Annotated in this window: 56 protein-coding genes and 2 tRNA genes (1 of these 58 cut by a window edge); 27 read left to right on the top strand and 31 right to left on the bottom strand. The window is 74.1% G+C overall.

The annotated features are described in order from the left end of the window. Together pta and ACFYZF_RS03705 are read left to right on the top strand one after the other, a co-directional pair. Positions 1 to 1004, top strand: partial view of a phosphate acetyltransferase gene (gene pta / locus ACFYZF_RS03710; RefSeq protein WP_387015558.1) — the end only. The gene continues 1066 nt to the left of window position 1, outside the view; only the last 1004 of its 2070 coding nucleotides appear in the window; its start codon lies beyond the left edge, outside the window; its stop codon occupies positions 1002 to 1004. After that, complete coding sequence (locus ACFYZF_RS03705) at positions 1001 to 2119, top strand: acetate/propionate family kinase (protein WP_387015555.1); 1119 nt, start codon at positions 1001 to 1003, stop codon at positions 2117 to 2119. Before pta ends, ACFYZF_RS03705 begins: the two co-directional genes overlap by 4 nt. 84 nt (positions 2120 to 2203) lie before the next feature. Here ACFYZF_RS03705 and ACFYZF_RS03700 read toward each other — a convergent pair whose 3' ends face one another. Next, complete coding sequence (locus ACFYZF_RS03700; RefSeq protein ID WP_387015552.1) at positions 2204 to 2380, bottom strand: hypothetical protein; 177 nt, start codon at positions 2378 to 2380, stop codon at positions 2204 to 2206. Positions 2381 to 2537: 157 nt separating this feature from the next. Here ACFYZF_RS03700 and ACFYZF_RS03695 point away from each other — a divergent pair, with 157 nt between their 5' ends. The 3 genes from ACFYZF_RS03695 (at position 2538) to ACFYZF_RS03685 (ending at position 5041) form a co-directional block, all read left to right on the top strand. Beyond that, positions 2538 to 3437, top strand: a complete 900-nt coding sequence (locus ACFYZF_RS03695) for an alpha/beta hydrolase family protein (protein ID WP_387015549.1) — start codon at positions 2538 to 2540, stop codon at positions 3435 to 3437. A gap of 14 nt (positions 3438 to 3451) precedes the next feature. Then, on the top strand, positions 3452 to 4009 hold the full coding sequence (locus tag ACFYZF_RS03690) for a nucleotidyltransferase domain-containing protein (RefSeq protein ID WP_387015546.1): 558 nt from the start codon (positions 3452 to 3454) through the stop codon (positions 4007 to 4009). A gap of 63 nt (positions 4010 to 4072) precedes the next feature. Beyond that, positions 4073 to 5041 carry an alpha/beta hydrolase family protein gene (locus ACFYZF_RS03685; protein ID WP_387015543.1) on the top strand — a complete coding sequence of 323 codons (969 nt, stop codon included), beginning with the start codon at positions 4073 to 4075 and terminating at the stop codon, positions 5039 to 5041. 23 nt (positions 5042 to 5064) lie between these two features. On the opposite strand, the gene ACFYZF_RS03680 is transcribed toward ACFYZF_RS03685, so the two are convergent. From ACFYZF_RS03680 to ACFYZF_RS03670, 3 genes are all read right to left on the bottom strand, one after another. After that, positions 5065 to 6027, bottom strand: a complete 963-nt coding sequence (locus tag ACFYZF_RS03680) for a zinc-binding dehydrogenase (protein ID WP_387016052.1) — start codon at positions 6025 to 6027, stop codon at positions 5065 to 5067. Between the two features lie 75 nt (positions 6028 to 6102). After that, on the bottom strand, positions 6103 to 7281 hold the full coding sequence (locus ACFYZF_RS03675; RefSeq protein ID WP_387015540.1) for an NADP-dependent malic enzyme: 1179 nt from the start codon (positions 7279 to 7281) through the stop codon (positions 6103 to 6105). Positions 7282 to 7439: 158 nt separating this feature from the next. Further along, the gene (locus ACFYZF_RS03670) at positions 7440 to 7844 is read right to left on the bottom strand and encodes a S24/S26 family peptidase (RefSeq protein ID WP_387015537.1); all 405 of its coding nucleotides are present in this window, start codon (positions 7842 to 7844) and stop codon (positions 7440 to 7442) included. A 25-nt stretch (positions 7845 to 7869) separates the two neighbouring features. Between ACFYZF_RS03670 and sodN the strand changes: the two genes are divergently transcribed. Continuing rightward, positions 7870 to 8274: a superoxide dismutase, Ni gene (gene sodN / locus ACFYZF_RS03665; protein ID WP_387015535.1), complete on the top strand. Its 405-nt coding sequence runs from the start codon at positions 7870 to 7872 to the stop codon at positions 8272 to 8274. A 304-nt stretch (positions 8275 to 8578) separates the two neighbouring features. Beyond that, complete coding sequence (locus ACFYZF_RS03660) at positions 8579 to 8986, top strand: ATP-binding protein (protein ID WP_387015532.1); 408 nt, start codon at positions 8579 to 8581, stop codon at positions 8984 to 8986. A gap of 24 nt (positions 8987 to 9010) precedes the next feature. Here ACFYZF_RS03660 and ACFYZF_RS03655 read toward each other — a convergent pair whose 3' ends face one another. Continuing rightward, positions 9011 to 9397, bottom strand: coding sequence for a hypothetical protein (locus tag ACFYZF_RS03655; RefSeq protein WP_387015529.1), 387 nt, complete (start codon positions 9395 to 9397; stop codon positions 9011 to 9013). Positions 9398 to 9440: 43 nt separating this feature from the next. On the opposite strand from ACFYZF_RS03655, the gene ACFYZF_RS03650 reads away from it, so the two are divergent. Both ACFYZF_RS03650 and ACFYZF_RS03645 read left to right on the top strand, forming a co-directional pair. Next, the gene (locus ACFYZF_RS03650) at positions 9441 to 10391 is read left to right on the top strand and encodes a diacylglycerol/lipid kinase family protein (RefSeq protein ID WP_387015527.1); all 951 of its coding nucleotides are present in this window, start codon (positions 9441 to 9443) and stop codon (positions 10389 to 10391) included. A 446-nt stretch (positions 10392 to 10837) separates the two neighbouring features. After that, positions 10838 to 11095 (top strand): WhiB family transcriptional regulator, encoded by a 258-nt coding sequence (locus ACFYZF_RS03645; protein ID WP_161685375.1) that lies wholly within the window; start codon positions 10838 to 10840, stop codon positions 11093 to 11095. A 132-nt stretch (positions 11096 to 11227) separates the two neighbouring features. Here the strand turns inward: ACFYZF_RS03645 and ACFYZF_RS03640 are convergent, their stop codons facing one another. The 4 genes from ACFYZF_RS03640 to ACFYZF_RS03625 are packed head-to-tail and all read right to left on the bottom strand — an operon-like array spanning position 11228 to position 14671. Continuing rightward, positions 11228 to 12004 carry a sirohydrochlorin chelatase gene (locus tag ACFYZF_RS03640; RefSeq protein ID WP_387016051.1) on the bottom strand — a complete coding sequence of 259 codons (777 nt, stop codon included), beginning with the start codon at positions 12002 to 12004 and terminating at the stop codon, positions 11228 to 11230. A gap of 41 nt (positions 12005 to 12045) precedes the next feature. Further along, entirely contained in the window at positions 12046 to 12807 is a 762-nt protein-coding gene (locus ACFYZF_RS03635) for a phosphoadenylyl-sulfate reductase (protein ID WP_387015524.1), read from the bottom strand. After that, on the bottom strand, positions 12804 to 12962 hold the full coding sequence (locus tag ACFYZF_RS03630; protein ID WP_387015522.1) for a hypothetical protein: 159 nt from the start codon (positions 12960 to 12962) through the stop codon (positions 12804 to 12806). Before ACFYZF_RS03630 ends, ACFYZF_RS03635 begins: the two co-directional genes overlap by 4 nt. Beyond that, complete coding sequence (locus ACFYZF_RS03625) at positions 12959 to 14671, bottom strand: nitrite/sulfite reductase (RefSeq protein ID WP_387015520.1); 1713 nt, start codon at positions 14669 to 14671, stop codon at positions 12959 to 12961. The genes ACFYZF_RS03630 and ACFYZF_RS03625 overlap by 4 nt, the downstream gene beginning before the upstream one ends. A 478-nt stretch (positions 14672 to 15149) precedes the next feature. On the opposite strand from ACFYZF_RS03625, the gene ACFYZF_RS03620 reads away from it, so the two are divergent. Further along, positions 15150 to 16694, top strand: a complete 1545-nt coding sequence (locus ACFYZF_RS03620; RefSeq protein WP_387015517.1) for a glycosyltransferase family 39 protein — start codon at positions 15150 to 15152, stop codon at positions 16692 to 16694. A gap of 78 nt (positions 16695 to 16772) precedes the next feature. Here the strand turns inward: ACFYZF_RS03620 and ACFYZF_RS03615 are convergent, their stop codons facing one another. Then, a complete protein-coding gene (locus tag ACFYZF_RS03615) occupies positions 16773 to 18380 on the bottom strand; it encodes a histidine kinase N-terminal domain-containing protein (protein WP_387015514.1) in 1608 nt (535 codons plus the stop codon). Positions 18381 to 18405: 25 nt separating this feature from the next. Beyond that, positions 18406 to 19437, bottom strand: coding sequence for an SIS domain-containing protein (locus ACFYZF_RS03610; RefSeq protein WP_387016049.1), 1032 nt, complete (start codon positions 19435 to 19437; stop codon positions 18406 to 18408). Positions 19438 to 19695: 258 nt separating this feature from the next. Between ACFYZF_RS03610 and ACFYZF_RS03605 the strand changes: the two genes are divergently transcribed. After that, a complete protein-coding gene (locus tag ACFYZF_RS03605) occupies positions 19696 to 21525 on the top strand; it encodes a tetratricopeptide repeat protein (RefSeq protein ID WP_387015511.1) in 1830 nt (609 codons plus the stop codon). 96 nt (positions 21526 to 21621) lie between these two features. Here the strand turns inward: ACFYZF_RS03605 and ACFYZF_RS03600 are convergent, their stop codons facing one another. Beyond that, complete coding sequence (locus tag ACFYZF_RS03600) at positions 21622 to 23217, bottom strand: MDR family MFS transporter (protein ID WP_387015508.1); 1596 nt, start codon at positions 23215 to 23217, stop codon at positions 21622 to 21624. A 107-nt stretch (positions 23218 to 23324) separates the two neighbouring features. On the opposite strand from ACFYZF_RS03600, the gene ACFYZF_RS03595 reads away from it, so the two are divergent. Then, positions 23325 to 23891, top strand: coding sequence for a TetR/AcrR family transcriptional regulator (locus tag ACFYZF_RS03595; protein ID WP_387015506.1), 567 nt, complete (start codon positions 23325 to 23327; stop codon positions 23889 to 23891). 70 nt (positions 23892 to 23961) lie between these two features. On the opposite strand, the gene ACFYZF_RS03590 is transcribed toward ACFYZF_RS03595, so the two are convergent. Together ACFYZF_RS03590 and ACFYZF_RS03585 are read right to left on the bottom strand one after the other, a co-directional pair. Then, positions 23962 to 24483 (bottom strand): GNAT family N-acetyltransferase, encoded by a 522-nt coding sequence (locus ACFYZF_RS03590; protein WP_387015503.1) that lies wholly within the window; start codon positions 24481 to 24483, stop codon positions 23962 to 23964. Beyond that, positions 24480 to 24695 carry a biotin/lipoyl-binding carrier protein gene (locus tag ACFYZF_RS03585; protein WP_161685399.1) on the bottom strand — a complete coding sequence of 72 codons (216 nt, stop codon included), beginning with the start codon at positions 24693 to 24695 and terminating at the stop codon, positions 24480 to 24482. The genes ACFYZF_RS03590 and ACFYZF_RS03585 overlap by 4 nt, the downstream gene beginning before the upstream one ends. A gap of 281 nt (positions 24696 to 24976) precedes the next feature. Between ACFYZF_RS03585 and ACFYZF_RS03580 the strand changes: the two genes are divergently transcribed. Next, positions 24977 to 25051, top strand: a complete 75-nt coding sequence (locus ACFYZF_RS03580) for a 50S ribosomal protein bL37 (protein WP_387016047.1) — start codon at positions 24977 to 24979, stop codon at positions 25049 to 25051. Between the two features lie 133 nt (positions 25052 to 25184). Here the strand turns inward: ACFYZF_RS03580 and rsrA are convergent, their stop codons facing one another. The 5 genes from rsrA to ACFYZF_RS03555 form a co-directional block, all read right to left on the bottom strand. Beyond that, positions 25185 to 25472, bottom strand: coding sequence for a mycothiol system anti-sigma-R factor (rsrA, locus tag ACFYZF_RS03575; protein WP_387015500.1), 288 nt, complete (start codon positions 25470 to 25472; stop codon positions 25185 to 25187). Position 25473: 1 nt separating this feature from the next. Beyond that, positions 25474 to 26298: a sigma-70 family RNA polymerase sigma factor gene (locus tag ACFYZF_RS03570; protein WP_387015497.1), complete on the bottom strand. Its 825-nt coding sequence runs from the start codon at positions 26296 to 26298 to the stop codon at positions 25474 to 25476. A 249-nt stretch (positions 26299 to 26547) separates the two neighbouring features. Beyond that, the gene (locus ACFYZF_RS03565; protein ID WP_387015495.1) at positions 26548 to 27165 is read right to left on the bottom strand and encodes an alpha/beta family hydrolase; all 618 of its coding nucleotides are present in this window, start codon (positions 27163 to 27165) and stop codon (positions 26548 to 26550) included. Positions 27166 to 27268: 103 nt separating this feature from the next. Continuing rightward, on the bottom strand, positions 27269 to 27661 hold the full coding sequence (locus tag ACFYZF_RS03560; RefSeq protein ID WP_350886993.1) for a WhiB family transcriptional regulator: 393 nt from the start codon (positions 27659 to 27661) through the stop codon (positions 27269 to 27271). A 199-nt stretch (positions 27662 to 27860) separates the two neighbouring features. Next, complete coding sequence (locus tag ACFYZF_RS03555) at positions 27861 to 28568, bottom strand: SOS response-associated peptidase (protein ID WP_387015491.1); 708 nt, start codon at positions 28566 to 28568, stop codon at positions 27861 to 27863. A 103-nt stretch (positions 28569 to 28671) separates the two neighbouring features. On the opposite strand from ACFYZF_RS03555, the gene aroA reads away from it, so the two are divergent. From aroA to ACFYZF_RS03535, 4 genes are all read left to right on the top strand, one after another. After that, entirely contained in the window at positions 28672 to 29973 is a 1302-nt protein-coding gene (gene aroA / locus ACFYZF_RS03550; protein WP_387015490.1) for a 3-phosphoshikimate 1-carboxyvinyltransferase, read from the top strand. Continuing rightward, positions 29943 to 31094: a ribosome small subunit-dependent GTPase A gene (gene rsgA, locus ACFYZF_RS03545; protein WP_387015487.1), complete on the top strand. Its 1152-nt coding sequence runs from the start codon at positions 29943 to 29945 to the stop codon at positions 31092 to 31094. The genes aroA and rsgA overlap by 31 nt, the downstream gene beginning before the upstream one ends. 62 nt (positions 31095 to 31156) lie before the next feature. After that, positions 31157 to 31975, top strand: coding sequence for a histidinol-phosphatase (gene hisN, locus ACFYZF_RS03540; protein WP_387015484.1), 819 nt, complete (start codon positions 31157 to 31159; stop codon positions 31973 to 31975). Between the two features lie 59 nt (positions 31976 to 32034). Further along, the gene (locus ACFYZF_RS03535) at positions 32035 to 32898 is read left to right on the top strand and encodes a hypothetical protein (RefSeq protein WP_387016045.1); all 864 of its coding nucleotides are present in this window, start codon (positions 32035 to 32037) and stop codon (positions 32896 to 32898) included. 115 nt (positions 32899 to 33013) lie between these two features. Here the strand turns inward: ACFYZF_RS03535 and ACFYZF_RS03530 are convergent, their stop codons facing one another. Continuing rightward, positions 33014 to 34216, bottom strand: coding sequence for a glycosyltransferase (locus tag ACFYZF_RS03530; RefSeq protein ID WP_387015482.1), 1203 nt, complete (start codon positions 34214 to 34216; stop codon positions 33014 to 33016). 213 nt (positions 34217 to 34429) lie between these two features. On the opposite strand from ACFYZF_RS03530, the gene ACFYZF_RS03525 reads away from it, so the two are divergent. From ACFYZF_RS03525 to ACFYZF_RS03515, 3 genes are all read left to right on the top strand, one after another. Next, a complete protein-coding gene (locus ACFYZF_RS03525) occupies positions 34430 to 35428 on the top strand; it encodes an SDR family oxidoreductase (protein WP_387015480.1) in 999 nt (332 codons plus the stop codon). Next, positions 35428 to 36210, top strand: coding sequence for an ATP-binding protein (locus tag ACFYZF_RS03520; RefSeq protein ID WP_387015477.1), 783 nt, complete (start codon positions 35428 to 35430; stop codon positions 36208 to 36210). Before ACFYZF_RS03525 ends, ACFYZF_RS03520 begins: the two co-directional genes overlap by 1 nt. Positions 36211 to 36316: 106 nt before the next feature. Continuing rightward, complete coding sequence (locus ACFYZF_RS03515; RefSeq protein WP_387015475.1) at positions 36317 to 36886, top strand: DUF5709 domain-containing protein; 570 nt, start codon at positions 36317 to 36319, stop codon at positions 36884 to 36886. A 52-nt stretch (positions 36887 to 36938) separates the two neighbouring features. On the opposite strand, the gene ACFYZF_RS03510 is transcribed toward ACFYZF_RS03515, so the two are convergent. Together ACFYZF_RS03510 and macS are read right to left on the bottom strand one after the other, a co-directional pair. Next, positions 36939 to 37592 (bottom strand): response regulator, encoded by a 654-nt coding sequence (locus tag ACFYZF_RS03510; protein WP_387015472.1) that lies wholly within the window; start codon positions 37590 to 37592, stop codon positions 36939 to 36941. Beyond that, entirely contained in the window at positions 37589 to 38716 is a 1128-nt protein-coding gene (macS, locus tag ACFYZF_RS03505) for a MacS family sensor histidine kinase (RefSeq protein ID WP_387015471.1), read from the bottom strand. The genes ACFYZF_RS03510 and macS overlap by 4 nt, the downstream gene beginning before the upstream one ends. Before the next feature lie 120 nt (positions 38717 to 38836). Between macS and ACFYZF_RS03500 the strand changes: the two genes are divergently transcribed. Then, positions 38837 to 39292 carry an ATP-binding protein gene (locus tag ACFYZF_RS03500; RefSeq protein ID WP_387015469.1) on the top strand — a complete coding sequence of 152 codons (456 nt, stop codon included), beginning with the start codon at positions 38837 to 38839 and terminating at the stop codon, positions 39290 to 39292. A gap of 72 nt (positions 39293 to 39364) precedes the next feature. On the opposite strand, the gene ACFYZF_RS03495 is transcribed toward ACFYZF_RS03500, so the two are convergent. Continuing rightward, positions 39365 to 40303, bottom strand: a complete 939-nt coding sequence (locus tag ACFYZF_RS03495) for a ribose-phosphate diphosphokinase (RefSeq protein WP_387015466.1) — start codon at positions 40301 to 40303, stop codon at positions 39365 to 39367. A 63-nt stretch (positions 40304 to 40366) separates the two neighbouring features. Here ACFYZF_RS03495 and glpK point away from each other — a divergent pair, with 63 nt between their 5' ends. Then, positions 40367 to 41851, top strand: a complete 1485-nt coding sequence (glpK, locus tag ACFYZF_RS03490) for a glycerol kinase GlpK (RefSeq protein ID WP_387015464.1) — start codon at positions 40367 to 40369, stop codon at positions 41849 to 41851. A gap of 37 nt (positions 41852 to 41888) precedes the next feature. Here glpK and ACFYZF_RS03485 read toward each other — a convergent pair whose 3' ends face one another. After that, on the bottom strand, positions 41889 to 42722 hold the full coding sequence (locus ACFYZF_RS03485) for a phosphoribosylaminoimidazolesuccinocarboxamide synthase (protein ID WP_387015461.1): 834 nt from the start codon (positions 42720 to 42722) through the stop codon (positions 41889 to 41891). Positions 42723 to 42848: 126 nt separating this feature from the next. Between ACFYZF_RS03485 and ACFYZF_RS03480 the strand changes: the two genes are divergently transcribed. Continuing rightward, positions 42849 to 44177 carry an ABC transporter substrate-binding protein gene (locus ACFYZF_RS03480; protein WP_387015459.1) on the top strand — a complete coding sequence of 443 codons (1329 nt, stop codon included), beginning with the start codon at positions 42849 to 42851 and terminating at the stop codon, positions 44175 to 44177. 71 nt (positions 44178 to 44248) lie between these two features. Here the strand turns inward: ACFYZF_RS03480 and ACFYZF_RS03475 are convergent, their stop codons facing one another. From ACFYZF_RS03475 to ACFYZF_RS03455, 5 genes are all read right to left on the bottom strand, one after another. Then, positions 44249 to 44494, bottom strand: coding sequence for a hypothetical protein (locus ACFYZF_RS03475; RefSeq protein WP_387015456.1), 246 nt, complete (start codon positions 44492 to 44494; stop codon positions 44249 to 44251). A 222-nt stretch (positions 44495 to 44716) separates the two neighbouring features. Next, positions 44717 to 44790, bottom strand: a tRNA-Met gene (locus tag ACFYZF_RS03470). A gap of 254 nt (positions 44791 to 45044) precedes the next feature. Next, positions 45045 to 45118, bottom strand: a tRNA-Met gene (locus tag ACFYZF_RS03465). A gap of 71 nt (positions 45119 to 45189) precedes the next feature. Further along, on the bottom strand, positions 45190 to 48183 hold the full coding sequence (locus ACFYZF_RS03460) for a UPF0182 family protein (protein ID WP_387015454.1): 2994 nt from the start codon (positions 48181 to 48183) through the stop codon (positions 45190 to 45192). Positions 48184 to 48288: 105 nt separating this feature from the next. Then, on the bottom strand, positions 48289 to 49302 hold the full coding sequence (locus ACFYZF_RS03455) for a PDZ domain-containing protein (protein WP_387015451.1): 1014 nt from the start codon (positions 49300 to 49302) through the stop codon (positions 48289 to 48291). A gap of 182 nt (positions 49303 to 49484) precedes the next feature. On the opposite strand from ACFYZF_RS03455, the gene ACFYZF_RS03450 reads away from it, so the two are divergent. Further along, entirely contained in the window at positions 49485 to 50717 is a 1233-nt protein-coding gene (locus tag ACFYZF_RS03450) for a zinc-dependent metalloprotease (protein WP_387015448.1), read from the top strand. A gap of 60 nt (positions 50718 to 50777) precedes the next feature. On the opposite strand, the gene ACFYZF_RS03445 is transcribed toward ACFYZF_RS03450, so the two are convergent. Together ACFYZF_RS03445 and ACFYZF_RS03440 are read right to left on the bottom strand one after the other, a co-directional pair. Further along, the gene (locus ACFYZF_RS03445; RefSeq protein ID WP_387015445.1) at positions 50778 to 51377 is read right to left on the bottom strand and encodes a hypothetical protein; all 600 of its coding nucleotides are present in this window, start codon (positions 51375 to 51377) and stop codon (positions 50778 to 50780) included. A gap of 67 nt (positions 51378 to 51444) precedes the next feature. Next, complete coding sequence (locus tag ACFYZF_RS03440; protein ID WP_387015442.1) at positions 51445 to 51975, bottom strand: M48 family metallopeptidase; 531 nt, start codon at positions 51973 to 51975, stop codon at positions 51445 to 51447. Between the two features lie 515 nt (positions 51976 to 52490). Here ACFYZF_RS03440 and ACFYZF_RS03435 point away from each other — a divergent pair. The 3 genes from ACFYZF_RS03435 to ACFYZF_RS03425 all read left to right on the top strand — a co-directional run bounded on the left by ACFYZF_RS03435 (position 52491) and on the right by ACFYZF_RS03425 (position 55371). Next, a complete protein-coding gene (locus tag ACFYZF_RS03435) occupies positions 52491 to 52658 on the top strand; it encodes a DUF5679 domain-containing protein (RefSeq protein WP_198347997.1) in 168 nt (55 codons plus the stop codon). A 205-nt stretch (positions 52659 to 52863) separates the two neighbouring features. Next, positions 52864 to 53916 (top strand): hypothetical protein, encoded by a 1053-nt coding sequence (locus tag ACFYZF_RS03430; RefSeq protein WP_387015439.1) that lies wholly within the window; start codon positions 52864 to 52866, stop codon positions 53914 to 53916. A 123-nt stretch (positions 53917 to 54039) separates the two neighbouring features. Further along, entirely contained in the window at positions 54040 to 55371 is a 1332-nt protein-coding gene (locus tag ACFYZF_RS03425) for an ABC1 kinase family protein (protein WP_387015436.1), read from the top strand. The last annotated feature ends 180 nt before the right edge of the window (positions 55372 to 55551 follow it).

Here is a 55551-nt window from a genome sequence, read left to right as displayed (position 1 = left end):
CCGAGCGGGTCACCCCGCTGATGTTCGAGTACGACCTGATCGACCGGGCCCGGGCCACCCGCCGGCACCTGGTGCTGCCGGAGGGCACGGAGGAGCGGATCCTGCGCGCGGCGGAGATCCTGCTGCGCCGGGGCGTGGTCGACCTGACGCTGCTCGGCCGCACCGACGACGTCGCCCGGCGCACCCGGGAGCTCGGCATCGACATCGCCGGGGCGACCGTGGTCGACCCGGCGACCAGCGAGTGGCGCGACGAGTTCGCCGAGGCGTACGCGAAGCTGCGCGCCCACCGGGGCATGACCGCCGAGCTGGCGCACGACGTGGTCGCCCAGCCGAACTACTTCGGCACGATGATGGTGCACACCGGGCACGCCGACGGGATGGTCTCCGGGGCCACCCACACCACCGCCGCGACCATCCGCCCCGCCTTCGAGATCATCCGCACGGTGCCCGGGCTCTCGGTGGCCTCCAGCGTCTTCTTCATGCTGCTCGCCGACCGGGTGCTGGTGTACGGCGACTGCGCGGTGAACCCCGACCCGGACGCCGCGCAACTCGCCGACATCGCCATCTCCTCGGCCGACACCGCCGCCCGGTTCGGCATCGAGCCGCGGGTGGCGATGCTGTCGTACTCGACCGGGGACTCCGGGGCGGGGGCGGACGTGGAGAAGGTCGCGGCGGCCACCCGGCTGGTCCGCGAGCGCCGCCCGGAGCTGCTGGTGGAGGGCCCGGTCCAGTACGACGCGGCGATCGACCCGAAGGTCGCGGCCACCAAGCTGCCCGACAGCACGGTCGCCGGGCGGGCCACCGTGTTCATCTTCCCGGACCTGAACACGGGCAACAACACGTACAAGGCGGTGCAGCGCTCGGCCGGGGCGGTGGCCGTCGGCCCGGTGATGCAGGGCCTGCGCCGGCCGGTCAACGACCTGTCCCGGGGCGCCACCGTCCCGGACATCGTCAACACCGTCGCGATCACCGCCATCCAGGCCGCCGCCGGGGAGTCGTCATGAGTCGGGTGCTCGTCCTCAACTGCGGCTCGTCGTCCGTGAAGTACCGGCTGTACGACGGCGACGAGGTCAGCGGCTCCGGGACGGTGGAGCGGGTCGGCGAGCCGGGGGGCGGCCCGGCCGACCACGAGACGGCGGTCCGGGAGATCCTGGGCCGGCTGGACCTGGCCGGGCTGGTCGCGGTCGGGCACCGGGTCGTGCACGGCGGGCGGCGCTTCGCCGAGCCGGTGCTGATCGACGACGCGGTGTTCGCGGCGATCGAGGAACTCGTGCCGCTCGCCCCGCTGCACAACCCGGCGAACCTGGCCGGCATTCGGGTGGCCCTCGAGGCGCTGCCCGGCGTGCCGCAGGCCGCCGTCTTCGACACCGCGTTCCACCACACCCTGCCCGAGGCCGCCGCGACCTACGCGATCGACCGGGACACCGCCCAGCGGTACGACATCCGCCGGTACGGCTTCCACGGCACCTCGCACGCGTACGTCTCCCGGCGCACCGCCGAACTGCTGGGCCGGCCGTACGAGGAGCTGAACACGATCACCCTGCACCTGGGCAACGGGGCGAGCGCCTGCGCCGTGCAGGGCGGGCGCAGCGTGGCCACCTCGATGGGGATGTCCCCACTGGAGGGCCTGGTGATGGGCACCCGCAGCGGCGACCTCGACCCGACGATCATCTTCCACCTGCGCCGCGAGGCCGGGATGGGGGTGGACGAGATCGACGACCTGCTCAACCACCGCAGCGGCCTGCTCGGCCTGACCGGGGTGAACGACATGCGCGAGGTGCTGGCCCGCCGCGACGCCGGTGATCCGGCCGCCGCACTCGCCTTCGACGTCTACCGCCGCCGGATCACCGGGTACGTCGGGGCGTACTACGCCCTGCTCGGGCGGGTGGACGCGGTCACCTTCACCGCCGGGGTGGGCGAGCACGCCGCCGCGGTGCGGACCGCCGCGCTGGCCGGCCTGGAACGGCTCGGCATCGCCGTCGACCCGGGGCGCAATGCGGGCAGCGGCGACCGGGTGATCTCCCCGGACGGCACGGAGGTCGCCGTCTGCGTGATCGGCACCGACGAGGAGCGCGAGATCGCCCGGGAGACCCGCGCGGTGGTCGGGACGACCCACTGACCCGACCCGGCCAGGCCACAACCGAGCCTCCGCTGGGCCGGCTCGTTCGCGGCCGGCTCGTTCACGGCCGGCTCATTGGGCCGGTCAGGCCAGGGCAAGCCAGGCGACCAGGACCACCAGCACCACCGCGACGACCGCGGCACCGCCGACCAGGGGCACCTGGGACGCCGCCGGGGTGGTCGGGGCACCGGCCTCCGGCGCGTGGGCGAACGCCCGGAACTGCTCTGTGTTGCCGCTCGGGTCCAGGTACTTGTCAGACATGGGTCAGACCATAGCCAGGGCCGTCCGGCCGAACCGCCCCCACGCGGGCGAAACGCCGCAGGACCGCCCGATGGGGGGAACCGCCCCCGCCGGGTGGCTTCGCCGACCGGTCCGGACGGCGGGGCCGCGCCGCCCCCGGGCCGCCTAACGTAGTGGCGTGGGGGTTCGACGGCTGGTCGCCGTGCTGATGACGGCGCTGCTGGCCGGCTGTGGCCCGGCCACCGCCGCCGCCAGCGGCGGGGAACCGCCCGCCCGGTCCGCGCCCGCCGGGGCGTACCCGGTCGGGGTGCGGACGTTCACGCTCGACCCGGCCGGTGCGCGCCCGCTGCCGGTGACCGTCTGGTATCCGGCTGGCCCCGGCGGGGTCGCCCGGGGCCGGTTCCCGGTCGTCGTGTTCAGCCACGGGCTGCACAGCCTCCCCGAACTGCACGCCCCGCTGACCACCCGGTGGGCCGCCGCCGGGTTCGTGGTGGCCGCTCCGGCGTACCCGCGCACCCGGCGCGGTGCGGCCCGGTTCACCCGGGCGGACGTGCGCAACCAGCCGGCCGACGGCTGGCGGCTGATCCGGCACCTGGTCCGCCTCGACGCCCGCCGGGGCGACCCGCTCGCCGGCCACCTGGACGTCGCCCGCTTCGCGGCGGCCGGGCACTCGGCGGGCGGGTTCACCACCGCCGGGATGCTCACCTCCGGGCACTCTTCCCGGCTGCGGGCGGGCGTCGTGATCGCCGGGGGCGGTCTGGCCGGCGCGTTCGCCGGTCCCTCCGCGCCGGTGCTGTTCGTGCACGGCGGCGCCGATCCGGTGGTGCCGGTGACCGTCGGCCGGGCCGCGTACGCCCGGACGCCCGGCCCGGCCGCGTTCCTCACCGTCACCGGCCAGGGCCACGGCGCATACCTGACCCCCGGCCACCCCGGATTCCCCCAGGTTCTCGCCGTCACCACGGACTTCCTCCGCTGGACCCTCTACGGCGACGCCACCGCCCTCCACCGCCTCCCCACCATCGCCCGCTCCCCCCACACCACCTGGCTCTCCCGCCTCCCCACCCAAGCGGGTGGGTGATGGGAGGGGTGGGCGTGGAGGGGCGGCAGGTGGGGGCGATCGGCGAGGTGCTGGAGGTGGCTCTGGAGGGTGGGACGGGGGTGTGGCTGCGGGGTGGGTGGGCGATGGACTTCCACCTCGGCGAGGTGACCCGGCCGCACCTCGACGTCGACTGGTACTGCTGGCGGGACGACGTCGACCGGCTGTCCGCCGCGCTGCTCGGCCGGGGCTGGCGGGTGGATCCCCGGGTGCCCGTCGACACGCAGCTCGACCTGCTGCGGGACGACGTCGAGCTGAGCTTCGCGTACCTGGCTCGGGACACGTCGGGGCGGGTGGTCGTGGGCGGCGGGCCCTGGGCGGGGACGCCGCTGCCGGAAGGCATGCTCGACGGGCCGCCCGGCCGGATCGGCGACCTGACCGCGCCGATCATCTCCGTGGCCGCCCAGATCGAGTTCAAGGAGATGTACCCGATCTGGATGCCGCAGCGGCCCCGTCGCCCGAAGGACGTCGCCGACATCGCCCGCCTGCGCGCAGCCGCCACGCGTCCGGTGGGGGCGACCGGACCGGCGGCCCCGCCCCCGCACCCCGGGTGATCGGCCGCTCGTCTGCGGGCGATGCCGGCCGGTCGCCTCACCCGGCGAGGCACAATCGGGTTCATGCCCCGTCGCCGCACGGCCGCTCTGCTGGCCGCCGCCCTGCTCGCCGCAGTCCTGAGCGGCTGCTCGGGCAACGCCGGGCCGGCCGGGCGCGGCGTTGATCCGGTGGAGCCGCCGAAGGCCACCACCCCGGCGCCGGGCGTGCCCGCCGGCACCGCGCCGGGCGGGTCCTTCGCGGTCGGCGTACGCCAGCTCAAGCTCAACCGCGGCGGCGACCGGCCGCTGCCGGTGACCATCTGGTACCCGGCCCGGGGCGCGGCCGGCGGGACGCCCGAGCGGTCCACGCCCGCCGCCGCCGGCCGGTTCCCCGTGGTGATGTTCAGCCACGGCCTGAACGGCCGGCCGGACGACTACGCCACCCTGCTCGCCCGGTGGGCGAAGGCCGGTCTCGTGGTGGCCGCGCCGACCTTCCCGCACACCGCTCGGGGCGGCGACGGCAACGTGCTGGACGTGCTCAACCAGCCCGCCGACGTGTCGTACGCGCTGACCCGGGTGCTCGCCCTGGACGCGAAGGCGGGCGACCCGCTGCGCGGCCGGCTCGCCACCGACCGGGTGGCCGCGGCGGGGCACTCGGCCGGCGGGGTGACCACGATCGGCCTGTTCACCGCCGGGCGGGACGACCGGCTGGACGCCGGGGTGGTCTTCGCCGGCACCGCCCTGGGCGTGGGCACGGCGTTCGCCGGGGCCGCCGCGCCGCAGCTCTTCGTGCACGGCGAGGCCGACGAGGTGGTCGGCTACGCGTCGGGCCGGGCGGCGTACGACAGGGTGCCCTGGCCCAAGGCGATGCTGAGCCTGCCGAAGGGCGACCACGGCCGCGCCCTGCTCACCGACGGGGCGGCCCTGCGGGTGGTCTCGGACACCACCGTCGAGTTCCTCCGCTGGACCCTGTACGGCGACGCGGCGGCCAAGGGCCGGCTGCCGGCCGAGGCCGTCCGGGGTGGCCTCGCCACCCTCGACGACCGGCTGTGAGCCCCCTCCCGCCGCGTGGTCGATCAGGCCGAGTGGTCGATGACGATCTTGCCGAAGGCGTCGCCCGAGTGCAGTCGGGCGAAGGCCTCCTCGACGCGGCTGAACGGCACCACGCTGTCCACCACCGGGCGCACGTCGTGCTCGGCGCAGAACGCCAGTAGCTCGGCCAGCTCGCCCGGAGTGCCCATCGAGGTGCCGAGGATCTCCAGTTGCATGGCGAAGACCCGGCGCAGGTTGACCTTCGGCTCGTGCCCGGCGGTCGCCCCGGAGACCACGATCCGGGCCATCGGCGCGGCCGACTTCAGGGAGTGGTCGAAGGTGGCCGCCCCGACCGTCTCGACCACCACGTCGACCCGCTCCGGGAGCCGGGCGCCGGGCTCCAGCGCGGTCGCCCCCAGCTCGGTGATCCGCTCCCGCTTGCCGGGGTGGCGGCTGGTCGCGTACACCCGCTTGCCGAGCGCGACGGCGAGCGCGACGGCCGCCGTGGCGACGCCGCCGCCCGCGCCCTGGACCAGCACCGACTCGGCGTCCTCCACCCGGCCCTTGGTGGTCAGCATCCGCCAGGCGGTGAGCCACGCGGTGGGCAGGCAGGCGGCGTCCGTCGCGGACACGCCGCCCGGCAGGGGCAGCAGGTTCATCCGGGGTACGGCCACCCGCTCGGCGAGGGTTCCTTGAAAGTGCTCGGAGAGGATGGACATGCCGCGCGGGTCGCCCGGGTCGGCGATCAGCGGGTAGACCACGACCTCGTTGCCGTCCGGGTCGGTGCCGACGGCGTCGCAGCCGAGGATCATCGGCAGCCGGTCCGCGCCGAGCCCCACGCCGCGCAGCGACCACAGGTCGTGGTGGTTGAGCGAGCTGGCCCGCAGCTGCACGGTGACCCAGTCGTCCTCGGGGTGGATCGGCTCGGGACGCTCGCCGACGGTCAGCGCGGAGAGCGGGTTGTCGGCGTCGAAGCTCGACGCGAAGGCGGCACGCATGATCCGCACCGTAGCAAGGAGCGGGCATGTCAAGAAGGGCCCCTTCTCAGACCGGATGGCAGCGAAGGGGCCCGTCGTCCCGTCTCAGGCGCGGGCGACGCCGTCGCGGCGGGCGGCCTCGGCGACGGCCTCGGCCACCGCGGGGGCGACCCGCGGGTCCAACGGGGACGGCACGATCGCGTCGGCGGTCAGTGCCTCGGCGACCACGCCGGCGATCGCGTCGGCGGCGGCCACCTTCATCCCCTCGGTGATCCGAGTGGCCCGGGCGTCCAGCGCGCCCCGGAAGACCCCGGGGAAGGCCAGCACGTTGTTGATCTGGTTGGGGTAGTCGCTGCGGCCGGTCGCGACCACCGCGACGTGCCGGGCGGCCACCTCGGGGTGCACCTCGGGGGTGGGGTTGGCCAGCGCGAAGACGATGCCGCCGGGGGCCATCCCGGCCACCGCCTCCTCCGGGATCTGCCCGCCGGAGACGCCGATCAGCACGTCCGCGCCGCGCAGGGCCTCGGTGACGTCGCCCCGGCGGCCCGCGGCGTTGGTGTCGGCCGCGAGGGCGGCCTTGGTGCCGGTGAGCTCGGTCCGGTGCCGGCCGATGATCCCCTTCGAGTCGCAGACCACCACCCGCGCCGGGTCCACTCCCCCGGCGATCAGCATCCGGGTCACCGCCACCCCGGCCGCGCCCGCGCCGCTGACCGTCACCCGCAGGTCGCCGAGCTTGCGGTTGAGCAGGGCGGCGGCGTTGCGCAGCGCGGCGAGCACGACGATCGCGGTGCCGTGCTGGTCGTCGTGGAAGACCGGGATGGGCAGCGCCTCGTCGAGCCGGCGCTCCACCTCGAAGCACCGCGGCGCGCTGATGTCCTCCAGGTTGATCCCGCCGAACGAGGGGGCGAGGGCCTTCACCACCGCGACGATCTCGTCCACGTCCTGGGTGTCCAGGCAGATAGGCACCGCGTCCACGCCGCCGAACTGCTTGAACAGCACCGCCTTGCCCTCCATCACCGGCAGCGCCGCACGCGGGCCGATGTTGCCCAGACCGAGCACGGCCGACCCGTCGGTGACGACCGCGACGGTGTGCCCCACCCAGGTGTAGTCGTCAACCAGGGCCGGGTCGGCGGCGATCGCCTCGCACACCCGGGCCACCCCGGGGGTGTACGCGAGGGAGAGATCCTCCCGGCTGGTCAGCGGGACGGTGGAGGCGACGGCCATCTTGCCGCCGGCGTGCAGTCGGAAGACGGGATCGGCGGGATCCACGATGGACGAAGACATGGTGACTCCAGGATCTGTCGAACAGATGGAGCGTCCGGCTCAGGCGCGAGGTGAGGCGACAAGCGGCGGTACGCGGTGCGGGGGGTCACCCGGGCACCCGCCGAGCATAGTGTCGGCGGTGCACCCCTGATGTGAGTAGGGTCATACTCGGGAGTAGCTCAGGGGCGGCGCAGCCGGCCCGGCCGGGGCCAGTACCGGGCCACCACCCGGCCCTGCACATCGGCCACGCCGTACGCCCGGGAGTCATCAGTGATCAGGTCGTTGTCGCCGCGTACCCACCAGCCGCCGTCCTGCGGACGGACCGCGCGCTTGACCACCAGCAGCTCCGGGCGACTGCGGAAGACGGCGACCACGACGTCGCCGGCGCGGACCGGGCGGCCGCCCCGGCGGACCAGCACCGCATCGCCGTGACGCAGGGTGGGGACCATCGACGGACCGACCACCAGCACGGCGGCGAGCGGCCCGCGCAGCCGGTCCACGGCCCGAGGTTCGTCGGGGCGCACCCGGGTTTCACCTCCGCCCCGCCGGGGAGCATGTCCAGGAGTAATGTCGTCTTGGATCATCGCAAACTTCACATGGAGGATCCCGATGCGACTTCTGCGCATCTTCACGCCGAGCGTCACCGCCAGCGCCCACTGCGACCTGCCGTGCGGCATCTACGACCCGGCCCAGGCCCGGATCGAAGCCGAGTCGGTCAAGGCGATCGCCGAGAAGTACCAGGCGAACACCGACGCCGAGTTCCGCACCCGGGCGCTGATCATCAAGGAGCAGCGCGCCGAGCTGGTCAAGCACCACCTGTGGGTGCTGTGGACGGACTACTTCAAGCCGGCCCACTTCGAGAAGTACCCGAACCTGCACACCCTGTTCAACGAGGCAACCAAGCTGGCCGGCGCCAGCGGCGCCAAGGGCAGCGTGGACCCGGCCAAGGCCGACGAGCTGCTGACGAAGATCGATGAGATCTCGAAGATCTTCTGGGAGACCAAGCAGGCGTGACCGCCGGCCCCACCCCGACAGTACGGCCGGCACGTCCCGAGGACGTGCCGGCCGTCGTCGCGATGGCGCACGAGCTGACCGAGTACGAGCGGCGCCCGACCAGCGCCACCTGAACGCCGAGCAGCTCGACGCGGCCCTCTCGGCCCGACACCGGCGCTGTGGAGCGGGGCTACCGGCGGCTCGACTGGTCGAGCCCCGCACGCGCTCGCGGCGCAGGCGGGCGGCAGGGCCCCGGACACCACCGGCGGCGCGCCCAAGCGCCCGTCGGCCTGACGGGGTAGAGTCCCCGCCGGGGGGATGAGGCGTGACTCAACTGACCGGCCAGCCAGCGACCGACGACGATGTGGTGCACCTGACCGTGCCCGCCGACGGCGGCTACCTCGGCGTGCTCCGTACCGCCACGGCCGGCCTCGCCGCCCGTCTCCAGTTCGCCCTCGACGAGATCGAGGACCTGCGGATCGCCGTGGACGAGGCGTGCGCCATGCTGCTCGCGATCGCCACCCGGGACGCCGAGCTGGAGTGCCGGTTCGCGGTGACCGACGACGCGCTCACCGTCGAGGTGACCGTGCCGACGGTGCGCGGCGCGACACTGCCCTCCGAGTCGTCCTTCGCCTGGAAGGTGCTGACCGCGCTGACCACGGCCGCGGCGGCGAACGCGGCGAACGGCCGGGCCACCATCTCCCTGCTCACCCGGCGCGCGTCCCGCTACTGACTCCCGCGACCCGCCGCGGGCCGGCTAGAAGCCGAGGGCCCGCGTGGTGGGCGGGCTGACCAGCAGGGCGGACACCCCGAGGCCGAGCGCCATCAGCGGCAGGCCCAGCCACCCCAGGCCGCCCTGAATCATGTACCAACCGACCGGCAGCAGCATGAGCTCCAGGACGATCGCCGGGGCACGGGCCCCGGCGCGGCGCCGGCTCAGTGCGCCGCCGAGCACCCACAGCGCCGCCGTGCCGCCGAGGGCGAACGCGGTCACCAGCAGCGCCGACGGCAGGTCGGTGGTCTCGGCGGTGAGATCGGCCCAGACCAGCCAGGCGGCCACCAGGGCCAGCGCGACCGCCTCCGCCCGGAGCAGCCGGACCGCCCATTGCAGCGGGGTCGGATTCCGGTCCGAGTCGATGGTCACGCGCGACACGATACCCGTGGGGGATCGCGGTACAGTGCCGCCCATGCGGGCCGTCCTGGTCGTCAATCCGAAGGCCACCACCACCAGCGAGCGCAGCCGGGACGTCCTGGTCCGGGCGTTGCGCAGCGAAGTCGACCTGTCGGTGCGGTACACCCGCCGGCGGGGCCATGCCACCGACCTCGCCCGGGAGGCGGCCGAGGAGGGCGTCGACCTGGTGGTCACGCTCGGTGGTGACGGCACGGTCAACGAGGTGGTGAACGGCCTGATGACGGCCGACCCGCCGACCATCCGCACCGGGGAAACGCCCGCCGAGCGCCTGCCGGCGCTGGCCACCGTCCCCGGCGGGTCGACGAACGTGTTCGCCCGGGCGCTGGGCCTGCCCCGGGAGTGGCCCGAGGGCACCAGCATGATCCTCGAAGGGCTGCGGCTGGGCCGGTCCCGGACGGTCGGGCTGGGGCGGGCCGACGACCGCTACTTCACCTTCTGCGCCGGCTTCGGCATCGACGCGGCGGTCATCCACCGGGTGGAGCAGGCCCGCCGGCGGGGCCGGGTCTCCACCCCGGCGCTCTACCTGCGGTCGACGGTGAACCAGTACTTCCTCCGCTCCGACCGGCGCCATCCCGCGATCACGCTGGAGCGGCCCGGGGAGGCCCCCGAGGGCGAGCTGGCCACCGTCATCATCCAGAACACCGCGCCGTGGACGTACCTGGGCGAGCGGGAGATCAACCCGAACCCGGAGGCGTCCTTCGATCTCGGGCTGGACGTGCTGGCGATGCGTCAGCTCCGCGTGGCGAGCACCGCACGCACGGTGACCCAGGCGCTCTCCCGGACTCCGGATCCTCGGGGCCGCCAGGTGCTGCGGCTGCACGACGTGAACGAGTTCACCCTGTTCACGAGCCGACCGCAGGGCTTCCAGCTGGACGGGGACTACCTCGGCGAGCGAGAGAAAGTTAGATTTGCATCCGTTCCGGCCGCACTGAGAGTAATCTGTTAGGTCTCGGGTACAGCCCTGGGTCAGGCGGTCCCCCACACCGTGCCGACACGGTGGCCGCACACCGAGGGCGAGGTGCCGGAAATGTCAGCAATGTCACGCGGACTGTACTATATTGATCCTCGACTGTGGTACGCCGGGTAACTGGATCACTCTAGAACCCGGACAAAAGGGTCGTGAGCTTGCTCACCGCTCGGAGTTTTTCCGAGCGTCACCCTTGACATCGCGTAAGTTCGTGAAAGTATTCACAAGCGAACTTGAGCTACCGGAACATTGCCTGGATACGCTCGCCGTGTTGAGCTGTTCCAGCAGGTCCCAAGGGCAACAAGAGCCTGCTCACGCAGCGCCGAATTGATGGACGCGAACCGTAACCATTCGGCGTGCGGACGCATATTGGAAAAGCACCAAAGCAAATCTGCCACCCATCCAGAATGAGGAGTGTTGCCGCCATGGACTGGCGTCACCATGCTGTCTGCCGCGATGAGGACCCGGAGCTGTTCTTCCCGATCGGGACGTCCGGTCCGGCTCTCCTGCAGGTCGAGCAGGCCAAGGCCGTCTGCCAGCGCTGCTCCGTGACCGACCAGTGCCTCCAGTGGGCGCTCGAGTCCGGTCAGGACGCTGGTGTCTGGGGCGGAATGAGCGAGGAGGAGCGGCGCGCCGTCAAGCGGCGCGGTGGGCTCCGGGTGCTGCGCGCTCACTCCGCCTGACCGCACCGAACCAAAGGCTCCACGCCCCGGCAGGGCAACCCCTGCCGGGGCGTTCTACCGTCCGGGCCGCGTCAGCGGTGGGCCGGGAGCCGACGGGCCGCGTCGGTGAGGGCCGGGAGCCGACGGGCCGCGTCAGCGGTGGGGTCGAGCCGGCCACCGGGGCGCGGCGTCCACCCGGCGCAGCACCAGCGCGGCCAACTCCGGGGCGTCGGCGAGCGGCCCGGACACCGCCACGGCACCGGCCGACCGGGCCCCCGCCAGCACTGCGTCGTGGAAGAGGCCGGCGGCCAGGAAGTACGCCGACACGGCCACCCGGCGGGCTCCCGCCGCGCGCAGCCGGGCCACCGCCGCGTCCGTGAGCGGCGGGGCCGCCGAGGCGTACGACACCCGACAGGGCACCCCGAGTTCGGCGCCGAGCGCCGCCGCGACCCGCCCCACCGACCCGCGCGCCCGGGCATCCCGGGTGCCCGCCGCCGCCAGCACCAGCGCGTCGAACCGCCCTGGCTCCGCCTCGGCCAGCCGGCGCCGCAGCCCGGCCAGCAGCGCGGCGTCGACCACGCCGTCGGCGGGGCCCAGCACGTCGGAGACGCGTACGTCGATCGGCGGGCCCGAGTCCCGGGCCGCCGCGACCGCCGCCGGGATGTCGACCCGCCGGTGGTAGGCGGCGGTGAGCAGCAGCGGCACCAGCACCGCCCGGGGATGACCGGCAGCCGCCAGCGACCGCAGCACGGCCGCCGGCCCCGGTTCGGTGTGGTCCAGCCAGCTTGTCGACACGGCCACGCCGGGACGGGCGGCGGCGACCGCCCGGGCCAGTGCCCGGGTCGCCTCTGCCGCCCGGGGATCCCGGCTGCCGTGCGCGACCAGGACGACCGGGGCCGGGGCCAGCGGGGCCAGGGCCGGGACAGCCAGGGTCGGGGGCGCGGGCGACAGTCCCGCGATCCCGGCGACGGTCAGCCGTGCAGCCCGCACTCGGTCTTCTCGAACATCGCCCACCGGCCCGCCCGGGGGTCCTCCCCCGCCGTGGTCCGACGGGTGCAGGGCCAGCATCCGATCGAGCCGTAGCCCCGCTTGGACAACTCGTTGACCGGGATGTCGTGTCGGGCGACATAGGCGTCCACGTCCGCCTGGGTCCAAGCGGCGATCGGGTTGACCTTCACCTTGCCGCGCCGGGCGTCGAAGGTCACCACCGGCGTGTTGGCCCGGGTCGGCGACTCGTCGCGGCGCAGCCCGGCGGCCCAGGCGTCGTACCCGGTCAGCGCACGCTCCAGCGGCTCGACCTTGCGGAGCTGGCAGCAGTCGTCCGGGGACCGGTTGAACAGCCGGGGACCGTATTCGCCGTCCTGCTGGCCCACGGTGAGCCGCGGACGGATCGAGCGGACGTTGACGGGCAGCCGTCGGGCCACCTCGTCGCGGATCCGCAGCGTCTCCGGGAAGTGCAGGCCGGTGTCGAGGAAGACCACGTCGACCCCGGGGGCGACGCGGGAGACCAGGTGGGCCAGGACGGCGTCGGCCATCGAGCTGGTGACGCAGAGCCGTGCGCCGAACGTCTCGGCCGCCCAGCGGGCGATCTCCAGCGCCGGCGCGCCCTCCAGCTCACGCCCGGCCCGCCCGGCCAGGGCGCGCAGTTCCTCCGGGCCACGCCGGGCCGGGTCGGCGGGTGCCGCGCCGCCGAGCCCGACCAGCCCGAGGCCCGCCGCCGACACGAGGCTCACCGGGTCACCGCCCGGCTGAGCAGCCCGGTGAACTTCACCGTGAAGACCCGGGCGCAGGCGTGGCACTCCCAGGCGCCGTGGCCGGCCTCGCTCGGCCGCAGGTTCTCCTCGCCGCAGTACGGGCAGTGCAGAGGCGCCGATCGGGTCTCGCTCATCGCAGTTCCTCCTCGTCAGCCCTGATCACCCAGTTGGCGAACGTCTCGCCCAGGGTCCGGCCGGCCAGGTAGCGGCGGGCCAGTCGCTCCACGTACTCGGGAAGCTCGTCGGCGGTGGTCTTCAGGCCACGCAGCTTGCGGCCGAAGCCGGCGGTCTGCCCCTGAGCCATGCCCAGGCCACCGCCCAGGTGCACCTGGAAGCCCTCCACCTGGCGGCCGTCCGGGCCGACCACGAGCTGTCCCTTGAGCCCGATGTCGGCGACCTGGGTGCGGGCGCAGGCGTTCGGGCAGCCGTTGATGTGGATGGAGATGTCCGCGTCGAAGTCGCGCAGCCGCTCCTCCAGCCGGGCCACCAGCTCCTCGCCGCGCGCCTTGGTCTCGACGATGGCGAGCTTGCAGTACTCGATCCCGGTGCACGCCATGGTGCCGCGCCGCCAGGCCGACGGCCGGGCCGCCAGGCCGATCCCGCGCAGCTGCGCCACCAGCGAGTCGGTCCGTTCCGCCGCCACGTCCAGCACCAGCAGTTTCTGGTACGGCGTGAGCCGCACCCGGTCGCTGCCGTGCGCCTCGACCACGTCGGCCAGCCGGGCGAGCTGAGGACCGGAGACCCGGCCGACCACCGGGGCGGCCCCGACGTAGTAGCGGCCGTCGCGCTGCCGTTGCACCCCGATGTGGTCGACCGGCCGCTCGGGCAGCTCGGGGGCGGGACCGTCGAGCAGGGTACGACCCAGGTACTCCTTCTCCAGCACCTCGCGGAAGCGCTCCACGCCCCAGTCGGCGACCAGGAACTTCAGCCGGGCCCGGTTGCGCAGCCGGCGGTAGCCGTAGTCGCGGAAGATGCCCACCACGCCGGCCCAGACGTCCGGGATCTCGGCCAGCGGCACCCAGACGCCGAGCCGCTTGGCCAGCATCGGGTTGGTGGACAGGCCGCCACCGACCCAGACGTCGAAGCCAGGGCCGTACTCGGGGTGGTCGACGCCGAGCAAGGCGAGGTCGTTCGTCTCGTACGGGGTGTCCACCAGCCAGGAGATCGACGTCTTGAACTTGCGCGGCAGGTTGGAGTACTGCTTGTCGCCGACGTACCGCCGGACGATCTCGTCGATCGCCGGGGTCGGGTCGAGCAGCTCGGCCTCGGCCACCCCGGCGACCGGGCTGCCGAGCACGATCCGCGGGCAGTCGCCACACGCCTCGGTGGTTTGCAGGCCGACAGCCTCCAGCCGGCGCCAGATCTCCGGCATGTCCTCGACCCGGATCCAGTGGAACTGGATGTTCTGCCGGTCGGTGATGTCGGCGGTGTCCCGGGCGAACTCCCGGGAGATGTCGGCGATGACCCGCAGCTGGGCCAGGTTGAGCTGCCCGCCGTCGATCCGGACCCGGAGCATGAAGAACTCGTCCTCCAGCTCGTGCGGCTCCAGCACGGCGGTGCGCCCGCCGTCGATGCCCGCCTTGCGCTGGGTGTAGAGCCCCCACCAGCGGAACCGGCCGCGCAGGTCCAGGGGGTCGATCGAGGCGAAGCCCCGGTGGGCGTAGATGTTCTCGATCCGGGCCCGGACGTTCAGCGGGTCGTCGTCCTTCTTGATCCGCTCGTTGGGGTTGAGCGGCTCGCGGTGGCCGAGCGCCCACTGCCCCTCCCCACGCGGACGGCGGGGGGCCCGGGCGGCTGGTGTCACGGGAGCGTCGGGCCGGGCGGGGGTGCTGCTGACCGCCATCGCGGCGTCCTCCGTTGTCTGCTGTGCCTCGGTGCGCGGGTGCGCGGCCGGCCCGTGGGACGGGGCCATGGACAGCGATGTCGGACGGCCGGCGCGGGAACGCGCGCCCGAGACGAGTGGTCGGGCGTCGTCAGTAGGCCGGACAGATGGCGCTGCGCACGCGGCCGTAGTCGACGTGGCGACGGGCCACGAAGCGACGGATGACAGCGGCAAGCATGCAGCCATGCTCGCACATGCTCGGGGGCCCTACCAATGACAGCGTGGGTGATCCCACATCACGGGCCGCCGATGCGAGCGGAAACCAAGATCGCCCTCGATCAGGGAAATTGTCCCCTCCCCGCGCGCCGAGGCAACTCTTTCCGGGTTCGGGCGTGCTCCCTCCCAGCGGGCGGGTCGAGCCGGGCCCGGCTCCCGGTGCGGCCCGGGAGCGACCGCTGACGCGTCCCCGGGGCGGCCGACGTGTGGAAGGCTCGACGGCGTGGACGAATTGCCCGGAAGGCGGCATTCGCCGGAGTGGTTCGGTGCGGTCTGGGGGTGGCCGGCGCTGGTGACCCTGGCGGTCACCGGCGCGGGGGTGGGCTCCGCCCAGCCGTGGCGGGACGAGTTGGCCACCTGGAGCGCGGCCACCCGCCCGCTGCGCGCCCTGGCCCGGATGGCCGGCGTCATCGACGCGGCGAGCTGGCCGTACTACCTGCTCATGCACGGCTGGGTGGCGGCGTTCGGCGACTCCCCCACGGCGCTGCGGCTGCCGTCGGTGCTGGCCGCGGCCGGGACAGCCGGGCTGACCGCCGCCCTCGGGTGCCGGCTGTTCGGCCGGCGGGCGGGGCTGCTGGGCGGGCTGCTGTTCGCGGTACTGCCCGGCACGTCCCGGTACGCCCAGGAGGCCCGCCCGTACGCGTTCGTCGCCCTCTTCGCCGTGCTGGCGACGCTGCTGCTGACCCGGGCCCTGGACCGGCCGGGGTGGCGTCGCTGGGCCGGGTACGCCGCCGCCGTCGCCGGGCTCGGCCTGGCCCACCTGGTCGCCCTCACCCTGCTCGCCGCCCACGCCGCGACCGCGCCGTACGCCCACCGGGCCGCCGCCCCGCACCCGGTCGGGGCGCCACGGCCAGCCCCCGCGCGCACCCGTCGACGCCGGCCGCCGTGGGGCTGGCTGGTCGCGGTGCTGGCCGCGCTGACCGCGCTGACCCCTCTGGTGCTGCTGGCCGTCGGCCAGCGTGGCCGGCAGCTCGACTGGGTCGACCGCGCCCGACCGGCCGACCTGGCCGCCCTGCCGGGCGCGGTGGCCCAGAGCGGCGAGGTGGGCGGGCTGCTGCTGGGGCTCGCCGCGCTCGGGGCCGCCCGGTTGGGGCGGCGCGCCCTGCTCCCGGCCGCGTGCGTGGTGCTACCGGTGCTGCTGGTGTTCCTGGCCGGGCTGGCCGGGCCGCTCTGGGTGCCGCGCTACCTGTTCTTCACCGTCCCGTTCGCCTGCGTCCTGGCCGGCGCGGCGCTGGCCGCAACCGACCCCACGGCGAAGTCGGACCCGGCGGCGCGGACGCCGGAAAGGGGCGGGGTGACGCTGCCGGTGGCGCTGGGCGTGGTGCTCCTCGCCGGCCTGCTCGGCCTGCCCGACCAGGCCGCGCTGCGGCGCAGCCACGAGTGGCCGCGCGGCGCGCTTGTCGACTACCGGGGCGCGGCCCGGGTCGTCGACGAGGGACGCCGTCCCGGGGACGTGATCGTCTTCTCCCCCCGGAACGGCTGGCTCTTCCTCGATCTTGGCGTCCGCTACCACCTCGGCGACCGGCAGCCCCGGGACGCCCTGGCCGTCCGGGACCGGGACGCACGCGGGGACTACTGGGCCGACGAGTGCCCGCGCCCGGCCGAGTGCCTGGCCGGGGTCGACCGGGTCTGGCTGGTGGTCGCCGGCCGGTGGGCCGACCCGGTCGACGCCGTGTCCGGCGCAGCCGGGGACGCGCTGCGCGACGACTTCACCGTCGAGCGGGTCCACCCGCGCCCGGGCCTGACCGTGGCGCTGCTCGCCCGGTGACCGGGGAAGACCCGGTCCACCGCGTCGGGGGCCTCCCGGGTCCGTTCACGGTTGCCCCGTGCCCGGCGAGCCGACCGGTCAGGCGCGGGCCAGGGGTACCACCAGAACCGCCTCGGTGCCTCCCTCGGCGCCGTTGCGCAGCTCGATGGTGCCGCGCAGCTCCCCGGTCACCAGCGCCCGGACGATCTGAAGGCCGAGCCGGCCGCCGCGCTCGGCGTCGAACTCGGCCGGCAGACCGCGCCCGTTGTCCGCGACGGTGACGTGCAGTTGCTTGCGGAACCGGTGCGCCGAGACGACCACCAGCGGCGCGGCCACGGGGCCGGGCCCCGTGACGGCCGGCAGGACGCGGTCCGCCTCGGGTCGAGCGCTCCCGGGCGCCGACGGGGTCCCGGCCAGCGGGGCGGGACCGGCCGAGGGTGCCTCCGTGGTCGACGGGAAGCCGTGCTCGACCGCGTTGAGCAGCAGCTCGTTGAGGACCATCACCAGCGAGGTGGCGATCTCGGCGGGCAGCACCCCGAAGCTGCCCCGGCGGCGCATCCCGACGGTCTGCTCGGTCGCCGCGACCTCGGTCGCCGCGCTGGCCACCCGGTCGACGATGCCGTCGAACTCGACCGCCTCGTCGCTGGACATGGAGAGCGTCTCGTGCACCAGGGCGATGGAGGCGACCCGGCGTACCGACTCCTCCAGGGCGACCCGGGCCTCCGGCATCGCGACCCGGCGGGCCTGGAGTCGCAGCAGCGCGGCGACGGTCTGCAGGTTGTTCTTCACCCGGTGGTGGATCTCCCGGATGGTGGCGTCCTTGGTGATCAGGGCGCGGTCGCGGCGGCGTACCTCGGTGATGTCGCGGACCAGGACCAGCGCGCCGATCGGCACCCCGGCGGGCATCAGCGGCAGTGCCCGGGTGAGCATGGTCGCGCCCCGGGCGTCGATCTCCCGCCGGGGCGGCGCCTCGCCGCGCAGCGCGGCCAGGATGGCGTTTCCGGCGTCGGTGCCCTCCAGCGGGTCGCCGGCCAGCCGGCGGTGCAGCTCGGCCAGGTCCTCCCCGCCCAGGTGCGAGGCGTAGCCGAGGCGCCGGTACGCGGACTGGGCGTTCGGGCTGGCGTAGGTGACCTTGCCGCCCGCGTCCAGCCGGACCAGGCCGTCGCCGACCCGGGGCGCGGAGGTGGTCTCCCCCGCATGCCGGGGCGGCGGGAACGTGCCGTCGGCGATCATCTGGGCCAGGTCGTCGGCGGTGGTGAGGTAGTTCAGTTCGAGCTGGCTGGGCGTGCGGGCGGTGGAGAGGTTGGTGTCCCGGCCGACCACCGCGATCACCTCGCCGGACTCCCCGTCGGCGGTGCGCAGCCGGACCGGGATCGCCTCGTGCCGGGCCGGCACGTCGCCGTACCAGACCGGGTCGCCCTCCCGCCAGATCCGGCCCTGCCCGTACGCGATGTCCAGGTGGGACACCTCCGGCCCGCCGACGATCCGCCCCACCTGGTCGTCCTGGTACGCGGTGGGGGCGGTCGTCGGGCGGACCTGGGCCACGCAGAGGAAGCTGCCCTCGGCATCCACCGGCACCCAGAGCAGCAGGTCGGCGAAGGACAGGTCGGACAGCAGCTGCCAGTCTCCGGCGATCCGGTGCAGGTGGTCGATGTCGGCGGGGCGGAGCTGGGTGTGCTCCTCGGCGAGGTCGCGCAGCGTGGACACGCTGACCAGCCTGCCACGCCGGATCTCACATCGTCGCGGTGACCTTCTTCAGGCCGCGCGGGGCGTCCGGGTTCTCGCCCCGGGCCAGCGCCAGCGCCAGCGCCAGCCGCTGCAACGGCAGGATGTCCAGCAGCGGGGCGTACCGCTCGTCGACCTCGGGAACCGCCATCCGGGTGGCCCCCTCCACCTCGGCGGAGCCGACCACCACCACATCGGCGCGGCGCTCGCCGAGCCGGGGCAGCACCTCCCCCATCGACCGGCCGCCGGGGCCGGAGCCGACCACGGCCAGCACCGGGACGTCCGGGTCGGTCATGGCGAGCGGGCCGTGCAGCAGGTCCGCGCCGGAGAAGGCGAGCGCCGGCAGGTACGACGTCTCCATCAGCTTCAGCGCCGCCTCCCGGGCGGTCGGGTACGCGTACCCCCGGCCGGTGGTGACGAGCTGGGCGGCGAACCGGTAGCGCGGGGCGAGCTGGGCCGGGGTGGTGTCGTCCAGCGTGCGGGCGGCCAGCTCGGGCAGGGCGGCCAGCGCCGACCGCTCCTCGGCGGGCAGCACGCCGTCGCCGGCCCGGATGCCCTCCACGAGCAGCAGCAGGGCGAGCAGCTCGGCGGTGTACGTCTTGGTGGCGGCCACCGCCCGCTCGTGCCCGGCGGCGATGTCGACGCTCAGCTCGGCCACCTCGGCCAGCGGGGAGTCCGGGTTGTTGGTGAGGGCGAGGGTCAGCGCGCCGGAGGCGCGGGCGGTGCGCAGCACCTCGGCCAGGTCGGGTGAGCCGCCGCTCTGGCTGACCCCGACGACGAGCGCGTCGGACAGGTCGGGCCGGGCGCCGAAGAGGGTGACCGCGCTGGGCGAGGCGAGCCCGGCGGGCAGGCCGAGCCGGATCTCGGTCAGGTACGCCGCGTAGAGGGCGGCGTGGTCGGAGGTGCCCCGGGCGGTGAAGACCACGTGCCGGGGGCGGCGCTGGGCGACGGCGGCGGCCACCCGGGCGATCGCCCCGGTGTGCTCGGCGGAGAGCAGCCGCTCGTAGCCGGCCGGCTGCTCGCTGATGTCGGTGGCCATCCCGGCCCCTGCAAGTGTCACGGACACCCCTTTCCCTGCGCGATAGCCGCGCATTTCCTGCTCAGTCTTGCACTCTTCTTCCATCACCAGCAATCTAGCGAGCAGTATTGCGCAGCGGATCACCATGCCGCCGCAACATCACCTACGCTTGCCCGGCCCGGCGCCGCACCGGCGGGCGGGGCCCGCCCGCCTCCGGCGAGCGCCGTCAGCGCGGACGAACCCGCCGGCGGGCGAGGCACCTACGAGCGGGAGGCCCACGTGTCCGAGGGAAGGGACGATCCCCCGCTGTCGGCGGAGGAGGAGCTGACCCTGGCCCGGCTCGCGCTGGACGAGGGCGACCTGTCGCACGCCGCCGGGCACGTCGCCGGCGCGCTGACCCGGGCGCCCACCCTGCCCGAGGTGCACGAGACGCTGGCCCGGCTCGCCGCCGCCAGCGGCGGGGGCGTCGACCTGTTCCCCCTGCACCAGCGCGCCTTCGTCGGCGTCGTGGTGGCCCGCGCGCACCTGCTCGCCGCGACCGGGCGGCCCGACGACGGGCTGGAACTGCTGGCCGCCGCCACCGGGCACGACCCCCACGCCGACTGGGCCGGGGTGCCCTGGGTGACCTCCCCCGAACTGCCCGAACGGCTCGACCCCGAGCGCATCGCCCGGGTGCTGATGCAGGTCTGCGCCACCGTGGGCGAGCCGGTGCCGCGCGCCGACCGGGGGCCGCTGTCGCCGTACCTCGTGCTGGCCCGCAACGCGGTCACCGTCCACCCCGACCACGGCCTGCTGCTCGGCGCGGCGTCCGCGCTGGCCCGGCGCCTCGGCGAGGTCACGCTGGCGATCCACTGGGCCAGCCGGGGGGTACGCGTCCAGCCGTCGAAGCTCGGCGAGGTCTGGCTCGGGTACGCCTACCGCAGCGCCGGCCGGACCCGGGACGCCCTCGCGGCGCTCGGCCGGGCCGTCGAACACGACCCGACAGATCTCGCCGTGTACGCCGACCTCGCCGGCACGCTGGCCGACAACGGCCGGCTCGACGAGGCCCTGGACTGGATCGACCGGGCCCTGGCCCGGGATCCCACCTTCGACTGCGCCGTGCACACCGCGCACCGGCTGCGCTTCCAGCGCGACGGCGACGTGGCGCACCTGGTGGCGCTCGCCGACTTCGTCCGCGACCACCCCGACGACTCGCACGAACACGGCGACCTCGCCGAGGGCTGCCGCAGCCGGCCCTGGCTCGGGCAGGTCACCCCGGCCGCCGGGGCGGCGGTGGCCGTGCTGCGCCACGCCCTGACCGAGGAGAACCGCGGCCGCAGCGCGACCGTACGGCTGGAGACGCTGGAGACGCCGAGCGCCATGCGTACCGTGGCGACGGCCGCGCCCGGGCTGCGGGTCGAGGTGGCCGCGGTCGGCGACCCGGATCCGCGCGAGCCCCGGTGGGCCAGCGACCGGCCGCTGTGGCGCTGGGAAGGCACTGTCCCCGCCCCGACGGTGCCGGCGCCCTCGGCCGAGGCCGCGGACCGGATCCGGCAGCTCGCCCACCCGGCCTGGCCGCACCCCCCGGCGGCGTACGACGCGGCGGTCGGCCTGGCCACCCTGGGCCTGACCGACCTGCTCGGGCTGCTGGTGCATCCGCCCACGGCACCCGCCACCGGGATGGGCCGGGTCCTGGCCAGCCAGGACCCGTCGCTGTGGGTGCGCTGCGTGCAGGTCTGGGCGTGCCTGGGCCTGCTGCACCACCGCACCGACGAGCCGTGGCCGGAGTCCACCCGCCGCCGGGTGCTGGTCGACCTGGTCTGGGGGGTGGAGGACTGGATCACCGAGGCGGCCCTGTTCGCCCTGGTGACCGCCGCCTGGGTGGACCCGCTCGTCCGGGCCGACGTGGCCCGGGTGGTGGCCGAACGGCTCGCCGACGCGGCGGCGGTGGCCCGGGAGCGGCCGGTGCCGATCGCGGTGTCACTGGCGTACCTGGCGCTGGCCACCCCGACCCTCGACGCGGGTACGGCCACGCTGGCCGGGGAGCTGATCTCCGGACCGGGACCGCGCCGGCCGGGACCGCTGCGCCGGCTCTGGGCCCGGCTCACCCGTTCCCGACGCCGCCCCTGACCGGCCCGGCGCACCGCCGGCGACCGCGACCGGCCGCCACCGGCCCGGCCGCGCCGCACCCCGGAGGGTGGGCGCGGCCGGCGGGGCGGGCGGCGGTCAGGCCGTGGGGGCCCGGCCGAGGGCGACCTCCGCCTGATCCTCCCCGGTGGCCCCGGCCGGCGGGGTGTCGTTGGTCGAGCGCAGCGGGACCTCCCGGATGAACCAGGCGAGCGCCGGCACCAGGACGGTGAACAGCATCGCCCACCAGAAGACGTACGAGATGGCGTCGGAGAGGCCACCGAGCACCAACTCCCGGGCCTGCGCCGGCAACTCCTTGAGCTTGTCCAGGTCGAGCTGGCCGCCTTCGCCTCCTCCGCCGCTGAACGCGGACCCGGCGGACGAGTCGGCGAGCCGGTTGGCGAAGATCGCGCCGAACAGCGAGATGCCGAACGAGCCGCCGATGGAGCGGAAGAAGGTGGCCGCGCCGCTGGCCGCGCCGAGGTCCTTCTGCTCGACGCTGTTCTGCGCGATCAGCATCGAGGTCTGCATGAGGAAGCCCATGCCGACGCCAAGGGCGATCATGTAGATCGAGGACTCCACCTTGCCGGTGCCGACGTCCAGGCGGGTCAGCAGCAGCATGCCGGCGGCCATCACCACGCCGCCGACGATCGGGAACATCCGGTACCGGCCGGTCCTGGTGATCGCCCGGCCGACCGCCAGCGAGACCACCAGCATGCCGAACATCAGCGGGAGCAGCAGCAGGCCGCTGTTGGTGGCCGAGGCGCCCTGGACGGTCTGCTGGTACAGCGGCAGGAAGTTCATCGCGCCGAACATGGCGAAGCCGAGCAGGAAACCGATCGCCGAGATCAGCGCGAAGTTGCGGTTGGCGAAGAGCCTCAGAGGCAGGATCGGCTCGGGGGCGCGCCGCTCGACGAGGCCGAACACGACGAGGGTGACCAGGGCCAGCGCCGCCAGGCCGAGGATCTGCGGGGAGACCCAGTCGTAGGAGTTCCCGCCCCAGGTGGTGATCAACACGATCGCGGTGATGCCGACCGAGAGCAGCCCCGCGCCGAGCCAGTCGATCCGGTGCTCGGTGCGGTACTTCGGCAGGTGCATGGTGGTGGCGAGCAGCACCAGCGCGACGCCGCCGAGCGGCAGGTTGACGTAGAACGCCCAGCGCCAGGAGAGGTTGTCCGTGATGAACCCGCCGACCAGCGGGCCGGCGACCATGGCGATGGCCATGATGCCGGCGATCATGCCCTGGTAGCGGCCCCGGTCCCGGGGTGGGACCAGGTCGCCGATGATCGCCATCACGCCGACCATCAGCCCGCCCGCGCCGAGGCCCTGGACCGCCCGGAAGGCGATCAGCTCGACCATGCCGCTGTCCGCCCCGCCGAACAGCCCGGAGCCGGCCATGCCGCACAGCGCCGAGCCGACCAGGAAGACGACCACCGAGGTCAGGAAGACGACCTTGCGGCCGTAGATGTCGCCGAGCTTGCCCCAGATCGGGGTGGAGACCGTGGTACCCAGTACGTACGCGGTGACCACCCAGGTGAAGTGGTCCACCCCGCCGAACTCGCCAACGATCCGCGGCAGCGCGGTGCTGACGATCATGTTGTCGAGCATCGCGAGCATCATCGCGATCATCAGGCCGAAGAGCACCACCCGGATGTTGGGTCGTCGCTCCGCAGTCTGCTGTTGCGCCTGAGTCATCAGTAGGCTCCCCGAGATGTGACTGGCTTACTTGCCGGCCGGTCAGCCTACTAGCCGCACGGTAGGTTGGACAGCAAGACGACGTCAACAAGTTGGGTGGTAGAACGGTGACGGAGAGCACAGGCGGCACGCGGGAGCGCATCAAGACCGTGGCCCTGGAACTCTTCACCGAACACGGGTACGAGAAGACCTCGCTGCGCGAGATCGCCGAACGAGTCAACGTGACCAAGGCCGCGCTCTACTACCACTTCAAGAGCAAGGACGAGATCGTCAGCAGCTTCGTCCACGACCGGCTGGACCGGATGGACGCGCTGATCGCCTGGGCCGAGGGGCGGCCGGCCACGCTGGCGACCCGGCAGGAGCTGATCGCCCGGTACGCCGACACGATGTTCGCCACCGAGGAGCACTCGGTGATGCGCTTCTTCGAACAGAACCAGACCGTGCTGAAGAGCCTCACCGCAGGGCAGCGGATGCATGACCGGATGATGCGGCTGGCCCTGGCGCTGGCCCGGGGCGACGACTCACCGGCCGCCCAACTACGCGCCGCAGTGGCCCTGTACGCCGTACACAGCAGTTGGTTCGGTATCCACGGCCCGCAGGTCACCAACGCCGAGCGGCGCAAGCTCGCCCTGGAGGTGGCCGACGAGTTGCTCGCCAAGATCGGCGAGGGCTGAGCGCGCAGCCCCGAGCCCTGGTGGTGGGGTTGTTGGGGGGCGTTGCTGCTGCCGGGCGGACAGTCGCGGATCAACCCTCAGGGGTCGCCACGGGCAGTTCCCGGCGCAGGCCGAGCAGTTCCACCCCGGGCAGCGGGGACCAGTCCCGCTCCGGCGTGCGGACGAAGCCCAGCCGCTCGTAGAGCCTCCGGCCGACCTCGGCGAACCCGTCGCGGACACAGATCACCACCGCCGAGCAGCCCAGTTCGGCGGCCCGGGACAGGCAGGCCCGCACCAGCGCCGCACCGGCGCCCCGGCCCTGCGCGGCCGGGTCCACCGCGAGCATCCGGAACTCGGCCTCACCGGGCCCACAGATCTCGGCGTACGGGGTGCCGGGCAGCACGAACGTGACCGACCCGAGCAGCTCCCCGGTGGCCTCGTCCACGGCGACCAGCACCTCGCCGCTCATCGCCCGGGTCGCCACGTCGGCGAGCGCGACCGCGTAGCCGTTCTCCCCCTTGAGCTGCCCGTCGGCCTCGTACGCGGCCACGGTCAGCCGGGCCGCCGCCGCGAAGTCGGCCGCGGCGGCCCGCCGGACCAGCACGCCGCTCAACCGATCACCGCGATCAGGTCGCCGTCCTGCACCACATCGCCCTCGTTGACCGCGAGCTGTTCGATGACGCCGTCGGACTCGGCGACGACCGGAATCTCCATCTTCATCGACTCAAGGATCACCAACGTGTCCCCCTCGGAGACGGCGTCCCCGGCCGACACGACGATCTTCCACACGTTGGCCACCATCTCGGCGCGGATCTCCTCGGCCATGTCGGCCCTCCCTCTCCACCGGCGTCTCTGCGATCGGTATCCAATCATGCTCCGGCCCGCCCCGGGGCCGGAGCGGGCGTGAGCGGGCGACACGCGGCACGCCGAGTCGACGAAACAGGGGCGACCCGGGCGGGCGCGGCGCCAGCACCGCCCCGGCGGACCACGGCGGACGCCGCCCGCACTAGCATCAGCGGGTCGGCCCGCGGGCGCCCGAGGGCCGGTATCCGACCACCGCCGCGCTCTCGCGCGGGCGGAAGTGACCAGCACCTGAGGAGGTCGACATGGCGAAGAAGTCCCGGAAGAAGAAGGCCCGGAAGAAGAACAAGGCGAACCACGGCAAGCGCCCCAACTCCTGACCGGCGCGGCGGCCTGCCCGCCGACCGTCCAGCGGCCCGGTCCACCCGCCCAGCGGGGGCCGGAGAACGACGGTGGTCCGGGTCGATCGACCCGGACCACCGTCGTTTCGTTGCGGCGCGTAACCCCGCCGGGTCAGTCCGCCAGCTCGCGCGACTCCCTCGTCTCGAAGACGACCAGCTCGGTAAGGCGGACCCGCAGCCGTTCGCGCAGCTGCTCCGGCGCGGTCTCGTTGCCGCAGCACCGGGCCACCAGCGCCTTCACCTCCTGTTCGAGGCCGTACTCGCGTAGGCAGGGCCCGCACTCGTCGAGGTGGTGTCTGATCAGCAGGCGACGCTCCTCGGCACACTCCAGGTCCAGGTAGAGGTAGACCTCGGCGAGCACCTCACGGCAATCCGTCCTGTGCGGCTTCCCACAGCTCACGTCACACCTCCCGGCCGGCGGCGGCGGTCGAACCCTTGGCCGGCTGCGCGGCGGAGAACCCGCGCTCGGCGGCGTACCGTTCGAGCAGCTTGCGCAGATTACGTCGGCCGCGGTGCAACCGCGACATCACCGTGCCGATGGGGGTGCCCATTATGTCGGCCACCTCCTTGTAGGAGAAGCCTTCGACATCGGTGAGATAGACCGCCATCCGGAACTCCTCCGGCAACTGCTGGAGGGCCTCCTTGACGTCGCTGTCGGGCAGTTTGTCCAGCGCCTCGGTCTCGGCCGAGCGGAGGCCGCTGGAGGTGTGCGACTCGACCGCGGCGAGCTGCCAGTCGGTGATCTCCTCGGTGGGCGCCTGAATCGGCTGGCGCTGCCGCTTGCGGTAGGAATTGATGTAGGTGTTGGTCAGGATCCGATACAGCCAGGCCTTCAGGTTGGTGCCCTGTTCGAACTGGTGGAAGGCCGCATACGCCTTCAGGTACGTCTCCTGGACCAGGTCCTCCGCGTCCGCCGGATTGCGCGTCATGCGCAGCCCGGCGGCGTAGAGCTGATCGACGAAGGGCATCGCGTCCCGCTCGAAGCGGGCCCTGCGTTCGTCCGTCTTCTCGGTGGTCAACCGCACATCCCCTCGCGTCGGATGCTTTCCCGCCGAGGATACGCGCCAGGACCCCGGCGCAGATTCGGTTCCGGCCGGTGTGCTGGTCCTCACCGCCGCCGGACCCTCCGGCCGCGCGCCGACGGGCCACTCCGGTGCGTCGAGCAGTCGTCTGAGCTGCCCCGCCTCCCGTTCGTCCCGTTCCCGGCTCCGTGTCTCGGTCGGCACCGGTCACACCCCCCCTGAAGCAGAAATTTCGTCCATGGGAGGTAACACGGACCGCCGGGCCCGGCATTCCGGGCGACCGGCCCCCGTTCCTGGCCCCGGCCCCGGCGGACGCCGGCGCTGGGACCAGGAAGGGCCTGGGCGGGACGGCGCCGGTCACCCGAATCGGCATCCGACACCAACGGAAACAACGACGCGTGCCGTGCCCCGGTCACGGCCGCGCCGGCCCCGCCCGCCACGACCGGGCGCGGGTCAGGACGACGCCCAGCCCCGCCCGCGCAGCCAGTCGACCACGACGCCGGCCGTGCCGGCCGGATCGGCGCGCAGGTCGTGCCGCTCGCCGGGGCGGACCACCACCCGGACCGGCGGCCCCGCAGCGGGCACGCCGAAGGGATCGCGGTCGCCGTTGACAACCAGCGTCGGCAGCCCGGTGGCCAGCTCCGCCGCCCGGGAGCGCTCCGGCCGACCCGGCGGGTGCAGCGGGAAGGCCAGCGCAAGCACCGCGTCGGCGCCGACGGCCACGGCGGTACGGCAGGCCACCCGGGCGCCGCTGGACCGGCCGCCGACCACCAGCGCGGGCCCCGCGGGGTGCCGCCGGCGCACCTCGGCCACGACCGCCGTCCACGCCTCGTCGAGGTGCCCGGCGGGGGCCGGGGCACGCCGGCCGGCGACCCGGTACGGCTGGGTCACCCGGACCACCGCCACCCCGGCGGCCACCGCCGCGTCCCGGACCGCGACCAGGTCGGGCGCGTCGACGTCGCCGCCCGCCCCGTGCCCGAGCACCAGCAGGGCGAACGGCGGACCGGCCGGCAGGTCGGTGTCGACCCGGGCCGGCCCACGTGGTGTCCCGATCTCCTCGTCATGGCGCACGGACCCATTCTGCGGGGTCGGCCGAGCGCGGCCCGGGGACCGCCCCGGCCCGTACGCCGAGCGCGGCCGTCCTCCCGTCCGGACGGAAGGACGGCCGGCTGGGTCAGCTCAGCGGGACCAGGGTGAGCAGCCGGTCCCGCACCGGCGGGCCGGCCTCGTCGGCCGCGCCCGGGTCCGGGTCCACCTCGCTGCGCCAGGCCACCAGCATCGCCCGGCGTTCGCGCGGCGTGGTGCCGCCCCAGACGCCGTGGCAGTCGCCGACATCCAACGCCCAGGCCAGGCAGGGCCCCTGCACATCGCAACTGCGACAGAGGGCCACCGCCGCGTCGGCCGGTTCGTTGGGCGCCGGAAAGAATGTCTCCGGATCCACGCTCTGGCAGGTCCCTCTGGTTCGCCAGGCTTCGTCCTGTTGCCGTTCACGCAGCGCCCGCAGCAGTCGCGGATCTCGTCGTGCGGCGGCCACCTCATGCGGGCGGGGCATACGCGCCCGTGTCATCCACCCACCTCCCCCGTGGGACCGGCGTGATCGATGAACGTCGTTCGCACCGTGCGAATCGTCGTCCACTACCGGCGCTGTGTTGTATCGCACTTTGGGACACGGAGACAAGAGCTTCGTATGAAGAAGTCCTAAACAGCGGGCGACGATTCACCGCAACCCTGGCGAATCAGTGCACGACAATGTGCTTCGCCGGCTGTCAGAAAAGCGTCATGTCCCCGGTCGGCACGGCCTGCGCCGGCACCCGGGCGGTCAGTTCCGGCCCGTCGTTGCGCACGTTGCCGACCGCTGGCCCGACCGGCCGGATCTCCAGGCCGGCCAGCCACCCGACGGCGGGCGGGGCGAGCAGCGCGGCCGGGTCGTCCACGGGGCCCAGCCAGGACGCCCAACGCTCCCGGGGCAGCAGCAACGGCATCCGCTCGTGCACCTCGGCCAGTTCACCGACGGCTGCGGTGGTCAGCACGCTGAACGTCAGCACCGGCCCGGCCGGGCCCTCCCAGGTCGTCCAGATGCCCGCCAGGGCGAGCACCGAGGCGTCGGCCGGGGTCATGTAGTAGGCCTGCCGGCCGCCCTCCGGCCGCCGGACCCACTCGTACCAGCCGTCGGCGGGGACCAGGCAGCGGCGGCGGGCGAACGCGGGCGCGTACGCCCGGCTGGTGGCCACCGTCTCGGCCCGCGCATTGATCATCCGGGCCCCGTCGCCCGGCGAGCGCGACCAGGGCGGCAGGAACCCCCAGCGGCCGGCGGACAGGGCACGGTGCCCCTCGGCGGAGAGCCGGACCATCGGCACGGCGGAGGTGGGCGCCACGTTGTGGCTCGACCGGACGCGGTCGTCGGTCTCGTCGTACGACTCGAACAACCCGCTCAGGTCACCCGCGCTCCGGGTCGTCGCGTACCTCCCGCACATGCGGCACACGCTAACGTCCCGCGTCGCGTTCGGCTGTCCCGCCAACCGGGAGCGGACCCGCCGGCCCGTCGCACCGGGGCCGGGAGGCGGCAGAATGTGAGCCGTGGGGATTCCGACCGCGACCCGGCCGCTGAGGCCGTGGACCGCTCCGACCGCGTCCGACCCGGTGGTGGCCACGCTGCGACTGCCCGGCTCCAAGTCGATGACCGCCCGCGCGCTGGTGCTCAGCGCGCTGGCCAGCGGTCCTTCCACGCTGGCCGGGCCACTGCGGGCGCGGGACACCGAGCTGATGGCCGGCGGGCTACGGGCACTCGGCGCGCACATGTCGATCGCGGACGACGACCGGTGGCTGGTCCGGCCGCACCCGCTGGTCGGCCCGGCGCACGTCGACGTCGGCCTGGCCGGCACCATCATGCGGTTCGTGCCGCCCGTCGCCGGTCTCGCCGACGGGCGGGTCACCTTCGACGGCGACCCGCACGCCCGCACCCGGCCACTCGGCCCGCTGATCGGGGCGCTGCGCAGCCTCGGGGTGCGGGTCGACACCCCGACCAACGGCAGCCTGCCGCTGACCGTGTTCGGCACCGGCCGGGTGACCGGCGGCGAGGTGGTGATCGACGCCTCCGCCTCCAGCCAGCTCGTCTCCGGCCTGCTGCTCGCCGCTCCCCGCTTCGACCGGGGCGTGGTGGTCCGGCACGTCGGCCCGCCGGTCCCGTCCGCGCCGCACCTGCGGATGACCGTGCAGATGCTCCGGGCCGCCGGGGCGGCCGTCGACGACAGCGTCGCCGACGTCTGGGCCGTCGAACCGGGTCCGCTGACCGGGCGGGGCTGGGAGATCGAGCCGGACCTCTCGGGCGCGGTGCCGTTCTTCGCCGCCGCGCTGATCACCGGCGGTGAGGTGACGCTGCGGGGCTGGCCACGCAGCAGCGCCCAGCCGGTCGAGCAGCTCCGCGCCCTGCTGTCCCGGATGGGCGGCGAGGTGACCCTCACCACCACCGGCCTGACCGTGCGCGGCACCGGCACCGTGCACGGGATCGACGCCGACCTCTCCGACGTCAGCGAGCTGACCCCGGCGCTGACCGCGCTCGCCATGCTCGCCGACTCGCCGTCCCGATTCACCGGCGTCGCGCACATCCGGGGACACGAGACCGACCGGATCGCCGCGCTCGCCCGCGAGTTCGCCGGCCTCGGCGCGGACATCGCCGAGTCCGCCGACGGGCTGGAGATCCGCCCCCGCCCGTTGCGCGGCGGAACGTTCCGCACGTACCACGACCACCGGATGGCGCACGCCGCCGCGGTGACCGGGCTCGCCGTCCCCGGCGTCGAACTTGACGACGTGTCGTGCACCTCGAAGACCATGCCGGAGTTTCCGGCGCTATGGTCGGCGATGGTGACCGGAAAGAGCTGACACGGCGGGGGGACGTCCTGGCGACCAAACGGCGGGAGTACGACGAGGACGACGTGCGGGTCCGGCCCGGGAAGTCCTCGCGCCCACGCACCCGGACGAGGCCCCAGCACGCCGACGCCGTCGACGGTTTCGTGATCGCCGTCGACCGGGGCCGCTACACCTGTGTGCTGCCCGACCCCGGCCCGGACGCGCCGCTCGTCACCGCGATGCGGGCCCGGGAGCTGGGCCGTAAGTCCGTGGTGGTGGGCGACCGGGTGGGCCTGGTCGGCGACACCTCCGGGGCGGCCGGGGCGCTGGCCCGGATCGTCCGGATCGCCGAGCGCAGCTCGGTGCTGCGGCGCACCGCCGACGACGACGAGACCACCGCCGAGGGGCGGCTGGAGCGGGTCGTGGTGGCCAACGCCGACCAACTCGTGATCGTCAGCGCGCTGGCCGACCCGCCGCCGCGCACCGGATTCATCGACCGCTGCCTGGTGGCTGCGTACGACGCGGACATCGAGCCACTGCTCTGCCTGACCAAGGCCGACCTGGCCGGCCCCGAGCAGGTGCTCGGGTACTACGCCGAGCTGGAGCTGCCGTACGTGCTGATCCGGCCCGACTCCGACCTCGACGCGCTGCGGGACCTGCTGACCGGCCGGGTGTCGGTCATGGTCGGGCACTCGGGGGTGGGCAAGTCGACGCTGGTCAACCGCCTCGTCCCGGACGCCGACCGGGCGGTGGGCGTGGTCAGCGCGATCGGCCGGGGCCGGCACACCTCGACCAGCGCGGTGGCCCTGCGGCTGCTGCCCCGCCCGGGCGCACTCCGGTCCGGCGCGTCAGCCACCGCCACGGGCTGGATCGTCGACACCCCCGGGGTGCGCAGCTTCGGGCTGGCGCACGTCTCGGCGAACAGCCTGCTGCACGGCTTCCCCGACCTGGTGGAGGGGACGGTCGACTGCCCGGCGAACTGCCAGCACACCGCCGACGAGGCCGACTGCGCACTGGACGCCTGGGTGGCCGCCGGCAGGGCCGACGCCCGCCGGCTGGCCTCGTACCGCCGGCTGCTGGCCTCCCGGTCCGGGGATGGCGACGCGCGCGAGCCCGACCAGCGCAATCCCGGCGACCCGCTCGCCGGGTCGTGAGCCGCGAGCCGGGCGCGACCCGCGCGACGGGGCGCGACCCGGCCGCCGCTACCGTCTGCGGCATGACCGGGTACGCCGACGACCTCGCCCTCGCCCACCTGCTCGCCGACCGGGCGGACGCCATCTCGGCGGCCCGGTTCCGCGCCCTCGACCTGCGGGTCGAGACGAAGCCGGACCTGACCCCGGTCTCCGACGCCGACACGGCCGTCGAGCGGGAGATCCGCGCGCTGCTGGCCGAGCGGCGCCCCGGCGACGGCCTGCTCGGCGAGGAGTACGGCGAGCAGCCCGCCGCCGGGCCCGCCGGGCGGCGCTGGGTGCTCGACCCGATCGACGGGACGAAGAACTTCGTCCGGGGGGTGCCGGTCTGGGCCACCCTGATCGCCCTGCTGGAGGGGGACCGGCCGGTGCTCGGGCTGGTCTCCGCCCCGGCCCTGGGCCGGCGCTGGTGGGGTGCGGTCGGCGAGGGCGCGTACGCCGGCCCGGACGCCGCGCACGGCGCCCCGATCCGGGTCTCCGGGGTGGGCCGGCTCGCCGATGCCAGCTTCTGCTACTCGTCCCTGTCCGGCTGGGAGGACGCCGGCCTGCTGGAGCCGGTGCTCCAGCTCATGCGGGACACCTGGCGCAGCCGGGCGTACGGCGACTTCTACGGCTACATGCTGCTGGCCGAGGGGGCGCTGGACGTGATGGTCGAGCCGGAGCTGTCCCTGTGGGACGTCGCCGCGCTGGTGCCGATCGTCACCGAGGCGGGTGGGACGATCACCGACCTCACCGGCCGGCCCGCGCCCGGTGGCGGCGCGTCCGGGGAGCACAGCGCGGTGGCCAGCAACGGGTCGCTGCACGCCGACATCCTCGCGAGGCTGGGTCGGCCCCCCGCGCGCTGAGCGCCGTCAGCCTCTATCCTCGCCAGGTGGTGTCCTCCGGTTGGTGCTTCCTGGCGGCGATGATCGTCGCGTACGGCATCGCCAACCTCCTGCAGTCCGTCGCCGCGGCGCGGACCACCCTGCACCACAACTTCGATCCCGGGCTGCTGCTGCGGCTGGCCGGCCACCGCACGTACCTGATCGGCGTGGCCTGCCAGGTGGGCGGCTTCGTGCTGGCCTTCCTGGCCCGGCGGGACCTGCCGCTGTTCCTGGTCCAGGCGAGCGTGGCGGCCGGGCTGGGGGTGACCGCCATCCTCGGCGTGCTGGTGCTGAAGTGGCGGCTGCCCACCGCCGAGGTGGGGCTGCTGGTGCTGCTCTTCGCCGGGATCGCGGGGCTGGTCCTGTCGGCGCAGCCGGCCCAGTCCGGGCCGCTCGGCACCGCCGGCCTGGTCGCGCTGGCCGTGGCCCTGGCGGTGATCGCCGTGGTCGGCTTCTTCGCGGTACGGCTACACGGCGCACCCGGGTCGGTGGCGCTCGGCTCGCTGGCCGGGCTGGCCTTCTCGGCCGCCGCGGTGGCCGCCCGCCCGCTGGCCGCCGTGACGAGCGTGGAGGGGTTCGTCCGCGACCCGCTGCTCTACCTGCTGGTGGCCCACTCGGTGGTCGGCCAGCTGCTGCTCGGCCTGGCCATGCAGCGCGGCTCGACCACGGCGGCGGTCGCCGCGATGGACGCGGCCGGGGCGGTGCCCGCCGCGATCGTGGGGCTGCTGCTGCTCAACGACAAGATCTGGCCCGGCCGGGAGTGGCTGGCCGCGCTCGGCTTCCTGACCACGCTGGCCGCGGTGATCGGCCTGACCAGGTACGCCGAGCCACAGCACCACCACGAGCTGGTTCGGGAACGCGACCGGGCGATACTGCCCGCCGCCCCGGCCCACCCCCGCCGCTGAGCAGCCGCTCCCCGGCCCGGCCCCCGCCGCTGAGCAGCCGCTCCCCGGCCCGGCCCCCGCCGCTGAGCAGCCGCTCCCCGGCCCGGCCCCGGCCGCTGGGCAGCCGCCTCGACCGCTACGCCGCCTCGACCGGCCGGCGTCGGCCGACCACCCGCTCGTAGAGCCGCTCCAACGCGCCGGCCGTCCGCTCCCAGGTGTAGCTGCACCGCACCCGGTCCACCGCGGCGTGCCCGTAGGCGAACCGGCCGGCGTTGTCGGCGAGCAGCCGGCGCAGGGTCACCCCCAGGGCCCGGACGTCGCCGGGCGGCACCAGCTTCCCGGTGACCTCGTCGACCACGGCGTCGGCGATGCCGCCCATGGCGTACCCGACGACCGGCACGCCGCAGGCCATCGCCTCCAGCGACACCCGGCCGGCCGAGGAGTAGTGCGGGGTGCAGGCCACCACGTCGGCCGAGCGGTACCAGGTGGCCATCTGGTCGTGCGGCACCGCGCCGACGAGCTTCACCTGGTCGGCCACGCCGGTACGCTCGGCCAGCTCACGCATGCGGCGGGCCTCGGCGTGGCGCGTGAGCTGGTCGACCGGTGGACCACCGGCGATCACCAGCTCGGCGTCGCCGACCAGCCGCATCGCGCGGATCAGATCCTCCTGCCCGTGCCCGGGCGACAGGCCGCCGACGGAGAGGATCCGGGGGCGCTGGTCGCGCGGGGCCGCCTCCCCGTCGGGGTGGAAGTGCTCGATGTCCACCCCGGCGGGCACCATCGCCACCGAGGTGCGTTGCAGCCCCATCCGGGTCAGCTCGTCGACCTCGTCGTTGCACTGGGCGACCGCGATGTCCACCGCCCGGGTCAGGGCCCGCTCCAGCGGGATCCGGGTGCCTGGGCCGTCGTACTGGGGGCCGAGGTGGCGAAGCTGCTCCACGCCGAGGGAGTGGAAGGTCTGCACGACCGGGATGTCGGTCTCCCGTACGGCCTGTGCGGCGGCCAGCCCGCCGACCCAGTAGTGCCCGTGCACCACGTCCGGGGCCCACTCGCCGGACCACCGGTCGGCAAGCCAGCGGCCCAACTCGGCCACGTGCGGGACCAACTCGGCGGTGGGCGTCGGGGCGGCCGGGCCGACGGCGGCCCGCTCCACCCGGTAGCCGTCCAGCTCCAGCGTCGCCGGCAGCGCCGGATCGTCGCGGCGCTCGTACACGTGCACGTCGTGGCCCCGGCCGGCCAGTTCGGCGGCGACCCGCGCGATGTGCTCGCGCGTGCCGACGACCGGACCGTCGACGGGCCGCGACGGTCCGGAATGCGCGCACACTAGGCCGACGCGCATGGGTCACCTCCACGCGTTTCCCGAGCTGGTGGGTCCTCCCGGTCAGAGCGTCCCATTAACCGCGACCCGAGGGTGCGAAACCTGGCAAGTCGGAAACGTACGACCGGCCGGGCCGGGGTCGTGACCGGGCGGGGGCCGCTGTTCGACCAGGCTCGGCGGCATGTCGACCAGGTTCGGCGGCATGAGCGGGCCCGTCGAGGGTACGGGCGAGGAATGCCTCTCACCCGCAGTTTCGATGACGCGAGCGTCGTGCTCACCGGCGCCTCCAGCGGCATCGGCACGGCGACCGCGTACGCGCTGGCCCGTCGCGGCGCGGCCGTGGTGCTGGCGGCCCGCAGCGAGGAGGCACTGGAGCGGGTGGCGTCCCGCTGCCGCGCGTTGGGCGGCCGGGCGCTGGCCGTACCCACGGACGTCACGGACCCGGTGGCCGTCGAACGCCTCGCGGCCCGCGCGGCGGAGGAGTTCGGCCACATCGACGCCTGGGTCAACAACGCGGCGGTCAGCGCGGTGGGCCTCTTCGACGAGATCCCCGTCCGGGAGTTCCGCCGGGTGCTGGAGGTGAACCTGCTCGGGGCCGTGTACGGGATGAAGGCCGCCCTGCCGTACCTCGACGCGGCCGGCGGCGGGGTGCTGGTCAACAACGCCTCCGTGCTGGCCGAGGTGGCGATGCCCTACCAGTCGGCGTACAACGCCACCAAGCACGGGATCCGGGGGCTGGCCGACACGGTCCGGCAGGAGCTCCGGGTCACCGGGCGGGGCAACATCTCGGTCTGCACGGTGCTGCCGGCCAGCATCGACACCCCGTTCTTCCGGCACGCCGCCAACCACACCGGCCGGGAGCTGGTACCGCCCCCACCGGTGTACCCGCCCGAGGTGGTGGCCGAGACCATCGTGCGGGTGCTGCGCCGGCCCCGCCGGGAGGCGTACGCCGGGGGTGCCGCCCGGCTGATCGGCGCGCAGTGGCGGCTCGCCCCGGCGCTGGCCGAGCGGGTCCTCGGCTGGTACGCCCACCGCACCCAGTTCGGGCCCGCCGGCCGGCTGGACGGCACCGGCAACGTCTTCACCGCCGACGCGGCGGCCGAACGGGACGGCGGGTGGCACGGCCGGCGGCGGCAACTCGTCCGGATGACCGCCGCGTTCGGGCTCGCCGCCGCCGGCACCGCGGTCGGCACGATGGCGGCGATGAACCGCCGAGCCCGGACGGATCGCTGATGAACTGCACCGACCGACCGGATGCGCGCGACACCGCCGACGTGCAGAATGGGGCGGTCATGCCGACCGACGTGCGCTGCCTGGTGGAGACGGACGAGTCGTCCGGCTTGCTCCGGCTGTCCGGCGTGCTCGATTCGGCCGCCACCGGCACCGTACGCGACGCGCTGCTCATGCGGCTCTGCGAGCGGCCCGGCCCGGTGGTGGTCGACCTGTCCCGGCTGCGGGTGGCCGATCCCGCCGCCCGGCGGGTCTTCGCCGAGGTGCGCCGCGAGATCGCCGACTGGCCGGCGGCGGACGTGCTGGTCCTCGACCCCGCCGAGACGACGGCCGGCGACGGGCTGGCGGTGTGCTCGACCCTCGACGAGGCGCTGGCGGCGCTGGCCCGGGCGCCGACGACCGCGGCGACCACCGAGGAACTGGCCCCGGTGGTCGGCGCCGCGCGGCAGGTCCGGATGCTGGTGACCAACGGCTGCGCCCGGTGGGGGATCGGCGCTCTGGCCGAGGCGGGCTGCATCGCGGCGACCGAGATGGTCAACAACGTGGTCGCACACGCCCGCACCGGGATGACCGTCCGGCTGGCGGCCCACGGCGGCACGCTGCACATCGGCGTGCGCGACCACTCTCGGCAGCAGCCGGCGTACCGCGGATTCGCCCCGGTGGACACGGCGGGCGGCCGGGGCATGCTGCTGATCGACACCGTGGCCCAGCGCTGGGGCAGCACCCTCCTGCCCGACGGCAAGTTCGTCTGGGCCGTCCTGTGCCCCCCCATCTATTCCGTTTAGCAGCTTTGGCGGGGTGCAATCCGACCCGGGCGGGGCGCGGGCCGGGCGGGGGGAGATCGGGCGGGGGCGTCGGTTACGGGCGGTGGGCAGCGGGTAGTGATCAGCCATGCGCGACAACGAGTACCCGACGCCCGTTTCCGATCCCGAGGCCGAGGGCCTGCCCGACACCGCCGACGACGACTCGACGGCCAACGACGACGTCCTGACCGGCCGGGAGGCGGACGGCCCGGAGCCGGCCCAGCTGCCTGGGGACCGCACGCCGGTGGCGGTGGACCGGTTCGGCACCACCGCCGAGGAGCAGCTCGACGGCGAATCGCTGGACTACAAGCTCCAGCGGGAGAGCTACGAGCGCCCCGCCGACGACCCGCTGGCGGCCCCGGTCGACCCGGGCATCGCGGCCGAGGCGGACAGCGAGGAACAAGCCGCCCAGGCGCAGCTCGACGCCGACGTGCTCAACCCGGGCCCCACCTCGGACCCGCACTCCCCCGTCTCCCTGTACGATCACGGCCAGCTCGGCGCCGCCGACGCCGAGGTCGGCCGGCTGGTCGAACCGGACGAGGGGGCGCACAGCGACCTGGAGCCCGACAACGTCGCGTACGACGCCGGGTCGGCCGGCGGTGGGGCGACGGCCGAGGAGCTGGCGGTCCACGAGACCCGCCCGCCCGACTCGCACTAGAGCGGACCACCGGAACGCGTCGGCGGAACCGCGGTGCCACAGCCTCGGGCCGTCAGTCGTCCAGCCCCCGCTCGATCACGTAGCGGGTCAGCTCGACACGGTTGTGGAGTTGGAGCTTGCCGAGCGTGCTCTGCACGTGGTTCTGCACCGTCCGGTGGGAGAGCCGGAGCCGCTCGGCGATCTGCTTGTACGACATCCCCTTGGCGACCAGCCGCAGCACTTCGGTCTCCCGGTCGGTCAGCCGGGGCGCGGCGGCGTCCGGGGTCGCCGGGCCGACCGCCAGCCGCCGGTACTCCCCCAGCACCAGCCCCGCCAGGCCTGGCGTGAAGACCGGTTCGCCGGCCGCCGTCCGGCGCACCGCGTCCAGGAACTCGGCCGGGGCGGCCGACTTGACCAGGTAGCCGGTGGCGCCGGCCTTCACCGCGTCCAGCACGCTCTGCGGCTCGCCGCTGGCCGACAGCATCAGCACGCGCACCTCGGGCAGCACGGCGCGCAGGCCGCGGATCACCTCGACGCCGGAGATGTCCGGCAGTTGCAGGTCGAGCACGACGACGTCGGGCCGGGCCGCGGCGGCCACGCGGACGGCCTGCCGCCCCTCCCCGCTGGTCGCGACCACCAGGTGCCCTGCCTCGGTGAGGTCGCGGGCCACCCCCTCACGCCACATCGGGTGGTCGTCGACCACCATCACCCGGGCTCCGGTGCTCATCGCCCACTCCTCGGCACGCTCAGCTCGATCTCGGTCCCCGCACCGGCGGTGGAGACGATCCGCACCTCGCCGCCCAGGTCGGCGACCCGTCCCCGGATCGACTGCGCCACTCCCAGCCGCCCCTGCGCCGCGGCCTCGGCCAGCCGGCCCGCCGGGATCCCCGGCCCCTCGTCGCGTACCGAGACGGTCACCTTCTCCCCCTCGTCCTCGATCAGCACCCAGGCCCGCCCGCCGGCGTGCCGGGTCACGTTGTCCAGCGCCGCGCCGACGGCGGCTGCCAGCTCGGCGGCCACCCACCCGGGCAGCGGCACCGGGGTGGCCGGCGCGGAGACCGCGACCGTCGCCGAGGCGTACCGGTCGAGCATGGCCCGCAGGTCGCGGGTGTCCCCGTCCCCGGCCGGGGCGACGATGCCCGCCCGCCCGATCAGGGCACGCAGGGCGGCCTCCTGCTCCCCGGCCAGCCGGGCCAGTTCGCCGGCCTCCCCGTCGAGGTGGGCGCCGCGCCGCTGCACCAGCGCGAGCACCTGGAGCACCGAGTCGTGGATGTCCCGGGCCAGTCGCTCCCGTTCCCGGGTGGCCGCCTCCAGCTCCACCGCCCGGTGCAGCCGCTGCTCGGCCGTCACCGCGAGCCGGGCGACGTGGCCGACCACCGCGCCGGCCAGCAGCAGCAGGATCGTCCCGGTGAAGGTGGACTGGCCGATCCGGTCCCGGGTCGCCAGGTCGACCCCGCCGACCAGCAGCGCGGCCACCGTGCCCCGGCGCCGGCCGCCGGAGACCGCCCAGGCGAGCACCGGACCGGCCAGCCAGACCACCGCGAGGCTGGGCGCGCCGGTGGCGAGTGCCGACCGCCCCTGCACCCACGGGCTGACCAGCAGGACACCGAGCACGACCGCGAGGTCGGCAAGCAGCAACGGCCAGCGCCGCCGGGCCGGGCGGGCGTAGCCGTACGCGGTGGTCACCGTCCAGCCGAGCATCGCGAGCAGGACCACCCCGGCCGGCACCGGGTGGGCGTACCGGTCGGCGTCGCGCAGGGCCAGCAGGCCGACGTACGCCAGGGCCGCGAACCGGAACACCGCTACGGCCCGCCAGAGCGGGACCTCGAATCCACCGGGCGGCGACGGCACGCCCGTCACGATGCCACAGCCCGGTACGGGGCCCGCAGGGTGGCGGATGCGCGACCACCAATCCTGGCGTACGGTGGAAAAGCCGCAAATCAGCTCCGCGACCCACCCCCGGACGGGGCCATGACGAACGTAGAACTGCCCGCACCGCGTACGGTTGTGCCCATCGACACTTCCCCCCTGATCGCCGAGGCCTTCGAGCAGGCACAGGTGACCGAGCTGCGTCACTCGGTCACCTCCTGCGCGCACGCGGCCGGCCTGGACGGGCAGCGCCTCGACGACTTCGTGCTGGCGGTCAACGAGCTGATCACCAACGCGGTACGCCACGGCGGCGGGCAGGGCTGGCTGCGGATGTGGCGCCATCCGGGGCGGCTGGTCTGCGAGGTCGCCGACCACGGGCGGGGAATCAGCGTCCGACGGCTCGACGACCGCGACCGCCCCGCGCCCGACACCGCCGGTGGCTGGGGCCTCTGGCTGGCCCGCGAGCTGAGCGACGCCATGGAGGTCGAGACCGGCACGGCCGGCACCACGGTCCGGATCAGCGCCACCCTCGACGCCCTCCGTCGCGCCGGGGGCTGACCCCACGCCGGCACGCCGCCTGGCCGGGCGGACGCCGGGGCCCCCTCGGGACGGCCCGGACGCCGCGCCGGCTCAGCCGAAGAGGGCGCTGACCGACTCCCCGTTGTGAATCCGACGCATCGCCTCGGCCAGCGCCGGCGCGACCGAGAGCACCACCAGCTTGGGCACCCGCTTCTCCGCCGGGATCGGCACCGTGTTCGTGCAGACGATCTCCAGCACCCCGTCCTGCCCGCTGAGCCGGTCCAGCGCGCCGCTGGAGAAGAGGCCGTGGGTGCAGGCCAGCCGGATCGAGCGGACCTTCAGCTCGCGCAGGTGGGCCATCAGCTCGATCACCGTGCTGCCCTTGGCGATCTCGTCGTCGAGCACGATCACGTCCCGGTCCGCCACCTCACCGATCACGGTGCTGATCTTGACCAGGTCGTCGCTGAACCGCTGCTTCGCGCCGGCCGCGACCGGGGTGCCGAGTATCCGGGCGAAGGCGGCGGCCTCCTTGGCATTGCCCAGGTCGGGCGAGACCACCACGGTGTTGCTCAGGTCGTACCGCTGGAAGTGGCCCGCCAGCTCGCGCAGCGCGTGCAGGTGGTCCACCGGGACGCTGAAGAACCCGTGCACCTGCGGCGAGTGCAGGGTCATCGCCAGCACCCGGTCCGCGCCGGCCGAGGTGAGCAGGTCCGCGACCAGCCGGCCGCCGATCGAGATGCGCGGCGCGTCCTTCTTGTCCGACCGGGCGTACGCATAGTGCGGCAGCACCACCGTGATCCGGCCGGCCGACGCGCCCCGGGCCGCGTCGATCATGAGCAGCAGCTCGACCAGGTGTTCCTGGGTGGGCGGCACCAGAGGCTGGATCAGGAATACGTCCCGCTCCCGGCAGTTCGCCTGCAACTGCACCTCCAGGCAGTCGTTGGCGAACCGGGACACCCGGACGGGGTGCAGCGGCACCCCGAGATGGGCACAGATCTCGGCGGCGAGGTCGGGATGGGCGGTTCCACTGAAAACGGCGATGTCGCGCACGTTGATTGATCGTACGGCCGGTGGTGGCCGACGAACGCGCGGCCAGCCGGGTACGGTGCTGCCGTGACCGGAGAGTACGTCGCCGCCATCGACCAGGGCACCACCTCCTCGCGGTGCATCGTGTTCGACCGGGCCGGGGAGATCGTCGCCGTGGCCCAGCGCGAGCACCGGCAGATCTTCCCCCGGCCCGGTTGGGTCGAGCACGACGCCGAGGAGATCTGGGACAACGTCCAACTCGTGGTGCGGGAGGCGCTGGACGCCGCCGGCACCGGCCCGGAGGGGCTGGCGGCGATCGGCATCACCAACCAGCGGGAGACCACCGTGGTCTGGGACCGGGCCACCGGCCGCCCGGTCGCGCACGCCGTGGTCTGGCAGGACACCCGCACCGGGCCGCAGCTGCGCGCGCTGGCCGACGCGTACGGCGAGGAGCGGCTGCGCGCCCGCACCGGGCTCACCCTGGCCACCTACTTCGCCGGCCCGAAGCTGCGCTGGCTGCTCGACCACGTCGACGGGCTGCGCGAGCGCGCCGAGCGGGGCGAGGTGCTGTTCGGCACCATGGACAGCTGGCTGATCTGGAAGCTGACCGGCCGGCACGTCACCGACGTGACCAATGCGAGCCGGACCATGCTGATGGACCTGGAGACCCTCGACTGGGACGCGGAGCTGCTCGACGCGCTGGGCGTGCCGGCGGCGATGCTGCCGGAGATCCGCTCCTCGGCCGAGGTGTACGGCACCGCCGACGGGCTGCTCGCCGGGGTGCCGGTGGCCAGCGCCCTCGGCGACCAGCAGGCCGCCCTGTTCGGGCAGACCTGCTTCCAGCCGGGCGAGGCGAAGTGCACCTACGGCACCGGCAGCTTCCTGCTGCTGAACACCGGGGCCAGCCCGGTCACCTCGACGCACGGCCTGCTGACCACGGTGGCGTACCGGATCGACGGCCAGCCGGCCGCGTACGCCCTGGAGGGGGCGATCGCGGTCACCGGCTCGCTGGTGCAGTGGCTGCGGGACAACCTCGGGCTGATCGCCACCGCCGCCGAGGTGGAGGACCTGGCCCGCACGGTCGACGACAACGGCGGCTGCTACGTGGTGCCGGCGTTCTCCGGGCTGTTCGCCCCGCACTGGCGCAGCGACGCGCGCGGGGTGATCGCCGGGCTGACCGGCTACATCACCAAGGGGCACCTGGCCCGGGCGGTGCTGGAGGCGTCCGGCTGGCAGACCCGCGAGGTGGTCGACGCGATGAACGCCGACTCGGACGTGGCGCTGCGCCGGCTGCGGGTGGACGGCGGCATGACCGCGAACGGCCTGCTGATGCAGTTCCTCGCCGACGTGCTGGACGTGCCGGTGGTCCGCTCCCGGATCACCGAGACCACCTGCCTCGGCGCCGCGTACGCGGCCGGGCTCGCCGTCGGCTTCTGGCCGGACCTGGCCACCCTGCGCGCCCAGTGGCGCTCCGACGCCCAGTGGACCTCCGCCATGGACGCGGAGCACCGCGAGCGGGAGCTGCGCCAGTGGCGCAAGGCGGTCCAGCGCACCCTCGACTGGGAAGACTGATCGAGCAGGAGCGGCGGAACGCGGTCACGGGTCGCGGTCAGGACCAGGTGTTGCCGGTGAGCTTCTCGTAGACCTCGACGTAGCGGGCCCGGGTCGCCTCGATCACCTCGGCGGGCACCTCGGGGGCCGGCGGCTGCTTGTCCCAGCCGCCGCCGGTCGCCCAGTCCCGGACGTACTGCTTGTCGTAGGAGAACTGCGCCCGGCCCGGCTGGTACGACTCGGCCGGCCAGAACCGGGACGAGTCGGAGGTGAGTACCTCGTCGCCGAGGACCAGCGTGCCGTCCGCCGCCCAGCCCAGCTCGATCTTGGTGTCGGCGACCAGGATGCCCCGCTCGGCGGCGAGCTCGGCGCCACGGCAGTAGACGTCGATGGTGATCTGCCGCAGCCGCCCGGCGGTCTCCGCGCCGACCTTGTCCGTCACCTGCTGGTAGGTGATCGGCTCGTCGTGCTCACCCTTGGGCGCCTTCGTCGACGGGGTGAAGATCGGCTCGGGCAGGATCGACGCCTCGACCAGCCCGCGGGGCAGCTCGACGCCGGAGACCGCGCCGGTGCGCTCGTACTCGGTCAGGCCGCCGCCGGTGAGGTACCCCCGGGCGACGCACTCGACCGGGACCATCTCCAACCGCCGGCAGCGGATCGCCCGGCCGGCGAACTCCGCCGGCACGTCGGTGGCGGAGACGACGTGGTTCGGCACCAGGTCGGCGAGCTGCTCGAACCACCACAGCGACAACGCGGTCAGCAACCGGCCCTTGTCCGGTACGGGGGTCGGCAGCACCACGTCGTAGATCGAGATCCGGTCCGAGGCGACGAGGATCAGGTCGTCGCCGTCGGCGTAGACGTCCCGGACCTTGCCCGAGTGCAGAAGTTCCACGCGGCCTAGTACACCACGGCCCCTCCGGGTCGCCTCGGCCCGATCCCGGCCGGTCGGCCGTTGACACCCGCCCGCGCCGGCTGTGTAAATGGTCCGACCGCCCGCCGGACGACCAGGAGAGTCCCCGTGCCCACCGCCCGTCCCCCGCTCCCCCACGCCGGCGCCGACCCGGGCCGCCGGCGACTGCTGGGGGCGCTGTTCGGGGCGCCGCTCGCGGCGACCGGCCTGACCGGGTGCGACGACGCGGAGGAGACGCCCATCGACGACGGGCTGATCGAGCTCTCCGTCTTCTGGTACGGCAGCACGAAGCGGGCCGAGCTGACCGAGAAGGCGCTGCGGCTCTACTCCGCGCGCAACCCCCGGGTCAGCTTCCGGGTCACCTGGCAGGGCCTCGACGGCTACTACGACCGGCTGGCCACCCAGGCTGCCGGCGGGAACGTGCCCGACCTGATCCAGGTCGACGACACCGTCCTCACCGAGTACGCCCGGCGGGGCATCCTGCTCGACCTCGGCGGGTACGTCGCCGACAACCGGCTCGACCTGCGCGGGCTCTCCCCGGGCCTGGTCCGCTACGGCGAGGTCGACGGCCGCACCGTGGGCGTGGCGGCGGCCCAGACCACCGCCGCCGTGGTCTACAACCGTGCCCTGCTGCGCCGGCTGAAGGTCCCGGAGCCCCGCACCGGGATGTCCTGGCAGGAGTACGTCGACTGGGCCGCGCGGGTCACCCGGGCCGCCGACGGCCGGGTGGCCGGCACGATGGACCCGTCCGGGGACCACCGGGCGCTCTGGCTCTGGCTGCGGTCCCGGGGTGGCGAGCTGTACCAGGGCCGGCAGCTCGGCTTCACCGCCGCCGACCTGGTCGACTGGTTCGAGCTGTGGCAGACCGCCCGGACCCGTCGGGCCACCCCGAGCGCGGCCCTGGTGGACCAGGCCGACAGCGGCGAGCCGAACCGCCAGTTGGTGGTGACCGGGCACACGGCCGCCTCGTTCGCGTGGGCCCACCAGCTCCCCGAGCTTCAGCGCTACACCGACGACGAGCTGGCACTGGCCGCGTTCCCCGGCCCGCCGGGCGCGCAGTGGGCGCGGGCATCGATGTACTGGGCGGCGTTCCGGGGCACCCGGCGACCCGACCTGGTGACGGAAGTGATCAACTTCCTCACCACGAACATGGAGGCGGGCGTGGCCCTGGGCCAGGAGCGGGGGGTCAACCCGAACCTCGCCAACCGCCGGTACGTCAAGGAGAGCGTCACCGACGCCGGACAGCAGCGGGCCGCCGCCCTCGCCGAGGCCCTCGCCGACGCCCTCGGTCCCGCGCCCAGCCCGCCCCCGAAGGGGCACGCCCGGGTGCGGGCCCTGCTCGTCGCCACGGCTGAAGGGGTCCTCTCCGGCCAGTCCGGCATCCGCACGGCAACGTCCCGGTTCATCGCCCAGGCCAACGCCGCGCTGGCCGAGTGACCCGGCCCGTCGCGCCGAGCGCGACGGGTCGACCCCACCGGGTCAGCGCGAACCGGGTCAGCGCCAACCGGTCAGCGCGGCGGCCGGTTGCGCCGGTTGCGCATCAGCATCAGCACCAGCAGGACGATTCCGCCGACGACGACGAGGCAGCAGAGCAGCCCCAGGAAGCCGCCGCCGCCCCGGCGTCGCTTGGCGGCCTCGACCACCAGCTCGCCGGGACCGGTGGACGCCCAGGCCGCGACCGGGACGAAGAGCGACAACACGACCGCACCGAGGACCGTGCTCAGCCGGCCCCACCACTTGTTCCATGAAGACATGCCCCCCATCCTCGCCCAGCGGCGCAACAGCGGCACCCGGACGGACCGGATTCACCGGCATCCTCGGACGGATTGCCTCAGGACGAGGGAGACGGTCGCGAACAGGAACCGGAACCCGGGCGGGACCAGGAACGCCAACCCGGACAGCGACGCCGGAAGTCGGCCGGCGGGGAATGGGAAAAGCAGAAGGGCCCGGAGTTTCCTCCGGGCCCTTCTGGCTCGTAGCGGGGACAGGATTTGAACCTGCGACCTCTGGGTTATGAGCCCAGCGAGCTACCGAGCTGCTCCACCCCGCGTCGGCTTCTAAAGCTTAGCGCATCCCCTCGGCGGAGATCAGCCGGCCCCCCGGGCCGGGCGGATGACCGGCCCGGGGGGGCTTCGCGTCGCGTCTCCGGGCGGCAGCTGCCCTCCGTATCCGGCACGGCGCCGGGCATCGCACGCCACCGTGCCGGGCAGCGCAGGCGGCGGAGCCCGGAGTCGAACGCCGAGGACCGAGCGCTTTCGGCAACGCGAAAGGCCCCGGAGTAATCTCCGGGGCCTTTCCGACAAGTAGCGGGGACAGGATTTGAACCTGCGACCTCTGGGTTATGAGCCCAGCGAGCTACCGAGCTGCTCCACCCCGCGTCGACTGGTTAACCCTAGCGCACCGCCCGGGCGGACCGCAAAACGGCCCCACCCGGGCGGCGGTGCGCAGGTCAGCCGCCCGCCGAGGGCGACGGGGCGGGACTGCCGCTCGACGGGGCGGGACTGCCGCTCGGCGTGGCGCCCGGCGTCGGCGAGGCCGGCGTGGCCGCCTGCTGCGCCCGCTGGAACGCCGTCATCGCGTCGTCCAGGGCCTTGAGCGCCCGGCCGTACCGCTCGAAGTCACCGGACGTCTGCGCGGCCTTGACCTCGGCGATGGCCGTCTGCACCTTGCCCGCGGCCTCGGCCAGCTCGCCCGTCAGCGGCGGCGCGTTGGTCCCGCCGCTGGGCGGCGGCGTGCCGCCGGACGGCGGGGTGGCACCCTGGGCGGCCTCCTTGCCCTGCTCGACGAGCTGCTTGATGCCGTCGGTGATGTTGTTGGCCAGCACCACGTACGAACCGCCGTCGCCGTACGACAGCAGCACCTTCTGCAGCAGCGGGTACGCGTCCTGCTGGTTGCTCTTCACGTACACCGGCTCGACGTAGAGCATCCCGTTGCCGAACGGCAGCGAGAGCAGGTTGCCGTACTGCACCTGGGCCTGGTTCGAGGAGAGCAGGTTGAGCTGCTGCCGGATGTTGGCGTTGTTGGTCATCTGCTGGTGCACCTGCACCGGGCCGGAGATCCGGGTCTGGTCCGGCAGCTCCAGCACCTCCAGCTGCGGCTTACCGTCCACGTACGAGCCGGAGATCAGCGCGGCGAGGTTCTGCCGGCCGTTCGGGGTGACCGCCGAGGTGAGCTGGAAGCGCGGCGCGTCCTGGCCGGGGAACTGGGTCCACAGGTAGAACGGCGGCTGCTTCTGCCCGCCGTCCGGGTTGTCCGGCACGTTCGGCACCTGCCAGAAGTCCTGCGCCGAGTAGAAGTCGCCCGGGGCGGTGACGTGGAACTTGGTCAGCAGGTTGCGCTGCACCTTGAACAGGTCGGCCGGGTAGCGGAGGTGCTCCCGCAGCTCGGCCGGGATCTTGTCGTTGGGCAGCACCAGGTCCCCACCGAACGCCTTGTTCCACGCCTTCAGCACCGGGTCCGTCTGGTCGAACTCGTACAGCCGGACCGTGCCGTCGTACGCGTCGACCGTGGCCTTGACCGAGTTGCGGATGTAGTTGACGTTCTCCCGGGCGAGCTGGAACGTGCCCCGTCCGGTCAGCTCGTCGGTCGTCTCGGCCTGGAGGTTCACCCGCTCGGCGTACGGGTAGGTCGCGGCCGTCGTGTAGCCGTCGACGATCCACTGCACCCGGCCACCGACCACCGCCGGGTACGGGTCGCCGTCGACGGTGAGGAACGGCGCGACCTTCTCCACCCGGTCCCGGGGGTTGCGCACGTAGAGCAGCTTCGAGTTGTCGTTGACCGCCTCCGAGAGCAGGAAGTTCGACTCCTGCTGCTTGATCGCGTACAGCAGCCGGCGGGTGAACGAGCCGATCTCGACGCCACCCTCACCGGTGTAGGTGTAGTACTGCTCGCCGCCGGTCTGGGTCGGCCGGTCGAACTCCGCGTTCCGCTCCGGGTTCGCCTGCCCGACGATCGCGTAGTCGTCCGGGCCCATCCGCTCGCCGTAGTAGATGCGCGGCTGGCTGGCCGGGATCTGCTCGACCTGCGAGGAGCATGCCTCCTGGGTCTTCTCGCCGAGGAAGCCCGAGACGAAGTACGGCTGACCGCCGCAGACCACCTGGTTGGCCGGTGCGGCGACCAGGCCGTAGCCGTGGGTGTAGACGGTGTGCCGGTTGATCCAGGTGTTCTGCTGGTCGGTCAGCTCGTTGTAGTTGACCTCCCGGACGCCGACCACGAAGTCGGAGGTCTTGCCGGACACGGCGTACCGGTCGATGTCCAGCTTGGGGCCGAAGTCGTAGAAGCCCCGGACCTGCTGGAGCTGGGTGTACGTCTCGGAGACGAGCTGCGGGTCGAGCAGCCGCACGTTCGGCACCACGGAGGTGTCGGTGGCCAGGCTCCCCGGTGGAACGAGGTTGCTCGCCGCGTACGGCGAGGTCTTCGTGTCGGCCAGCCCGAACGCCGACCGGGTGGCCCCGATGGCGCGTTCGATGTACGGGGCCTCCTTGTCCTTGGCGCTCGGCTTGACCTCGAAGGTCTGCACCGCCCAGGGGTAGATGCCGCCGATGGCGACCGCGGAGACGCCGAGCAGGGCCAGCGAGATGCCCGGCCAGACCAGGTTCCGCATCACCGCGTTGGAGAACACGATGATCGCGATGGCCACCACGACCGAGATGTAGGCGAGGATCTCCTTGGCCGGCAGCAGGGCGTTGATGTCGGCGTACCCGGCGCCGTAGAGCTTCGCCCCCTCGTTGTAGTCCAGCAGCATGGAGCGCCGGTCCAGCACGTACGCGACGGCCTTGAGCAGGACGAAGACCGCCACGAGCGTGCTCAGGTGGGCCCGCGCGGCGTTGGTCATCCGGTCCCCGACGCCCTGCAACCGCACGCCGCCGAAGATGTAGTGCACGGCCAGCGCGCCGAGCAGGGCGAGCACGACGGCGGTGAAGCCGATGCCGAGCAGGTAGCGCCAGAACGGCAACTGGAAGACGTAGAAGCCGATGTCGATGCCGAACTCGGGGTCCTTGACGCCGAAGTCACCACCGTTGCGGAACAGCAGCCACTGGTTCCACCGGCTCTGGGCCGAGAGCCCGGCGAAGAGCCCGACCACCACGGCGGCCAGGCTGATCCACAGGCCGAGCCGCGGGCCGAGCACCATCCGGTACCGCTCCAGGGTGGCCTGCTCCAGCGAGTGCGGGCGCAGCCGGGGCCGCAGCCGGTGGGCCAGCCACAGGTTGCCGCCGACGATCACCGCCATGGCGAGGCCGACGACGAGGAAGAGCAGCACCCGGGTGGTGAGCACCCCGGTGAACACCTGGGTGTAGCGGACCTCGTCGAACCACAGCCAGTCGGTCCAGGCCTGCACCCCCCAGCCCAGCAGGGTGAAGAGCACGAACACCCCGATCAGCACCCCGATCGTGACGCGTCCGCGCCGGCTCATCCTCGGCAGGGGGCTGCTACGCATGACCACTCTTGGCTCCGCACGCTCGATGTGATCGGCTCCGACCAGGCACCCAGCGTACGGGGTCTTCCTGAGAGCGGCGGCCCACGGTCACGCCGGGCAGGGGCGGTTCGGTCAGCAGCGGGTCGGCTCGCCGCCCTCGCGCAGCGCCGCCAGGGCCGTCAGCGCGTCGTCGATCGTGCCCACCTTGAGCAACGGAAGGCCGGGCTGCGGGTTGCGGACCGCCTCGGCGCAGTTGGCCTCCGGCACCAGGAACACCTTGGCCCCGGCCCGCTTCGCGCCGACCAGCTTCTGGGCGATTCCGCCGATCGGGCCGACCCGCCCCTCGTCGTCGATCGTGCCGGTGCCGGCGATGATCTTCCCGCCGGTCAGGTCGGCCGGCTCCAGCTTGTCCACAATCCCCAGGGCGAACATCAGGCCGGCGCTCGGGCCGCCGATGTCGTTCAGGTCGATGGAGAGGGTGAACGGGTGCGGCTGCTGCTGGTCGATCTCGACCCCGATACGCGGCCGGCCGTCCTGCTCCCGGCTGGTGACCTGCGCCGTGGCGGCGGTGCCGTCGCGGGTGTAGCCGATGGTCAGCGCGGTGCCCGCCGGCTTGGCCCGGATCAGCTCGGTGAGCCGGCCGGCGCTGGTCACCGGCGTGCCGTCGACCGACGTGACGACGTCGCCGACCCGCAGCGCCCCGGCCGACGGGCCGCCCGCCGTCACGGTCTTCACCTGCACCCGGACCGGGTACCCCAGCTCCCGCAGGGCCGCCGTCTCGGCGCTGGTCTGGGAGTTGCGGAAGTCCTTCTCGTTGCGCTGCTCCACCTCCTGCCGGCTCTCCCCCGGCGGGTAGACCAGCTCGCGCGGCACCACGGCCTCGTCCTTGGAGAACCAGCCGGACAGCGCCGAGCGCAGCCGGACGGTGGGCTGCACGCCGACCGTGGTCAGCCGGAGTTGACCGGCGGAGGTGGACGTCGCCCGCCCGGACACCTGGATGACCTCCTTGCCGTCCGCGGTGCCCAGCGTGTTCACCGTCGGCCCGGGGCCGAGCACCACGTACGGGATGGGCGCGTTGAGCACACCGAAGCTCAGCAGGGTGGTCAGCAGGGCACCCAGGAGGACGGTCACGCCGCGACGTCTCATGGCGCAGAGCGTACCGACCGGTCCGGCGAGGCCCCGGACGGTGACGACGACTTCGCCCTCAGCGCAACGCCGGTGGCGGCTACCTGGGGCGCAGCCCGCGTACCGTAGACGTCGTGCCTGATATTCCGTTCGGTTTCGCGCTCCCGGGTGGGCAACCACCAGATCCAAACGATCCCGCGCAGATGCAGCAGTTCATGTCGCAGCTGCAGCACCTGCTCTCCGCGCCGGGCAGCGGGCCGGTCAACTGGGACCTGGCCCGGCAGGTGGCGGCCAGCCAGCTCGCCGCAGCGGGCGACCCGGCGGTCTCGCCGCACGAGCGGCACTCGGTCGAGGAGGCGCTGCGCCTCGCCGACCTCTGGCTCGAGCCGGTCACCGCCTGGCCGACGGGCATCCGCACCTCGCTGGCGTGGAACCGCAACGAGTGGATCTACAAGACTCTGGACGTCTGGCGCAAGCTCTGCGACCCGGTGGCCAGCCGGATGGTCGGCGCGATGGGCGACCTGGTGCCGCCGGAGGCGCGGGCCCAGCTCGGCCCGATGCAGTCGATGATGGCCACCCTCGGCGGCGCGCTGTTCGGCGGGCAGCTCGGGCAGGCCCTCGGCTCGCTCGCCGCGGAGGTGCTCTCCGCCGGCGACATCGGGCTCCCGCTCGGCCCGGCCGGCACCGCGGCGCTGATCCCGGCCAACATCCGGGCGTACGGACAGGGCCTGGAGCTGCCCGAGGACGAGGTACGCCTCTATGTCGCCCTGCGCGAGGCGGCCCACCAGCGGCTCTTCGAGCACGTGCCGTGGCTGCGCGGGCACGTGTTCAACGCCGTCGAGACGTACGCGTCGGGCATCCGGGTCAACCGGGAGGCGATCGAGGAGGCCATGGGGCGGGTCGACCCGACCGACCCGGAGTCCATGCAGGCGATCGCCCTGGAGGGCATCTTCACCCCGGAGGACACTCCGGCGCAGAAGGCGTCGCTGGCTCGGCTGGAGACCGCGCTCGCGCTGGTGGAGGGCTGGGTCTGCCACGTGGTCGACAACGCCGCCGGCGAGCGGCTGCCCAACGTCGTCCGCCTCGGCGAGGCGTTCCGGCGGCGGCGGGCGGCCGGCGGGCCGGCCGAGCAGACGTTCGCGGCGCTGGTCGGGCTGGAACTGCGCCCGCGCCGGCTTCGCGAGGCGGCGGCCCTGTGGGCGGCGCTGACCGAGCACCGGGGCATCTCCGGCCGGGACGCCGTCTGGGGCCACCCGGACCTGCTCCCCTCCGACGACGACTTCGCCGACCCGGCGGCGTTCGCCACGGCCCGGCTCGACCTCGACGACGAGCTGGCCAACTTCGACTTCAGCGCGCCGGGCGGCCCGGAGGAGCAGGCCCCGGGCTCCCCCCGTCCGCGCCCCGAGGGCACCGGGGACGACGCCGAGGAGTCCTGACCCCGTCTTCCCGAGCACACCCGAGGGCCGCCGGCGCACCGCGTCGGCGGCCCTCGGGTGTCAGCGGCGACCGGAGAGCAGTGCGCGGGTCGTCTCCCAGCCCTCGACGGCGGGGTCGAGGGTGGCCAGGTCGGCTGGGCCGCGCAGCCGCCGCCAGGCGGCGGTGACGGCCACGTCCCCTGGTTGCGGGGCGGCCCGCCGCACGTCCGCGGAGAGCGCGGTGTCCAGGTCGACCTCCGGCAGCCATCCCGGCACGGGCAGCCGGGACGCGACGCCGAGCAGGCCGGGGCCGGCCCCCTCGGCGGGGGCCACCGCCACCGACCGGGTGGTCAGCGGGCGGATCAGCTTGCCGACGGTCAGGCCGGGCAGGTCCGGGGCGTCGGCGGCGACGACGGCCGCCTGGTCGTAACCGGTCAGCGCGGCCAGGACGGCGGTGACGGTGGCCTCGGGCACCTCGTACACGGCCATCCCCGGCCAGACGACGGCTTCGGCCAGGGACCTGTCCTGCGGGGTGGCCGCGACCGCCGTCTCCACCTCCTGGAGCGTGGCGAGCAGGTCCACCACGTCCTCAGCGAGCGCGGCCCGCCAAGCCACCGGGTCGATCCCCGGTGGCGCCCACGCCACCGGTCCGAGCAACGCCACCACCACACGTCGGGCCACGCCCCGACCCTAGGCCGTCGGCCACACCACCGCGCGCCCGGTGCCGGGCCGTGGCTCACCGACTCGGTCAGTCGGTCAGCGGGCCGCCGGACGCGGCGGCGACGCCCTCCAGGTACCCACGGGCCCGCTCGGCCTTGGGACAGCGCCCGACCAGCGCCCAGAACCGGGCGTTGTGGCTGGGCACGATGAGGTGGGCCAGCTCGTGCAGCAGGACGTAGTCGATCACCCAGTCGGGCATGTCCTGGATCCGGTGCGAGAGGCGGATGGTCCGGTCGGCCGGGGTGCAGGAGCCCCAGCGGCCGTTCTGGTTGGTCACCCAGCGGACGCTCGACGGCACCGCCCGGTCGCCGTACTCGGCGAGGTAGAGGCTGCACAACCGGGTGGCGCGGCCGAAGAGCTCGTCGTCGGAGCGGGCGAGGCGCCCTTCCCGGGCCTCCAGCCGGGCCAGCATCCGGTCGACCCACTCGGTCTCCTCGGCCCGGGAGAACTGGTCGGGGATGAGCACCACGACCCGTTCGCCGTCGCGGTAGGCGGACACTGTGCGTCGCCGGCGCTGGCTGCGCCGTACTTCGACGACCGGCTTCCGCACCCCTGCCATCAGTGGGCCGCGCAGCCTCGTTTTGCTGTCACGAAGGAAAGCTAATGGGTACTAACCAGGGGTCCGCAAGAGTCAACACCACGACACGCGCCTGGAAAGTCCTGGTTGGTGGTCAGAAGTCCCGAAAAAAAACCTTGCAGACTGTCACGAAGACGCTCCGTCACGGTCGAGAGGACCGTGTCGGGGCGACCCGAGGGCTCGGTCCCCACCGTAGGTGATCACCGTCCGGACCGCCTCCCCAGGGCCACCTCGTGGGGCATCTGGGTGCTTTCACCCGGCGTGTCCCCGCCAAACTGACTTATCCGACCTAATTCGGCATGCACACTCTCGACGTCGACTTGCTCACAGTGTCGAAGCACAGCTGACATGGAACCGCCCGCACCTGGGTAGGGTCCGCGGACCAGCGGTCACGAGGGTGGCCGTGGAGAAAGACCCAGCGTCGGCGCCCCGCGTGGCCCGCCGCCGGGCAACCGCCGGAGCCAGATCGACCGGCGGACGAGACGAGGAGGGCACCCGTGGCCGACAAGGCCCAGACCTACAACGGTTACTGCGTCAAGTGCAAGGAGAAGCGGGACTTCGAGGGGCACGTCGAGGTCTCGAAGACCGGGATGAACATGGCCAAGGGCAAGTGTCCGGTATGCGGCACAACAGTGAACCGCATCCTGGGCAAGGCGAAGGTCTGACCCGTACGGGTCCGGTACGGGGGAGGGCGGCTGCGGCCGCCCTCCCCCGTAACGTTTCGGTGCTCGCCCGGGTGTCGGCTGGCCGACACGGTCACCGACAGGCTGTGGATAACCCGGCCTTTTCTGTGGATAACCCCGGGCAGGGCGGTGCGCACCTGTGGACAACGATCGACGGACAGCAGGGACGCGGTAACGATTCGTCGTCATGAGCCGTCCCGCGCTGCCCCGGCCCGTTCTGCTTCCCGGCCTGACCCGCCTGTGGCGGGACCGGCACACGCTCCAGCTCGGGCTGGGGTCGAGCCGCGCCGTCCTCGTCGAGGTGGCCAACCCCCGCGCCGTTCGGGTGCTCGACCTGCTCGACGGCTCCCGCAGCGAACGCCTCGTCCTGGCGCACGCCGCCGGCGTCGACGTGCGCCAGGACGAGGCGCGCGGGCTGCTCGACGCGCTGCGCGACGCCGGGCTGGTCGTACCAGCGCACACGCTGCTCCCCCGCGACCTCGCCGGCCCGGCGCGGCACCGCCTCGCCGCGGAGGCCGGGGCGCTGGCCCTGGCCGCGCCCGGCCTGCCCGGCACGCCGGCCCAGGTGCTGCGGCGACGCCGGGCCGCGCGGGTGCTGGTGACCGGCGGTGGCCGGCTCGGCGCTCCCGTCGCCGTCGCGCTCGCCCAGGCCGGGGTGGGACACGTCCACGCGGACCTCGCCGGGTCGGTGCGCCCGGCCGACCTGGTCGCCACCGGGCTGGCCGCCACCGACCTGGGGCACCCGCTCGCCCCGGCGGTACGCGCCGCGGTGGACCGGGCCGCCCCCGGCACCGCCACCCACCCGCTGCCCCGTAACCGGCCCGACCTCGTGCTCCAGCTCGGCATCGACCGGCCGGCGGCCCTGCTCTCGGCCGGGTTCGCCCAGCGTCGCCAGCCGCACCTGCTGCTCACCCTGCGCGAGGGGGTGCCGACGATCGGCCCGCTCGTCCGTCCGCCCGTCGGGCCCTGCCTGCGCTGCGTCGACCTGTACCGCACCGAGCGGGACCCGGGCTGGCCGGCGCTCGCGGCCCAGCTCGCCGCCGATGCCTCGGACCAGTCCTGCGGCACGGCCACCCTGCTCTCCGCAGTCGGGTACGCCGTCGCCGAGGCGCTGGCCCACCTCGACGGCGGCACGCCGGAGACCCTGGGCTGCGCCGTGGAGGTGACCAGCCCCGGCCGGCTGCGCCGGCGCACCTGGCCGCCCCACCCGTCCTGCCACTGTGCCGGGCGGGGCCGCTGACAGGCCGCGACGGCTCCCTCGGGGGTCGACGGGCAGGCACGGCGGCCGCAGATCCAGGGGGTCGCGCGACCCGGCCCGGCCACGGAGCAGCCGCGAGGCCGCCGAGTCGGTAACAATGGCCGGGTGACCGACATCCCGCGCCGGGCCGTGTCCCGGACCGCCAAGCTCGCCGCTCTGCCGCTCGGCTTCGCCGGCCGGACCGTCCTCGGCATGGGTAAGCGCGTCACCGGGCTGGCCTCCGACGTGATCTCCGCCGAGATCCAGCAACGCACGGCCGAGCAGTTGTTCAGCGTCCTCGGGCAGCTCAAGGGCGGGGCGATGAAGTTCGGCCAGGCGCTGTCGGTGTTCGAGGCGGCCCTGCCCGAGGAGGTCGCCGCCCCCTACCGGCAGGCCCTCACCAAGCTCCAGGAGGCGGCACCGCCGCTGCCCGCGGCCACCGTGCACAAGGTGCTCGCCGAGCAGCTCGGTCCGGCCTGGCGGGAGCACTTCGACAGGTTCGACGACACCCCGGCCGCCGCGGCCAGCATCGGGCAGGTGCACCGGGCCGTGTGGCGGGACCCGGACGGCGGGGCGTCCCGCGACGCGGCCGTCAAGATCCAGTACCCGGGGGCCGGCGACGCGCTGCTCACCGATCTCAAGCAGCTCTCCCGCCTCGGCGGGATGTTCCGGGCGATCCAGCCGGGGCTGGACGTCAAGCCGCTGCTGGTCGAGCTGCGCGAGCGGATCACCGAGGAACTGGACTACGAGCTGGAGGCCGAGTCGCAGCGCGCCTTCGCCGCCGCGTACGCGGACGACAGGGAGATCTTCATCCCGGCGGTGCTCGCGGCCACCCCTCGGGTTCTGGTCACCGAGTGGATCGAGGGTACCCCGCTGGCCGAGATCATCCGAGCTGGCACGGAGGAGCAGCGCGACGAGGCCGGCCGGCTGATGGCCATCCTGCACCTGTCCGCGCCGGCCCGGGCCGGCCTGCTGCACGCCGACCCGCACCCGGGCAACTTCCGGCTGCTGCCGGACGGCCGGCTCGGCGTGATCGACTTCGGGGCGGTGGCCCGGATGCCGGAGGGCACGCCCGAGCCGATCGGCCGGCTCGCCGGGCTGGCCCTGCGCGGCGAGGCCGCCGGGGTGGTCGAAGGGTTGCGCGAGGAGGGCTTCGTCAGCCCCACCGAGCCGATCGACGCCCAGGCCGTACTGGACTTCATCCGGCCCATGCTGACCCCGGTCGCGGAGGAGGAGTTCCGGTTCACCCGGGCCTGGCTGCGGGCCGAGGCGACCCGGCTGGCCAGCCCCCGCTCACCGGCGTACCAGCTCAGCCGGCAGCTCAACCTGCCCCCGTCGTACCTGCTGATCCACCGGGTGACGCTCGGCTCGATCGGGGTGCTCTGCCAACTCGAGGCCAAGGCGCCGTACCGGTCGATCCTGGAACGCTGGCTGCCGGGCTTCGCCCCGGTGGCCTGAACCGGCCGCTCGAACGAGCGGCCGGCACCGGCGGCGCGAACCACAGGCCGGAACCCGCGGGCCGACCGGCCGACGACGCGGGGGGGGGGGGGGGGGGGGGGGGGCCCCCCCCCCCCCCCCCCCCCCGGGGGGGGGCCCCCCCCCCCAGCGGGGTGGGCACGAGCGGCACCCAGTTCTCCG

Origin of the sequence: Micromonospora sp. NPDC001898, from assembly GCF_042891255.1 — a bacterium.
In the GTDB taxonomy this organism is placed as follows: domain Bacteria; phylum Actinomycetota; class Actinomycetes; order Mycobacteriales; family Micromonosporaceae; genus Micromonospora.
This window is presented reverse-complemented; position numbering and strand designations above follow the sequence as displayed.

Excerpts from the sequence above, each read along its gene's own strand:
- ACFYZF_RS03705 (WP_387015555.1), top strand. The coding sequence starts at position 1,001 with ATGAGTCGGGTGCTCGTCCTCAACTGCGGCTCGTCGTCCGTGAAGTAC.
- ACFYZF_RS03700 (WP_387015552.1), bottom strand. The coding sequence starts at position 2,380 with ATGTCTGACAAGTACCTGGACCCGAGCGGCAACACAGAGCAGTTCCGG.
- ACFYZF_RS03685 (WP_387015543.1), top strand. The coding sequence starts at position 4,073 with ATGCCCCGTCGCCGCACGGCCGCTCTGCTGGCCGCCGCCCTGCTCGCC.
- ACFYZF_RS03675 (WP_387015540.1), bottom strand. The coding sequence starts at position 7,281 with ATGTCTTCGTCCATCGTGGATCCCGCCGATCCCGTCTTCCGACTGCAC.
- ACFYZF_RS03670 (WP_387015537.1), bottom strand. The coding sequence starts at position 7,844 with ATGATCCAAGACGACATTACTCCTGGACATGCTCCCCGGCGGGGCGGA.
- sodN (WP_387015535.1), top strand. The coding sequence starts at position 7,870 with ATGCGACTTCTGCGCATCTTCACGCCGAGCGTCACCGCCAGCGCCCAC.
- ACFYZF_RS03650 (WP_387015527.1), top strand. The coding sequence starts at position 9,441 with ATGCGGGCCGTCCTGGTCGTCAATCCGAAGGCCACCACCACCAGCGAG.
- ACFYZF_RS03645 (WP_161685375.1), top strand. The coding sequence starts at position 10,838 with ATGGACTGGCGTCACCATGCTGTCTGCCGCGATGAGGACCCGGAGCTG.
- ACFYZF_RS03630 (WP_387015522.1), bottom strand. The coding sequence starts at position 12,962 with ATGAGCGAGACCCGATCGGCGCCTCTGCACTGCCCGTACTGCGGCGAG.
- ACFYZF_RS03625 (WP_387015520.1), bottom strand. The coding sequence starts at position 14,671 with ATGGCGGTCAGCAGCACCCCCGCCCGGCCCGACGCTCCCGTGACACCA.
- ACFYZF_RS03610 (WP_387016049.1), bottom strand. The coding sequence starts at position 19,437 with ATGGCCACCGACATCAGCGAGCAGCCGGCCGGCTACGAGCGGCTGCTC.
- ACFYZF_RS03600 (WP_387015508.1), bottom strand. The coding sequence starts at position 23,217 with ATGACTCAGGCGCAACAGCAGACTGCGGAGCGACGACCCAACATCCGG.
- ACFYZF_RS03585 (WP_161685399.1), bottom strand. The coding sequence starts at position 24,695 with ATGGCCGAGGAGATCCGCGCCGAGATGGTGGCCAACGTGTGGAAGATC.
- ACFYZF_RS03560 (WP_350886993.1), bottom strand. The coding sequence starts at position 27,661 with ATGACACGGGCGCGTATGCCCCGCCCGCATGAGGTGGCCGCCGCACGA.
- ACFYZF_RS03555 (WP_387015491.1), bottom strand. The coding sequence starts at position 28,568 with ATGTGCGGGAGGTACGCGACGACCCGGAGCGCGGGTGACCTGAGCGGG.
- rsgA (WP_387015487.1), top strand. The coding sequence starts at position 29,943 with ATGGTCGGCGATGGTGACCGGAAAGAGCTGACACGGCGGGGGGACGTC.
- hisN (WP_387015484.1), top strand. The coding sequence starts at position 31,157 with ATGACCGGGTACGCCGACGACCTCGCCCTCGCCCACCTGCTCGCCGAC.
- ACFYZF_RS03535 (WP_387016045.1), top strand. The coding sequence starts at position 32,035 with ATGATCGTCGCGTACGGCATCGCCAACCTCCTGCAGTCCGTCGCCGCG.
- ACFYZF_RS03530 (WP_387015482.1), bottom strand. The coding sequence starts at position 34,216 with ATGCGCGTCGGCCTAGTGTGCGCGCATTCCGGACCGTCGCGGCCCGTC.
- ACFYZF_RS03525 (WP_387015480.1), top strand. The coding sequence starts at position 34,430 with ATGCCTCTCACCCGCAGTTTCGATGACGCGAGCGTCGTGCTCACCGGC.
- ACFYZF_RS03520 (WP_387015477.1), top strand. The coding sequence starts at position 35,428 with ATGAACTGCACCGACCGACCGGATGCGCGCGACACCGCCGACGTGCAG.
- ACFYZF_RS03515 (WP_387015475.1), top strand. The coding sequence starts at position 36,317 with ATGCGCGACAACGAGTACCCGACGCCCGTTTCCGATCCCGAGGCCGAG.
- ACFYZF_RS03510 (WP_387015472.1), bottom strand. The coding sequence starts at position 37,592 with ATGAGCACCGGAGCCCGGGTGATGGTGGTCGACGACCACCCGATGTGG.
- ACFYZF_RS03500 (WP_387015469.1), top strand. The coding sequence starts at position 38,837 with ATGACGAACGTAGAACTGCCCGCACCGCGTACGGTTGTGCCCATCGAC.
- ACFYZF_RS03475 (WP_387015456.1), bottom strand. The coding sequence starts at position 44,494 with ATGTCTTCATGGAACAAGTGGTGGGGCCGGCTGAGCACGGTCCTCGGT.
- ACFYZF_RS03455 (WP_387015451.1), bottom strand. The coding sequence starts at position 49,302 with ATGAGACGTCGCGGCGTGACCGTCCTCCTGGGTGCCCTGCTGACCACC.
- ACFYZF_RS03450 (WP_387015448.1), top strand. The coding sequence starts at position 49,485 with ATGCAGCAGTTCATGTCGCAGCTGCAGCACCTGCTCTCCGCGCCGGGC.
- ACFYZF_RS03440 (WP_387015442.1), bottom strand. The coding sequence starts at position 51,975 with ATGGCAGGGGTGCGGAAGCCGGTCGTCGAAGTACGGCGCAGCCAGCGC.
- ACFYZF_RS03430 (WP_387015439.1), top strand. The coding sequence starts at position 52,864 with ATGAGCCGTCCCGCGCTGCCCCGGCCCGTTCTGCTTCCCGGCCTGACC.